Origin of the sequence: Rhodoferax sp. (assembly GCF_010365055.1) — a bacterium.
GTDB lineage: Bacteria > Pseudomonadota > Gammaproteobacteria > Burkholderiales > Burkholderiaceae_C > Rhodoferax.
Window position 1 is genome coordinate 1 of record NZ_JAAFHA010000021.1, and the last position, 45,093, is coordinate 45,093.

General features: G+C 61.8%; 32 protein-coding genes. 20 read left to right on the plus strand and 12 right to left on the minus strand.

The features are described 5' to 3' along the window. Window positions 1–698, plus strand: a 698-nt coding sequence (nrfD, locus tag GZ093_RS07235; RefSeq protein WP_296484127.1) for an NrfD/PsrC family molybdoenzyme membrane anchor subunit, incomplete at its 5' end; no start/stop codon positions are given. A gap of 16 nt (window positions 699–714) precedes the next feature. After that, a complete protein-coding gene (locus tag GZ093_RS07240) occupies window positions 715–3,804 on the plus strand; it encodes a molybdopterin dinucleotide binding domain-containing protein (RefSeq protein WP_296484133.1) in 3,090 nt (1,029 codons plus the stop codon). A 61-nt stretch (window positions 3,805–3,865) separates the two neighbouring features. Here GZ093_RS07240 and GZ093_RS07245 read toward each other — a convergent pair whose 3' ends face one another. From GZ093_RS07245 to GZ093_RS07255, 3 genes are all read right to left on the minus strand, one after another. After that, window positions 3,866–4,501 carry a response regulator gene (locus GZ093_RS07245; RefSeq protein WP_296484136.1) on the minus strand — a complete coding sequence of 212 codons (636 nt, stop codon included), beginning with the start codon at window positions 4,499–4,501 and terminating at the stop codon, window positions 3,866–3,868. Beyond that, window positions 4,494–6,260, minus strand: a complete 1,767-nt coding sequence (locus tag GZ093_RS07250; protein WP_296484138.1) for a PhnD/SsuA/transferrin family substrate-binding protein — start codon at window positions 6,258–6,260, stop codon at window positions 4,494–4,496. The genes GZ093_RS07245 and GZ093_RS07250 overlap by 8 nt, the downstream gene beginning before the upstream one ends. Window positions 6,261–6,371: 111 nt before the next feature. After that, the gene (locus tag GZ093_RS07255) at window positions 6,372–7,493 is read right to left on the minus strand and encodes an NADH:flavin oxidoreductase/NADH oxidase (RefSeq protein ID WP_296484142.1); all 1,122 of its coding nucleotides are present in this window, start codon (window positions 7,491–7,493) and stop codon (window positions 6,372–6,374) included. Window positions 7,494–7,608: 115 nt separating this feature from the next. Here GZ093_RS07255 and tkt point away from each other — a divergent pair, with 115 nt between their 5' ends. Both tkt and gap read left to right on the plus strand, forming a co-directional pair. After that, window positions 7,609–9,690: a transketolase gene (gene tkt, locus GZ093_RS07260; RefSeq protein WP_296484145.1), complete on the plus strand. Its 2,082-nt coding sequence runs from the start codon at window positions 7,609–7,611 to the stop codon at window positions 9,688–9,690. 43 nt (window positions 9,691–9,733) lie between these two features. Then, window positions 9,734–10,732, plus strand: a complete 999-nt coding sequence (gene gap, locus GZ093_RS07265) for a type I glyceraldehyde-3-phosphate dehydrogenase (RefSeq protein WP_296484148.1) — start codon at window positions 9,734–9,736, stop codon at window positions 10,730–10,732. 147 nt (window positions 10,733–10,879) lie between these two features. On the opposite strand, the gene hypE is transcribed toward gap, so the two are convergent. The 6 genes from hypE to hypA form a co-directional block, all read right to left on the minus strand. Then, the gene (gene hypE, locus GZ093_RS07270; RefSeq protein ID WP_296484150.1) at window positions 10,880–11,944 is read right to left on the minus strand and encodes a hydrogenase expression/formation protein HypE; all 1,065 of its coding nucleotides are present in this window, start codon (window positions 11,942–11,944) and stop codon (window positions 10,880–10,882) included. Beyond that, window positions 11,941–13,071: a hydrogenase formation protein HypD gene (hypD, locus tag GZ093_RS07275; RefSeq protein WP_296484153.1), complete on the minus strand. Its 1,131-nt coding sequence runs from the start codon at window positions 13,069–13,071 to the stop codon at window positions 11,941–11,943. The genes hypE and hypD overlap by 4 nt, the downstream gene beginning before the upstream one ends. Beyond that, complete coding sequence (locus GZ093_RS07280; RefSeq protein ID WP_296484155.1) at window positions 13,068–13,310, minus strand: HypC/HybG/HupF family hydrogenase formation chaperone; 243 nt, start codon at window positions 13,308–13,310, stop codon at window positions 13,068–13,070. The genes hypD and GZ093_RS07280 overlap by 4 nt, the downstream gene beginning before the upstream one ends. Beyond that, a complete protein-coding gene (gene hypF / locus GZ093_RS07285; protein WP_296484157.1) occupies window positions 13,279–15,636 on the minus strand; it encodes a carbamoyltransferase HypF in 2,358 nt (785 codons plus the stop codon). The genes GZ093_RS07280 and hypF overlap by 32 nt, the downstream gene beginning before the upstream one ends. 8 nt (window positions 15,637–15,644) lie before the next feature. Then, complete coding sequence (gene hypB, locus GZ093_RS07290) at window positions 15,645–16,568, minus strand: hydrogenase nickel incorporation protein HypB (protein WP_296484160.1); 924 nt, start codon at window positions 16,566–16,568, stop codon at window positions 15,645–15,647. Window positions 16,569–16,644: 76 nt separating this feature from the next. Then, window positions 16,645–16,986, minus strand: coding sequence for a hydrogenase maturation nickel metallochaperone HypA (hypA, locus tag GZ093_RS07295; protein ID WP_296484163.1), 342 nt, complete (start codon window positions 16,984–16,986; stop codon window positions 16,645–16,647). A 168-nt stretch (window positions 16,987–17,154) separates the two neighbouring features. Here hypA and GZ093_RS07300 point away from each other — a divergent pair, with 168 nt between their 5' ends. The 8 genes from GZ093_RS07300 (at window position 17,155) to GZ093_RS07335 (ending at window position 28,564) form a co-directional block, all read left to right on the plus strand. After that, complete coding sequence (locus tag GZ093_RS07300) at window positions 17,155–18,036, plus strand: HDOD domain-containing protein (RefSeq protein ID WP_296484166.1); 882 nt, start codon at window positions 17,155–17,157, stop codon at window positions 18,034–18,036. Window positions 18,037–18,270: 234 nt separating this feature from the next. Beyond that, entirely contained in the window at window positions 18,271–18,615 is a 345-nt protein-coding gene (locus tag GZ093_RS07305) for a c-type cytochrome (RefSeq protein ID WP_296484168.1), read from the plus strand. A gap of 160 nt (window positions 18,616–18,775) precedes the next feature. Further along, complete coding sequence (locus GZ093_RS07310) at window positions 18,776–19,282, plus strand: c-type cytochrome (protein ID WP_296484171.1); 507 nt, start codon at window positions 18,776–18,778, stop codon at window positions 19,280–19,282. A 217-nt stretch (window positions 19,283–19,499) separates the two neighbouring features. Next, window positions 19,500–20,429 carry a DmsE family decaheme c-type cytochrome gene (locus GZ093_RS07315; protein ID WP_296484174.1) on the plus strand — a complete coding sequence of 310 codons (930 nt, stop codon included), beginning with the start codon at window positions 19,500–19,502 and terminating at the stop codon, window positions 20,427–20,429. Between the two features lie 16 nt (window positions 20,430–20,445). Continuing rightward, complete coding sequence (locus tag GZ093_RS07320; RefSeq protein WP_296484176.1) at window positions 20,446–22,536, plus strand: MtrB/PioB family decaheme-associated outer membrane protein; 2,091 nt, start codon at window positions 20,446–20,448, stop codon at window positions 22,534–22,536. Between the two features lie 490 nt (window positions 22,537–23,026). Beyond that, window positions 23,027–25,672, plus strand: a complete 2,646-nt coding sequence (locus GZ093_RS07325; protein ID WP_296484179.1) for an OmcA/MtrC family decaheme c-type cytochrome — start codon at window positions 23,027–23,029, stop codon at window positions 25,670–25,672. 242 nt (window positions 25,673–25,914) lie between these two features. Further along, window positions 25,915–26,328 carry a helix-hairpin-helix domain-containing protein gene (locus tag GZ093_RS07330; RefSeq protein ID WP_296484182.1) on the plus strand — a complete coding sequence of 138 codons (414 nt, stop codon included), beginning with the start codon at window positions 25,915–25,917 and terminating at the stop codon, window positions 26,326–26,328. Window positions 26,329–26,572: 244 nt separating this feature from the next. Continuing rightward, window positions 26,573–28,564, plus strand: coding sequence for a cytochrome C (locus GZ093_RS07335; protein ID WP_296484184.1), 1,992 nt, complete (start codon window positions 26,573–26,575; stop codon window positions 28,562–28,564). A 107-nt stretch (window positions 28,565–28,671) separates the two neighbouring features. On the opposite strand, the gene hemG is transcribed toward GZ093_RS07335, so the two are convergent. Next, window positions 28,672–29,202, minus strand: a complete 531-nt coding sequence (gene hemG / locus GZ093_RS07340; protein ID WP_296484187.1) for a menaquinone-dependent protoporphyrinogen IX dehydrogenase — start codon at window positions 29,200–29,202, stop codon at window positions 28,672–28,674. A gap of 200 nt (window positions 29,203–29,402) precedes the next feature. On the opposite strand from hemG, the gene GZ093_RS07345 reads away from it, so the two are divergent. From GZ093_RS07345 to GZ093_RS07355, 3 genes are all read left to right on the plus strand, one after another. Beyond that, complete coding sequence (locus tag GZ093_RS07345) at window positions 29,403–31,025, plus strand: ShlB/FhaC/HecB family hemolysin secretion/activation protein (RefSeq protein ID WP_296484189.1); 1,623 nt, start codon at window positions 29,403–29,405, stop codon at window positions 31,023–31,025. A gap of 60 nt (window positions 31,026–31,085) precedes the next feature. After that, window positions 31,086–34,271, plus strand: coding sequence for a filamentous hemagglutinin N-terminal domain-containing protein (locus GZ093_RS07350; RefSeq protein ID WP_296484192.1), 3,186 nt, complete (start codon window positions 31,086–31,088; stop codon window positions 34,269–34,271). 188 nt (window positions 34,272–34,459) lie between these two features. Continuing rightward, a complete protein-coding gene (locus GZ093_RS07355) occupies window positions 34,460–35,323 on the plus strand; it encodes a L,D-transpeptidase family protein (protein ID WP_296484197.1) in 864 nt (287 codons plus the stop codon). A gap of 3 nt (window positions 35,324–35,326) precedes the next feature. On the opposite strand, the gene GZ093_RS07360 is transcribed toward GZ093_RS07355, so the two are convergent. After that, window positions 35,327–36,247 carry a LysR substrate-binding domain-containing protein gene (locus tag GZ093_RS07360; RefSeq protein WP_296484200.1) on the minus strand — a complete coding sequence of 307 codons (921 nt, stop codon included), beginning with the start codon at window positions 36,245–36,247 and terminating at the stop codon, window positions 35,327–35,329. A 249-nt stretch (window positions 36,248–36,496) separates the two neighbouring features. On the opposite strand from GZ093_RS07360, the gene GZ093_RS07365 reads away from it, so the two are divergent. The 3 genes from GZ093_RS07365 (at window position 36,497) to GZ093_RS07375 (ending at window position 40,509) form a co-directional block, all read left to right on the plus strand. Then, a complete protein-coding gene (locus tag GZ093_RS07365; RefSeq protein ID WP_296484203.1) occupies window positions 36,497–37,693 on the plus strand; it encodes an acyl-CoA dehydrogenase in 1,197 nt (398 codons plus the stop codon). Between the two features lie 546 nt (window positions 37,694–38,239). Then, window positions 38,240–39,511: a CaiB/BaiF CoA-transferase family protein gene (locus GZ093_RS07370; protein ID WP_296484205.1), complete on the plus strand. Its 1,272-nt coding sequence runs from the start codon at window positions 38,240–38,242 to the stop codon at window positions 39,509–39,511. Between the two features lie 23 nt (window positions 39,512–39,534). Then, the gene (locus GZ093_RS07375; protein ID WP_296484206.1) at window positions 39,535–40,509 is read left to right on the plus strand and encodes a hypothetical protein; all 975 of its coding nucleotides are present in this window, start codon (window positions 39,535–39,537) and stop codon (window positions 40,507–40,509) included. Between the two features lie 22 nt (window positions 40,510–40,531). On the opposite strand, the gene GZ093_RS07380 is transcribed toward GZ093_RS07375, so the two are convergent. Continuing rightward, window positions 40,532–41,878: an HD-GYP domain-containing protein gene (locus GZ093_RS07380; RefSeq protein WP_296484208.1), complete on the minus strand. Its 1,347-nt coding sequence runs from the start codon at window positions 41,876–41,878 to the stop codon at window positions 40,532–40,534. A 53-nt stretch (window positions 41,879–41,931) separates the two neighbouring features. On the opposite strand from GZ093_RS07380, the gene GZ093_RS07385 reads away from it, so the two are divergent. Both GZ093_RS07385 and GZ093_RS07390 read left to right on the plus strand, forming a co-directional pair. Further along, a complete protein-coding gene (locus GZ093_RS07385; RefSeq protein WP_296484211.1) occupies window positions 41,932–42,846 on the plus strand; it encodes a hypothetical protein in 915 nt (304 codons plus the stop codon). Between the two features lie 78 nt (window positions 42,847–42,924). After that, window positions 42,925–44,973, plus strand: coding sequence for a transglycosylase domain-containing protein (locus GZ093_RS07390; RefSeq protein WP_296484214.1), 2,049 nt, complete (start codon window positions 42,925–42,927; stop codon window positions 44,971–44,973). Window positions 44,974–45,093: the final 120 nt, after the last annotated feature.

Sequence of the window (45,093 nt, forward strand, 5' to 3'; positions counted from 1 at the left end):
TGGCGCGGTTGTGCCGGCTACTGGCCGCAGGCGGATCCGAAAGCCGGGGCGCGCTGCTTGGCGCTGCCGCGCTCACCTTCGTCGGGGCGCTGCTGGTTGCGCTCTACACCGGCATGGAGGTGATGGTGGTGCGAGCGATCCCGCTGTGGCATACGCCCTTGCTGCCACTGCTGTTCGTGGTGACGGCACTGGCCGGGGGCATCGGCCTGACGCTGATCCTCGCTCGCCTGGCCGGCCAGCCCTCGGTGGACGACACCGCACGCCTGGCCCGGGCGCTGGCGCTGACCCAGGGCGCGGCGCTGGTCATCGGCGCAGTCTGGCTGGTGCTGGGCTTCAGCGGTGTGTCGCCGATTCACGCGCAGGCCCTGGCCGAGTTGGCACCGTCTGCCGCCTGGAAGGTGGCGGGGCTGTGGGCGGCAGGCAGCACCGCGCTGACGCTGTGGCTGGCGCTGCGCCACCCGGGCAGCGGGCTGTTGATCGGCTTGCTCGCCGTGCACAGCGCCTGGCTGATGCGCTGGACCATCCTGATTGGCGGTCAGCAAGTGCCCAAGACCGGCGCCGGCTTCTACCCGTATCAACTGCCAGCGGGCTTTGACGGCCTGCTCGGCATCGTCGGCACTGCGGGCCTGTGCATCTTCCTGTTCATCGCCATCACCACCCTGCTGCCGCTCAGCCGCCTGACAGCCAAGAGCGCCTAAGCGCAAGGACATCATCATGAAACAAAATACCCGTCGCCAACTCATTGCCGCCGGCGGCCTCGCCGCCTTTGCCACCGGCTTTTCGCAAACCCTGGGCCGCATGGCCGACAAGGTGATGGGCAAGGATGCGCCCAAACACAATGTCTGGGGCAACGCCGCTGCGCCTGAATTTACGGTAGACCCGAGCACCGGCCAGCTGCGGCCCAACCCGGCGCAGCAAGTCAGCTACACCGCCTGCCTGGGGTGCACTACCCAGTGCGGCGTGCGCGTTCGCATCGACAAGGCCTCGGGCCGCGTCATCCGTGTTGCCGGCAATCCCTACAGCCCGCTCTCGACCGAACCGCACCTGCCGATGAAGGCATCCGTCAAGGAAAGCCTGATTGCCATGTCGAGCTTCCAGAACAAAGGTCAGGTGGGGCGCTCAACTGCTTGCGGGCGTGGCAACGCGGTGCTGTCGCAGATGAATTCACCGTTTCGGGTATTGACACCCATGAAACGCGTGGGCGCGCGCAATTCGGGCCAATGGGAGCCGATCGCCTTCGACCAATTGATCCGGGAACTGACCGACGGCGGCGATCTGTTCGGTGAAGGACCGGTGGCCGGGCTCAAGGCGCTGCGCGATCTGGCCACGCCGATCGATGCGGCGCAGCCCGAACTCGGTGCCCGCGTCAACCAGGTGGCGCTGCTGTCGAGCGTCAATGATGGCCGCGAGCCTTTGGCCCGGCGATTCTGGAACCAGGCCTACGGCACACTCAATTTTGTTGGCCACGGTTCCTACTGCGGCGGCGCCTACCGATCCGGCACGGGCGCCCTGTTCGGCGACATGAAGAAGATGCCGCACGCCAAGCCGGACCTGGCGCACAGCGAGTTCGTGATCTTCATCGGCACCGCGCCGGGCAATGCCGGCAACCCGTTCAAGCGCACCGGCGCCCTGCTCGCCAAGGGGCGCAGCGACGGCAAACTCAACTACGTCGTGGTCGACCCGGTGCTGACCAACGCCGACAACCGTGCCGCGCCGGACCGCGGCCGCTGGATTCCGATCCGCCCCGGCACCGACAGCGCGCTGGCGCTGGGCATGATGCGCTGGATGCTCGACAACAACCGCATCAACATGGCGTACCTCGCCAACCCCAACCTCGCGGTCGCAGAGCAGCAAGGCGAGCCGTCCTTCTCCAGCGCCACCTGGCTGGTCATCACCGAAGCCGGCCACCCGCGCCAGGGCCGTTTCTTGCGCGGCTCGGACATCGGGCTGGCAGTCGCCGAAGAAGAGCGCTACAAGGAAGGCGACCCCTACCTGGTGCTGGGCGCTGACGGCAGCCCGGTGCTGGCCGAGCAGGCGAGTGGGCCGGCGCCGCTGGACGCACAGACGACGCTCACGCTTGCTGACAAGCCGCTGGCGGTGAAAACCGCCTGGCTGCTGCTCAGGGAATCGATCCTGAAGCAGACGATTGAGCAGTGCGCCCAGGCCTGCGGCATTCCAGAGGCCAAGATCAGCGCCCTGGCCGACGAATTCACGCGCCACGGCCGCAAGGCCGCCGTCATTGCGCATGGCGGCATGATGTCGGGTGCCGGCTTTTACAGCGCCTTCTCGGTGATGACGCTCAACCTGCTGATCGGCAACCTCAACTGGAAGGGGGGCTTGGTCATGAGCGGCGGGGGCTTCAAGGACAATGGCGAAGGGCCACGCTACAACCTTGAGAGTTTTGCCGGCGCCGTCAAACCCAAAGGCACGCCCCTGGGGCGCAACGCGCCTTACGAGAAGACCAGCGAATTCGCGCGCAAGAAAGCCCAGGGCAAGCCCTACCCGGCGCAGTCGCCGTGGTTCCCCAACGCCCCGGGGCTGGCGACCGAATGGTTCACCGGCGCCATGAGCGGCTACCCGTACAGCATCAAGGCCCTGATCCTGTGGAGCTCGAACCCACTCTACGGTATCACCGGCCTGCGCGCCCAGATTGACAAGGACCTGGCCGATCCGAAGAAGATTCCGCTGATCATTTCGGTCGATCCACTGATCAACGAAAGCAATGCGTTCGCCGACTACATCGTGCCCGATTCACTGATGTACGAGAGCTGGGGCTGGGCCGCCCCCTGGAATGGCGTACCCACCAAGACTTCCACGGCACGCTGGCCGGTGGTTGAGCCGCTGGCGGCGAAGACGCCCGACGGCCAGGCCATTGGCATGGAAACCTTCTTCATGGCGCTGGCCAAGGCGATGGCGCTGCCCGGCTTCGGCCCGCAGGCGATGAGCGATGCCGCAGGACTGGCGCTGCCGCTGGAGCGCCCCGAGCACTGGTACCTGCGCGGTGGCGCCAACATTGCCTGGCTCGGCAAGGAGCCGGTGCCCGATGCGAGCGACGAGGACCTCGCGCTGTCGGGCGTGGACCGTCTGCGCCCCCTGCTCGAAGCCAACCTCAAGCCCGAAGAATGGCGCAAGGTCGCCTTCCTGTACACCCGAGGTGGCCGCTACCAGCCGGCCAAGGATGCGCAGGACGAGGCCAACCCCGAGTGGCAGACCAACCGCTTCAAGAACCCGCTCTGGCTCTGGAGCGACATGGTCGGGGGCAGCAAGAACAGCATCACCGGCAAGCGTTTCGCCGGTTGCGCTAGCGTGCAGGTGCCGTCCTTCATTGACGGCACGCCGATGCGCAAGGTCTACAGCGAGGCGCAGTGGCCGCTGCAGGTCGTCAGCTTCAAGTCGGCATTGCAAAATTCCTACAGCATCGCCGCGACGCGGCTGACCGGCATTCATGCCAGCAACCCGGCTCTGGTGCACCCGGCCGACGCCGCCCGCGCGGGCCTGAAGAGCGGCGACACGGCCAAGCTCAGCACCCCGGGTGGCAGCGTCAAGACTACCGTGATCGTGCACGAGGGCGTGATGCAGGGCGTCGTCGCCATTGAGCACGGCTTCGGTCACCGCGAACTCGGCGCCCGCGCGCACCGCATCGGCAAAACGCAGCAGCCCGACAAGCCCGCCCTGCGCGCGGGCATCAACCTCAATGACCTGGGGCTGGCGGACCCAACCCGCACCGGCAAATCGGTATGGGTTGACGCGGTCTCGGGCTCGGCCGTGCGCAATGGCCTGCCGGCCCGGCTGGTCCACGCCTGAAGTAACCTGAACTGTTGCCAGCGCAAGCCACACCCGACGCGACCGGGGGCTTGCGGGGCGCTCAGTCGAGCGCCCGTGGGTCAACGCGCAGCATCAGGCGCGCCAGCTCGGCTGCACTGCCCACTTCGACCTTTTCCATGACGTGCTGGCGATGCACGTGCACGGTCTTCTCACTGATCGCGAGCTCGCGCGCCACCTGCTTGTTGGGTTGACCAATGGCGACCAGGCGGGCCACTTCACGCTCACGCGGTGTCAGGCGCTCGAGCAGGCTCTGGGCCTGTGCGCGCTTTTGCGTGGTGATCCGCTCGGCGCTGCCATGGCGCACGGCGGCCGCAACCGTATCGAGCAGGGCTTGGTCACGAAATGGTTTTTCCAGAAAATCAAAGGCACCCTGCTTCATCGCCTGCACCGCGAGTTCGACGTCGCCATGACCGGTCATGAACACCACGGCCGGCGTCCAGCCCCGGGCGCGCAAGGTCTGCTGCAGCTCCAGCCCATTCATGCCGGGCATGCGGATGTCGAGCACCAGACAGCCAAAATCCGCGGGGGGCACGGGGCAAGCTGCGAGAAATTCCGCGGCCGAGGCGTGCGCCACAACCGGCCAGCCCAGGGACTCAAGCAGAAAAACGAGCGAACGCCGAAACGCGGCGTCATCGTCAACGACATGGACGACAGGGTTTTGATTGAGTTCAGGCATGACAAGGTAGTGTGAAGCTAATGACCAGTCCAGGGCCATCGGTGGGCGCCTGCGCCGACAGCCGGCCGCCGTGCGCTTCGATGATGGTCGTGCAGATCGACAGGCCCAGGCCCAATCCATCCGGCTTGGTCGTGAAGAAGGGTTCAAACAATTGTTGCCGCGCCTCGGGCGTGAGGCCGTGGCCGTAATCACGCACGGCGACACGCAGCACATGGCCGACCTGGTCCAGAACGATGTCCAGACGGCGCTCGGCTTCGGGCAGATGCTGCATCGCATCGAGCCCGTTCTTCAACAGGTTGAGCATCACTTGCTGGATTTGCAGGGGATCCACGTCGACCACGTAATCGCCGCTGGTACCCGCGTCGATCCCGACCTCGGGGCGGCTCGACAGCATGCCCAAGAACAGCGTGACCGCCTCGCCCACAAGCTCAGGCAGGACGCGGCGTTCCCTGAGGGCCGCACGCTTGCGGGAAAAACTGCGGATGCGTCCCAAAATGCCCGCCGCCCGCGCGGCCTGGCCGGCAATTTCAGCGCTGGCCTCGCGCACCGCCGCATCCGTGAGCCGGCCGTTGTCAACGCGCAGCAGCAGGCTTTGCGCATAGTTGCCGATGCTCGCCAGCGGCTGATTGAGTTCATGCGCCAGCGTGCCAGACAGCTCCCCGAGAATCGACAGGCGCGACAGGTGTTCCAGCTGCTCCTGGTGCGCGAGCATGCGCCGTTCGATCGCCTCGCGCTCATCGAGTGCGCGGCGCAGTTCGGTCGTGCGCGAGTGCACCAGATGGTCCACCCGCACGGTGTAGACAACCCAGGCCAGCAGCAGCGTGGCCAGCACCAGACCAGCAGGCCAGTAACGCAGCGCTGTCGCGCGCAGCGTGCTTTCCTGCAGGTAGCTGTACGGGCCGGTGCGCAGTTCGCGAAACAAGTCGTGGACCGACTGGTAGTCGGCCGGCACGGTCCAGGACAGCCCTTCGGCTGTTGGCGCCATGGTGAGCAAGGCTGTGGCGACTGCTTTGGCCAGTGCCGGCGGCGTACTGCGCAAGGTCGCAATCGGCCAGTCCGGATAAAGGCGGGTCGAGGTCTGGCACGGAAAATCGGGCTCCACGCGCGGCGACAGCACACGAAATTGTGCTTGAAGCTGCGGCGCCAGGCTCTCAATCAGGCAGGCCCGAACGATGCCCGCATCGGCGCGACCCGCTGCCACGGCCTCGGTCAATCGGCCCATCGGCAAACCGACGAATTCAAGACTCGAGAAATCCTTCAACGGGTCCATGCCCAGTTGCGCAAACTCCCGCCATGCCAACTGGTAGCCACCAAAAGCGTCTTCTCCAACCGCGATCACGCGCTTGCCTGCAAGATCGGCCAACGATCTCAGGTCTTTGCGCTCGGCCAGCACAATCACGGCCGATCCGACCGCGCGCAGCGGAGAGGCTGCTTGGGCCGTGGCGAGCGTGGCAATGCGGCTGATGCCAAATTCCATTTCAAGTGCCACGTAGCTGCCCGGATTGGTGATGACGAAATCGACTGAATGCGCGGCCACGGCCGCACGCAGGGCGGCATGGTCAAGTTGAACCAGAACCGGCTTGTAGCCGGGAAGCGCCGTGGCGAGGTGCTCGAGCACCGGCTCCCACTGGCCGCTGATCGCCTGGGCGTCAAGAAAGGCCAGTACACCGATGCGTACTGCGCGTGGCTCGGCGGACGCAGCCAACGTCGGGCCGACGAAAATCATCAGCAGGAAGACGCAACGACGGATTAAATACATGCTTACAGCAACAAGGGGCTTGGGACGGGCATCACACATGGCCTTGTTAATTAAATAGCACTATGTTCAATAAGGACGTGGGCTAGAGCCCTAAAACGCTCATAAACAGAGCTAGCGCCCGCCGATCGAAACCTTGCCAAACACCGCCTGCGCCTCGCGCGGCAGGCAGCGCCAGTAGACCGGGTTGGCCACGACCTCGCCGCCGAGTGTGGCGGCGGCGTGCCAGCCCCAGCGCGGTTCATACAAAAAGGCCCGCGCCAGGGCGATCAGGTCGGCGTCGCCAGCCTGCAGAACAGCTTCGGCCTGGTGGGCGTCGGTGATCAGGCCCACGGCGGTGGTGAGCATGCCGCTGGCGGCGCGCACGGCCCGCGCCATCGGCACCTGGTAGCCCGCGCCCAACGTGATTTTTTGCTGGGGCGAGACCCCGCCGGACGAGACGTGAATGAAGTCACAGCCCAGCGCCTTCAGCTGCTTCGCGAACTCGGCGCTTTGTGCCACGTCCCAACCGCCCTCGACCCAGTCCGAGGCTGACACGCGCAAGCCCAGCACGCCGTCAAAAGCGGCGCGCACGGCGGCAAACACTTCGAGCGGAAAGCGGATGCGGTTCTCAAAACTGCCGCCATAAGTGTCCGAGCGCTGGTTGGCAATGGGCGACAAGAACTCATGCAGCAAATAACCGTGGGCGCTGTGAATCTCCACCGCCTCGATCCCGATGCGCGCGGCACGCTGCGCGGCTGAAACGAATGCGTCACGGATCTGCACCATCTGCGCCAGCGTCAGCTCGGTCGGCGCCGGCTCGCTCGGCAGTTGCGCCAAAGCCGAAGGGCCGAAGGTCTCCCAGCCGCCTTGCGCGGCGCTCAGCAGTTGCCCACCCTGCCACGGCAACGCGCTCGACGCCTTGCGCCCGGCGTGCGCCAGCTGAATGCACACCGGCATGGGTGGCGCGAGCTGGCGCGCGCGCTGCAGCTTGTCGGCCAGCGCGGCCTGCGTGCGATCGTCCCACAGGCCCAGGCAACTCGGGGTGATGCGGCCCTCGGGCAGCACCGCTGTGGCCTCGATGGTGAACATCGCCGCGCCACTGTTGAACAGGTTGCCCCAGTGCATCAGATGCCAGTCGCTGGCCTCACCATTCTGAGCCGAATACTGGCACATGGGCGCGACCACGATGCGGTTGGACAAGGTCAGGCCACCGCGTGGCGAGGGCAGGTGCAGGGGTGAAAACAACAGGCTCATGGCAGTCCTTCAAGGTCTTGGTTCGGAACGCAAAGCATAGCCCAGGCCAGCTCTGTTTTTCCGGCCGGTAAAATCTAGCGTTTCCCCTCACCCCCCACTCCCGGAGTTGCCACCCATGGCTGATACAGAACAAGCGCAAGCATCACAACAAATGGGCGCCAGCCGCCTTGAGATGGCCAACGCGATCCGCGCGCTGGCGATGGACGCGGTGCAGGCCGCGAACTCGGGCCACCCCGGCGCGCCCATGGGCATGGCTGACATGGCGGTGGCTCTGTGGGGCTCACACCTCAAGCACAACCCGGCCAACCCGCACTGGCTGGACCGCGACCGTTTCGTGCTCTCCAACGGCCATGCCTCCATGCTGCTGTACTCGGTGTTGCATCTGACCGGCTACAAACTGCCCGTCGCCGAGCTGAAGAAATTCCGCCAGTTCGGCTCCAAAACGCCCGGCCACCCGGAAGTGAACGTGACCCCCGGCGTGGAAACCACCACCGGCCCGCTCGGCCAGGGGCTCACCAACGCGGTCGGCATGGCGCTGGCAGAGAAACTGCTGGCGGCCGAGTTCAACCGCGACGGCCACCGCGTCGTCAACCACCACACCTACACCTTCCTGGGCGATGGCTGCCTGATGGAGGGCATCAGCCACGAAGCGGCCGCCCTCGCTGGCGCCTGGAAGCTCAATAAACTGATCGCCCTGTACGACGACAACGGCATCTCGATCGATGGTCCGGTGGCGCCCTGGTTTATCGACAACACCGCGCTGCGTTTTGTCGCTTACGGCTGGAACGTGCTGGGACCGATCGACGGGCAAGATGCCGAACTGGTGGCCAAGACCATTGCCCAGGCCAAGGAATCGGCCGACAAGCCGACCCTGATCATCTGCAAAACGGCCATTGGCTGCGGCTCACCGAACCGTGCCAACACCAGCAAGGCGCATGGCGAGCCCCTGGGCTTGGACGAAATCGCGCTCACGCGCGCTGCACTGGGTTGGCCGCACAAGCCTTTTGTCATTCCCAAAGACGTGTATGCCGCCTGGGACGCCAAGGCCGTTGGCGCCGCCACCGAAAAGTCTTGGAACGACCAGTTTGCCGCCTACAAGGCCGCGTTCCCCGATTTGGCGAAAGAGCTGCTGCGCCGCATGAAGGGCGAGTTGCCGAAAAACTTCGCCCAGGTCGCGGTCAATACCGCGGTGGCAGCGCACACCAAGGCAGAAACCGTGGCCTCGCGCAAAGCGTCGCAACTGGCGCTGGAGTCCTTCACCGCGGCGCTGCCGGAACTGCTCGGTGGCTCCGCCGACCTGACCGGCTCGAACCTGACCAACACCAAGAGCACGCCAAATTTGCGTTTTGACTTTACCGGCGGCGTGGTGCAGACGCCCAACGCCAACGGCGTGATGGTGGGTGGGCGCCACATCAATTACGGCGTGCGCGAATTCGGCATGGCCGCCATCATGAACGGCATTGCGCTGCACGGGGGCTTCATCCCCTATGGCGGCACCTTTTTGACCTTCAGCGACTACAGCCGCAACGCCATCCGCATGGCGGCGCTGATGAAACTGCGCGTGGTGCATGTGTTCACGCATGACAGCATTGGTTTGGGTGAAGACGGCCCGACGCACCAGTCGATCGAGCATGCCGCATCGTTGCGCCTGATCCCGAACCTGGATGTCTGGCGCCCCGGTGACACCGCTGAAACCGCGGTGGCCTGGGCTGTGGCCTTGCAGAACAAGAACAAGCCGACTGCCCTCTTGCTGTCCCGCCAGAACATCCACTACGCGCCCAAGGCCGGGCTCGGCGACATCAGCAAAGGCGCCTACATCCTGGCCGAGCCGTCCGAGGTGGGGCTCAAGAAGAAGACCCAAGCCGTGCTGATCGCCACCGGCTCCGAGGTGCAACTAGCGCTCAAAGCCCAGGAAATTCTTGCTGCGCGAAAGATAGCGGTACGCGTCGTCTCCATGCCGAGTACCACCACATTCGACCAACAAAGTGCCGCCTGCAAAGCAGCCGTACTGCCGGCAGGCGTACCGCGCATCGCGGTTGAAATGGGTGTTTCCGCTGGCTGGTGGAAATATGGCTGCGCAGCCGTGGTCGGTATCGACAGCTATGGTGAATCCGCACCCGCGCCGGTGTTGTTCCAGCATTTCGGTTTTACCCCCGAAAATGTGGCGGACACGGTGGAAAAAGTTTTGCGTAAATAGACCAGTTTCAATTTTTGACTTTTAACTTGATGGAGAAAAGAAAATGACAATCAAAATCGGTATCAACGGCTTTGGCCGCATCGGACGCATGGTGTTTCGTGCCGCCGTTCAGGACTTCAAGGACATCGAAATCGTCGGCATCAACGACTTGCTGGAGCCGGCTTACCTGGCGTACATGCTGCAGTTTGACTCGGTGCATGGCCGCTTCAAGGGCGACATTGCGGTCGAAGGTAACAACCTCATCGTCAACGGCAAGAAGATTCGCCTGAGCGCGGTCAAAGACCCGGCGGAACTCAAATGGAACGAAGTCGGCGCCGACATCGTGATCGAGGCCACCGGTTTGTTCCTGACCAAGGAGACAGCGCAAAAGCACATCACCGCCGGCGCGAAGAAAGTCATCATGAGTGCGCCCTCCAAGGATGACACCCCGATGTTTGTCTATGGTGTGAACGACAGCAAATACGCGGGTGAAGCCATCATCTCCAATGCCAGCTGCACCACCAACTGCCTGGCGCCCGTGGCCAAGGTGTTGAACGATAACTGGGGCATCAAGCGCGGCCTGATGACCACCGTGCACGCGGCGACCGCTACGCAAAAGACTGTGGACAGCCCGTCCAACAAGGACTGGCGCGGCGGCCGTGGCATTCTGGAAAACATCATTCCTTCCAGCACCGGCGCGGCCAAGGCGGTCGGCGTGGTGATTCCGGAGCTGAACAAGAAGCTCACCGGCATGTCCTTCCGTGTGCCGACCTCCGACGTGTCAGTGGTCGACCTGACCGTCGAGCTGGACAAGCCCGCGACCTACGTTGAAATCTGCGCCGCCATGAAGGCCGCGTCAACGGGTGCCATGAAGGGCGTGCTTGGCTACACCGAAGAAAAAGTTGTATCCACTGACTTCCGTGGCGAAAGCTGCACCAGCGTGTTCGACGCCGATGCCGGCATGGCTCTGGACAGCACCTTCGTCAAGGTGGTGAGCTGGTACGACAACGAGTGGGGCTATTCGAGCAAGTGCCTGGAGATGGCGCGCGTGGTCTCCAAGTAAGCGGTTTTCGCTACCCAAAAAAAAACGCGCCTTCGGGCGCGTTTTTTATGAGCCGCGCTTCCAGGCGCCCCGATGATCAGCCACGACATGCCGAAACGGTCGGCCACCATGACAAAGGACGAGGCAAAAAAGTTTTGCCCAGCGACCTCAGCAAATGCGTGGCAGCTGGTCGCCCACCAGCCAATCGACCATGCGCCGGCCACCAAAGGCGGTGGTGAGCTGCACAAAATGATGTTCGTCGGCCATCACCTCGCCAATCACGGCGGCATCCACGCCCAACGGATGCGCCCGCAGGGTGGCCAGCAGGCGCGGCGCATCGACCGCCGCGCAAATCACGATCAGCTTGCCCTCGTTGGCCACATAGAGCGGGTCCAGGCCGAGGAACTCGCAGGCCGCAGCCACCACCGGTTTGATCGGAATGGCTTTCTCATGCAGCATCATGCCGACACCGGATTGCCCCGCAATTTCGTTCAAGGTAGACGCCAGGCCGCCCCGGGTGGGGTCGCGCAGGCAGCGGATGTCGGCACCGGTTGCCAGCAGCTGGGCGATCAGGCCATGCAGCGCGGCGGTGTCGGATTCAATGCTGGCCTCAAACGTCAGGTTTTCGCGCTGGCTCATGATGGCCACGCCGTGGTCGCCCATGGACCCGGACACCATCACCACATCGCCCGGCCGCACCCGGGCGCCGCCCAGTTCCAGCCCATCGGGCAAGACGCCGACACCGGTGGTGGTGATGAAAATGCCGTCGCCCTTGCCGCGTTCCACCACTTTGGTGTCACCGGTGACCACGGGCACGTCCGCGGCGTTGGCGGCACTTGCCATGGATTCGACGATGCGAGCCAGCTCAGCCAGCGCAAAACCTTCCTCCAGAATAAAGCCGGCGGCCAGATAGAGGGGCGTGGCGCCCATCACCGCCACATCATTGAGCGTGCCGTGGATTGAGAGGCAGCCAATGTCGCCACCGGGGAAGAACAGGGGGGAGACCACATGGCAATCGGTGGACATCACCAGTCGCGCGGGCTTGCCGTTCAACATCGCGGCGGGCAACACGGCGCCGTCATTGCCCTGGCCCAGGTAGGCGTTGCCCAGATGGCGGGTGAACAGCTCGGAGATCAGCTGCACCATGGCGCGCCCGCCCGCGCCATGCGTCATGTCCACCCGGCCATGTTTCAGATCGAGCGGACGCACGTAGCCGCGTTTGACTTCACTCATGGGGTCATGTCTTTGTAACGCCCGTAACTGTAGTGCGCCGCGCAGGCACCTTCGCTGCTGACCATGCACGAGCCCACCGGGTTCTCCGGCGTGCAGACGGTGCCGAAAATCTTGCAGTCTTGCGGTCGCTTGACGCCGCGCAGAATGGCCCCGCATTCACAGGCCTTGTTGTCGGGCACCGATTGGTAATCCATCTTGAAGCGGCGCTCGGCATCGAAGCTGCCGTACTTCTCACGGATCATCAGAGCGGAATCGGGCATCACGCCGAGCCCGCGCCACTCGAATTCGCGGCGCAACTCGAACACCTCGGCCACGCGGTCTTGGGCTTTGAGATTGCCGTCGCGGCTGACCGCACGGGAAAACTCGTTTTCAACCTCGGCGCGCCCTTCATTGACCTGCTTGACCAGCATCCAAATGGCCTGCATCACGTCCAGCGGCTCAAAGCCCGCAATCACCACCGGCTTGCGGTATTCCGCGGCAAAAAATTCATACGGACGGCTGCCAATCACGGTCGACACATGCGCCGGGCCGATGAAGCCGTCAATCGGCACCGTGCCCCACTGCCGCACTTCGGGCGACGCGAGAATCTGGCTGATGGCCGCCGGTGTCAGCACATGGCAGCACAGCACGCTGAAATTGGCCAAATGCTCCTGAGCGGCCTGCAAAATGGCCAGCGCGGTCGGCGGCGTCGTGGTCTCAAAACCAATGGCAAAAAACACCACCTCGCGCTGTGGGTTGTCGCGCGCAATCTGCAAGGCATCGAGCGTGGAATAAACCATGCGAATGTCGCCACCGCGCGCCTTGGCCTTCATCAGCGACAAGCCTTCAGACGCTGGCACGCGCAAGGTGTCGCCATAGGTGCACAGGATCACGCCCTGATGCAGTGCCAGGTCGATCGCCATGTCAATGCGGCCGATCGGCAACACACACACCGGGCAGCCGGGGCCGTGCACCATGCGCACGTTGGGCGGCAGCAAGTCGGACAGGCCGTAGCGGGAAATGGCGTGGGTGTGGCCGCCACAAAATTCCATGAAGCTGTAGCTACGCTCAGGCTGCGCCAGCCGGGCGATCTTGAGGGCCAAGGTTTTGGCGACCTCGCCGTCGCGGAATTCGTCGATGTATTTCATGACGCCGCAGCAACTGATTCGGACATTTCAGAAAACAGCGCCAGCGTGCGTTCGGCCTCTTGCGGGTCCAGTTTTGACAGCGCATAACCCACATGCAGAATCACATAGTCGCCGACCTGAACATCGTCCAGCAGCGCCAGCGAGATTTCTTTTTTGACGCCCCCCAGATCAACGATGGCCCAATCGCCCGCCGGGCCGCAACCGACTTCAATCACTTTGACCGGTAGTGCAAGACACATCTTTAGTCTCCAAAGAATTCATGGCGATCCAGGCCTGCCCGAGCGCGATGCTGCCATCGCCCGGCGACGTGCGAACCGGTGCCAGCACGGTGATGCCGCCTTGTTCCAAATTTTGCCGCAGACCTGACGATAGCAGGGTGTTGATAAAGCAGCCACCACCCCACGCCAGGGTGCGCAGTCCGGTAGTGGCTGAGGCTTGCAGCACCCAGTCGGTCAGGGCGGCTACCACGGTCGCGTGAAAGCGGGCGGCGGCCTGGTTGACGTCGCTGGCACTAATGAGTGATGCCAGAACGGGCAGCAAATTGAGTTGGCCTCGGTCACTGACCGTCCAGCCCTCAGCCATGGCGGCAGGCCAGCCCTGGTTCTCTATAAAAAGAGTAGCATACTGTTCAAGCAACACGGGGGGTTGAGCCTCATATTTCATATAAGAACAAACACCCAGCAAACCCGCTGCCGCGTCAAACACGCGGCCCATGCTCGACGTGCGCGGACTGTTGAACTGGCGCTGCAGCATGGCGGCCACGGTATCTGCGCCGGGCTCCTGAAAACATCTCACGATGTCGGCGTTGCGGCCCAGCTCATGCAGCACCGAAGCGGCCATGCGCCAGGGCTCACGCGCGCACCTGTCGCCGCCCGGCATGGCCAAGGGCGACAGGTGGCCCAGACGCTCGAAATGCGCCCCATCGACCTTGAGCAATTCACCACCCCAGGCGCTGCCGTCGGTCCCCAGGCCCACGCCATCGAGCGCCAGCCCCAACACGGAGCCCTGCCAGCCGTGCTCGGCACACACGGCGGCAATGTGGGCGTGGTGGTGCTGCACGCCCAGCGTGGGCAGCCCATGGCGATCAGCAAATTCAAGGGCAGCGCGTGTGCTGTAGTCATCGGGGTGCAGGTCGTGCGCGACGATCTCCGGCTTGACATCGAGCAGAGCGCACAGGCGCTGCACCGTCTCGTTCAGGAAGTCACAGCTCGCGGCGTTGTCCAGGTCGCCAATGTGAGGCGACAAAAAAGCTTCATCGCCACGGGTCACGCACACCGTGTTTTTGAGATGGGCGCCAAACGCCAGCACGCAAGGCCGGGACGGACCGGATGGCCCCGCGTGTGGCAAGCGAATGGCGACGGGCGCGTAACCCCGACTGCGGCGGATGAATTGCGCTCCCCGTCCCAGCGGGCGCAGCACGCTGTCGTCGCAGCGCGCCACGATGTCGCGGTCGTGGTCCAGATAGGCGTCGGCAATGCCAACCAGCCGCGTGCGCGCTTCAGCCCTATCCCGCACGATGGGCTCACCGCCCGGGTTGGCGCTGGTCATCACCAACACCATGGCTTGCGGGTCATTGATCCAGGCGCTGCCCGCAGGTCGGCCAGCGGCCTCATGAAACAGCAAGAAGTGGATCGGCGTCGTGGGCAGCATCACACCCAGCCACAGCAGGCCCGGCGCCACACCGCACAAGGCCGCATCGCCACCTGGCTGCGCGCGCAGCAGCACGATGGGGCGCTCGCGGCTTTCCAGCAGGGCTCGCTCTGCATCCGACACCTGCGCATAAGGCGCCAGGCTGGCGACGTTGGCCAGCATCACGGCAAAGGGCTTGTCTTCGCGGTTCTTGGTGAACCGAAGCCGCGCCACCGCCTCCGGGTTGCGCGCGTCACAGGCCAGGTGAAATCCGCCCAGCCCCTTGATGGCGACGATTTTCCCGTTTTGCAGCAGGTGCAAGGTGCGTTCAATCGGATCGCCTTCAATCGTCTGGTGCTGCGCATCCCGCAACGCCAGCGTGGGGCCGCATTGCGGGCAACAGGTGGTCTCGGCATGAAAACGCCGATCCGCCGCTGCCCTGTAGTCAGCGCCACAGGCCGGGCACAGCGGGAACTCCGCCATGCTGGTCTGCGGCCGGTCGTAAGGCAAGGCGCGGGTCACCGTGAAGCGCGGGCCGCAATGCGTGCAGGTGATGAAAGCATGGCGCGAGCGTCTGTCTAGGGGGTCAAACAGCTCGTTCAAGCAATCGGCGCAGACGGCAACATCCGGGCCAATGGCCGTGACGGCGCGGCCCTGGACGCTGTCAATGATGGAGAAACCGGCCCAGTCTTCTACCATGGCCTCACGCGCTTGCACCGCATCAACTCGCGCCAACGGCGGTGCATCCGTGCGCAGACGCTGCAACAGTTCGGCAACTTGGGGCGCAGCGCCCTGGGCCGCCATCTCGACCCCCTGGGCGTCATTGCGAACCCAGCCGGTGAGCTTGAGTTCCTGCGCCAGGCGCCAGACAAAAGGCCTGAATCCGACCCCTTGAACAACGCCGCTGACCCGGATGTGACGGGCAACGAGTGGCAACGCGGTCGTCAAGCCTGCGCCTGCTGCAAGCGCGCTTCCAGATGGGCAATACGCGCCTTCAGCCCGTCCACCGTCTGCTGCCGGTCGGCGCTGGCCTGGGCTATGCCATCACGCAGAAAGGCCAGCCACTCGTCCATGCCTTCGCCACTGGTGGCCGAGAGTTCAATGACATGAATACCAGGATTGACCCGGCGCGCGAAGCCGATGGCTGCATCCACGTCGTAATTCAAATGCGGCAGCAGGTCAATCTTGTTGAGCAGCATCAGGCTGGCGGCACGGAACATGTCGGGGTACTTGATCGGTTTGTCTTCACCCTCGGTGACCGACAAGATCACTACCTTGTGTGCTTCACCCAAGTCAAAGGCGGCGGGGCACACCAGGTTGCCCACGTTTTCAATCATCAGCAGGGACTCATCCTCCAGCTTGAGTTGTTCCATCGCGTGCCCGACCATGTGGGCATCCAGATGACAGCCCTTGCCGGTGTTGATCTGGATCGCCTGCGCACCGGTGGCGCGAATGCGGTCAGCGTCCTGACTGGTTTGCTGATCGCCTTCAATCACTGCCACGGCTTGCTGGCCCAACAGGGCAATGGTCTTGCACAGCAGCGTGGTCTTGCCGGAGCCGGGGCTGGACACCAGGTTCAGCGCAAAAATGCCGCGTTCAGCCAAACTTTGCCGGTTGGCCTGCGCGTAAGCGTTGTTCTTGGCCAGAATGTCCTGCTCAATCTGCACCATGCGCTTCGGACTGAGGCCGGGGGCGTGCGAATGGGTGTGCGCCTCGCCGTCACCATGGACGTGGTCGTGCTGATGGTCATGGTCATGGCGGTGGCGGCTGCCATCCGCATGCACATGCTCGTGCACAGCGTCATGCTTATGAGCGGGCTCGCCCTCGATCCTGACTTCACCCAAACCGCAGCCACAAGTGACACACATAGCCAGTCTCCTTATTCAATCAGTTGAGGACAGAGTTAAGCTCGCTTCACGTCGCTGCGGTCTGTCCGACACTGTCTCAGGATACTTCAAGTTCCTTGACCCGCATCTCCGTACCACCGGTGACCTGCAGCCGGTAGCCGCCGCAGTGCGGGCACTCGCCAAACACCTCTGTCATCGGCACCGTCTTGGCGCAAGCCATGCACCAACCGGCTCCAGGCAAGGTGATGATCTCCAGCCGCGCTCCTTGGGCAAGGCTATCCCGCATCACCGCATCAAAGCAAAATAGCATGGCTTCGGGCTCGACGCCCGAGAGCTGGCCAATTTCCAGCCAGACCGCGGTGACTTTTGTGAAGTGATCCCGGCGTGCTGCGTCTTCCATCAGTTGCAGCACACTCTCCGCGAGTGACATTTCGTGCATGGGCGCAGCTTAGCGCTTTCCAAAGGCAAAAGAGCCACGACGGTGCATGAACAAATGACCAGCGACGAAGGGAGGCGTGAAGCCCCTTTGTTCGCCCCAGACCAAGGCCGGCCTTGACCTGCTGCGCAGGCCCTAAGATACTGCCCAGCTTGCAACACAAGGATCGCTGTGGCCAACTTACCCCAACTTGCTGTCAAGGCCGCGCCTCATGCGTACCTGACGGAGCCGCTGTCTGGGCTCGCCGCCTGGCTGTGCTACTTCCGCGGCGCCGACATTCCAGTCCTGGCTGAGACCGCGCAGGCCCTGGAAGTATTGCGCGCTCAAGAGGACGAACGGGACGATGTGGACGCCGGTAGCTTGAGCGCGGTGATTGAGAACGACCCCTTAATGACCCTCAAGCTGTTGGCGCATGTGGCCGCCAAGCGCAAGCCTGATGCCGCTACCAGCACCGAGACCGTCACCAGCGCGCTGCTGATGCTGGGAATTCCGCCATTTTTCAATCACTTTGGCCCGCAGCCTACTGCGGAGGAGCGGCTGCAAGAGCAGCCACTGGCGCTGGACGGCCTGCGTGATTTGCTCAAGCGGGCTGAGCGCGCCAGGTTGTTTGCATTGGGCTTTGCCGTGCATCGCGCCGACCTGGATGCAGCCGCGATTCAGTTGGCCGCGTTTTTGCATGACTTTGCCGAAATGTTGCTCTGGTGCCACGCGCCCGCCCTGGCGCTCCAGATTCAGGACGCCCAGCGTGCCGACTCGACGCTGCGTTCTGCCGACATTCAGCGCAGCGTGCTCAACATCGAACTGGATGATTTGCGCCAAGCGTTGATGAAGGAATGGCGCCTGCCCGAACTGCTGGTGCACATCAGCGACGGCAAGCACCCGGACCACCCCAGCGTGCGCAACGTGCTGCTGGCCGTGCGGCTGGCTCGCCACACCATGCTCGGCTGGGACAACGCGGCCGTGCCCGACGACATTGCCGACATCGCCGCCCTGCTCAATGCGGCGCCCCGCATTGCGCTGGCGTTTGTGCACAAGATCGATCAGTCGGAATAATCAAATTTTGCAGGCTGGTTCCTCAACCTTCGACCTTTCTGCAACGTCGCGGTTCGCGCTGGCTTGCACTTGCTTACAAGTAGCACACTATCGGACAGTGTCTTGACTCAAATCATGCTACAACATCGTCACCGGTTCAGTTTGGGCACTTGGTCTTGACATCAAAAAGCAGCAAGTGGTCTAATTTGCCGTTGTAGACATGTCACTTACTCTTTACTTTGATTGGAACGCAAAATGTTCAAGACCACTCTCTCTGTTGTTAGCGCATCGATCCTGTTCGCCTTTGCCAGCGTGGTCCCGGCGCATGCCGCCGTTGATGAAGATGCTGCTAAAGCCCTGTTCAAAAAGAACGACTGCACCAAATGCCATTCGGTTGATAAAACCAAGAAAGGCCCTTCGCTGAAGAAAATCGCGGCGGATCTCAAAGGCAAACCTGACGCTCAGGCCACAGTCATCAAGAACATGACAACTGGGCCAAAGGTCAAGCTTCAGGACGGCACCGAGCAAGAACACAAAGTGATCGACGCCAAAGACGACAAAGAACTGAAGAACTTGGCTGACTGGATTCTTGCGCAGTAAATTGCCAGGCGCGTGATTTCGGGGACGGCGTTGGCAGCGATATTTATGACTGACACCGCTTTCTACGATTAAGTTAGCGCGTCAGAAAGTCAAAAAACTAAACGCCAATCGCAACCAGCGGTTGGCGTTTTTTTCGTTCAAAAAGAGCAAGGGGAATGGCATGAAGCACTTGATGGTTCGATGGGGTACATGTGGGTTGGTATTGCTGGCCTTGGCGGGATGCGACGGCGGCAGTGGCCAGCCAGCGGCACCGGCTGCGACTGCAAGCGAGGCTGTGACCGCAGCACCGGCCACTGTCGTCGTAGAGGCGGCGCCAGCGCCACCGCCTGCTGCCATAGTCGCCGCTCCCCAGCCACCGCCGGCCGCTGTCGTCAGTGCCGCCGCGCCGACCCGCGCAGCTGCCGATCCCGATGCCGCTCAAGCTTTGTTCAAGGCGAATGACTGCACCAAATGCCATGCGGTTGACAAGGTCAAGAAGGGCCCTTCCCTGAAGAAGATTGCTGCCGATCTCCGGGGCAAGGCCGACGCGCAGGACAACGTCATCAAGAACATAACAACCGGACCGAAGATCAAGCTGGCAGACGGCACCGAGCAAGAACACAAGATCATCGACAGCAAAGACCAAAAAGAACTGAAGAATCTGGCCGACTGGATTCTTTCGCAGTAGTTTTAAAGGCGGCCTGCCCTTGTCTTCTGCGACGCAGTTGACGCGAAAATGACTAAAGGAAGTGGCCAATTGTGTTCAGCGACAGGCATTTCTTCAATAAATTCGGATGGCGGACAAAAAAATCTAAACTTGGTACTACGATAGCTCCCAAACGTTTTTTGCTTGCCTTTCAAAGGTCTTGCGCCGTGAACGTTAATTGGTTTTGAAAGGACTTAGGATGAATATTAAAAGCCTATTCGCCATTGCCGGCATCTGTCTATTTGGTTTTTTTGGCCCTGCCTTGGGCGCCGATGCGGAGCCTACTGGCGCAGCGTTCTGCGTCACCTGTCACGACGACGAAGACCTTCCAGACATGAGTCGTTCGGCGCACGGTTTTGCCGCCGACAAGCGTGCCCCGGATTGCATTAGTTGCCATGGCGCCAGTGAGACTCACGCCCGCCAGCCGGCCGGGGTCTCGGTCCAGCCCAAGCCTGATTTCACCTTTGGCAAAAAGAGCGGAAAACTCTCCGCCTTGGCGGCCAATGATCGCAGCCGGGTTTGCCAGACTTGTCATGACAAAGATGCCAAGCGTGCCTTGTGGTCCGGCAGTCAACACCAGGCGGCCGATGTTGCCTGCGACAGTTGCCACCAGGTGCACGCCAACCGCGACAAGACCTTGAACAAGCTCACGCAGCCAGAGACTTGTTACACCTGCCACAAGGAGCAACGCAGCCAGATGAACAAGCCCTCACACCATCCGGTACCTGAAGGCAAGATGACGTGTTCTGACTGTCACAATCCGCACGGCTCGGCCGGTCCCAAACTGGTCAAGCGCGACAGCATCAATGACACCTGCTACACCTGCCACGCTGAAAAGCGCGGGCCGTTCGTGCATCCGCATGAGCCAGTCGCTCAAGACTGTTCCACCTGCCACAACTCGCATGGCAGCATGATCCCGGGCATTCTCAAGGCACGTGCGCCCATCCTGTGTCAGCAATGCCATACGCCGCACTCGGCCGCCAATGTCGGCACGATTGCGTCTGGTTCCGTCGGCTTCAACGCTGTTGGCATGTGGCAAGGCCGCAGTTGCATGAACTGCCACACACAGGTTCATGGCTCTAACAATCCGTCGACGACCTTGCCGACCCCACAAACGTTGATGCGCTGAAAAACGGAGAACAACAATGACTTCATTCATTTTTTCACTTCGCGCCAGACGAACCGCCGTGGCGCTTGCAGTTGGTGCTGCCTGCATGACCGCGCATGCACAGGACGCTAGCGTCGAGACCACGGTCAGCGTCGGCGTGGGTGCCATCAATGGCTCCAAGGCCGACCGTGCACTTTTTGGTCAGTACAACGGATTGCAGGATGACAGCGTTGTCGGTATGCTGGGTGTCGATTACAGTCTGCGCAATCAGGAGTCTTTCGCCTGGGTGGAGTTGCAGGGCGCCAATTTGCTTGGCGACACACGCGAACTGGGCCTGGTCTGGAAGAAGCCGGGCAGTTGGAAGTTCACCGCTGACTATGGTGAGTTGGTTCGCTATGAGCCCAACACCATCAATACCGGTTTGCTTGGCGCGGGCTCAACGACACCTCAGGTGTTCGCCATTGCTGCTGGCACTGGCAATGACCTCAATCTGAAGACCAAACGCACCGGTCTGGGCCTGGGGTTTACCAAGATCATCTCGCCTGCGTTGCAGCTACAGGTGGATGTCAAAAGCGAAAACAAGACAGGCGCGCGGCCTTTCGGCGCCTTCCTGAACTGTCTGGCGTCAACAACTTCCACCTGCTTGGCTGTCCCTGGGTTGCCGGTGCTGATGCTGCCCGAGCCGATCGACGCTAACCACAGCCAGGTCGAAGCCCGACTGAGCTATGCCATGGAGAAGCTGCGTTTCAGTGTTGGCTACTATGGATCGTTCTACCGCAATGCCCACACCGCCTTAAATCCCAGCGGCCCGAGCGCGGGATTTGGCGTCAATGAGACCTTGTTGGCACTGCCGCCAGAAAATCAGGCGCACCAGATAGACCTGAGTGGCAGCTACGACTTCACCGGCAGCACCCGCGGCACGGTCAAGCTGGGTTACACCACGGCAACCCAAGACGCTGGCTTCGTCAGCGCCGGCCCGGCCGCAAATCTGGGTGCCCAAGTCAATACCACGTTGGCCAAAGTCGGACTGACTTCGAGGCCAATGCCCAAACTCTCATTGCTGGCTGACCTGCGCTACGAGAACAGGGACGACCAGACGCCACTCGCCAATTACAACAGCGTTGGCACCAATCGCCAACTTTCCAGCGAAAAGACCCAAGGCAAGCTGCAGGCCAGTTGGCAATTTACCAGCGACTACCGCGGTACGCTGGGTGCAGACTACGAATCCATTGATCGTGGCGTGTTCACCGCCAGCAGCGTTTTATCCAGCATGGTCCCCTTGCGGCAGAAGACCGAAGAGGCCGGCGTTCGCGCCGAGCTGCGGCGCCGTTTGGCCGATGACTTGAGCGGCGCCATCAGCGTCTCCAGCAGTCGACGTGATGGATCAAACTGGCTCCAAGGGAACCCAGGAGCGCCTGGCGTTCATGAGGTTGCCGACCCTGCCAGCAGCTTCGACTTGACCCAGTCCGTGTTCATGCCAACGTTGGCCGATCGCCAACGCGACAAAATCAAGCTGTTTGCCGATTGGCAAGCAAATGAAAAGCTCAGTTTGCAGTTCAGCGCTGAAGAAGGCAAAGACAAGTTCAGCACACCCAGTGCCTACGGGCTGCAAAATACCCGCATGAGCCAATTGGGCGTTGATTGGGGCTATGCCGTTAACTACAACTGGGCCTTGAACGGCTATCTGTCGCGCAGTGGCCAGACCATCAACCAGGCACGTTACGCTGGGTCTGTGATGGCATTTGACAACACAAATTTGACCGCATCCATCGGCATCACCGGCAAAGCGGCCAGCAAGGTCCACGTGGGCGGTAGCCTGACTTACGTGGACGACAAGAGCGTCTACGCGCAAACACTGACTGCTTCGGCACCACCGACCCTTCTGGCAGGCGGGGGTTTGCCAGACATTGTGTACCGCCAGACCGCTTTGAAGTTGTTTGGCAGCTATGCGCTCGAGAAAGGTTCTTCAGTGCGTCTTGATTTCGTACACCAGCATGTCAGTGCGAATGATTGGGCTTGGGGAAATAACGGTACCCAGTTCGCGTATTCGGACGGCAGCACGGTGACGCAGAGCCAAAATCAAAACGTCAACTTCATAGGCGTGACCTATATCTACCAGCTGCCGTAGTCAGATGCTGGCAAAGCCGGAGCCGCGTGGATCAAGCGCTGCCCGGTGGACTTCAAAAAAAGACAACCCGGATATGGCGACGTATTCGGGTTGTTCTTTTGCACGCGGCATGGGCGCCGGTCTAGAGAAGCCCATGCCGCTGCAAGTTGATCAAAAAAAAATTCGAAGTCAACCCCCCAATCATTTCAGCCGCCCAGTGTGGAGTCTCAAGCTTGAGGGTTGCCACGGGAGCACGGTCCATGCTGGCAGGAGCGTATACCAATACGGTCAGAGTCACAGGACCGGCCGTCGCCAATCCATTAGAAGCAACAGATCCATATATTGATATATCTTTATATCAGGTTGCGATAATATTTTTCGAGTTTGACATAACGCAAACAGTGCACTTTTCTCTCTGCCACGAATTCCTCTCAAGGTAGTACAAACACCTACGCACGTAAAGATGTGTGAACGCGGTGCGAAGTTTGTATTAATCATTAAGGAGTTCTCAGTGAAATATTCTGAACTTTCAAGTAAAAAGCGGACAGGGCCGACATGGCTCAAGTTCGCTGCGGCGAGCTTGCTCGCGGTCGCACTCGCGGGTTGCGGTGGCGGCGATGATGGTGCTGCTGGCGCTGCTGGCCCTGCTGGTCCTCCCGGCCCTCCCGGCCCTGTAGCTACAACGCCTGCCACTGTGGTCAACCTCGCCACCGTGAGCGCAGACGCTTGGGCCAATCTGACGCCCGTGGGTACGGTTCAGTCGGTTGCAATCAATGGCGCCCCCGAGGTCTCATTTACCGTAACTGATGGCACCAATCCCGTGGTCGGTCTGGCCGCCTCGCAGCTGCGCTTTACCATTGCCAAACTGGTTCCCGGCGCGAATGGCAGCCCGAGCAAGTGGGTGAATTACATTGTGGGTAATCCTGATACCGGTGCGCCGGGTCGCCCAACCACTGACAGCGTTGCGGCGAATCTGGTCGCCACTGGCGATGGCACCTACAAGTACACGTTCTCGCGCGACATTACCGGCCCGCTGCAGACCAAGATGGTCGCTTGGTTTGCCGATGCAGCCAATGCCGCATCGCCCTACAAAAAGGCCGATGTCATGGGTGCCGACGGGACGCTGCTGGACTATGTTCCTGCCCTGCATCACCGTCTGGTCATTCAGCTCTCGGGTTCAGTTAACAATGTTGCTCTGAAAAACCCGATCAATGTGGTCTATGACTTCATCCCTGCGACCGGTCAGGTCGTTGCCGCTGCCGACTCGCAGCGCGAGATCGTGGCCACAGCAAAGTGCAACGAGTGCCATGACAAAATTGGCGTCACGACCCCGCATGGTGGCCGTGTCGACACCCGGTACTGCGTGACTTGCCATACCGACCAGCGTAAGAACGGCCAAGCTCTGGCAACGTCGATCAGTGGTGCGTTCCCCGCGCTAACCAAAACCATAGCCGCCGATGGCCGCATTAGCTATAGCCCAAACACCTATGTTGCCGATGGCCAGGTCAGTGGCAACTTCACGACCATGATCCACAAGGTGCACATGGGCAATAGGCTGACCAAGGCCAACTACAACTACGCGAGTGTGCTGTTCAACAAGGTTGCCTACACGCAAGAGGTTACAAACTGCACCAAGTGCCATGACAATTCAGCCACTTCAAGCGCGAAGACAACACAGGGTGACAACTGGAAGCAAGCACCCAGCATTCTGGCCTGCGGCTCTTGCCATGACGGCATCAATTTTGCCACTGGTGCCGGAACAACGGCTGCGGGCGCGACCACCGGTCACATGGGTGGTGCGGTTCAGCTCTCTGACGACAAGGATTGTCTGGTTTGCCACAAAGTTGGTGGGCTCAAAGACATCGCGATCGCGCATGCTGGCGTCAACATGACCCCGCATAACCTGACGGTGCCAGCCGGCCTGACGAACTTCACCTACGACGTCAAGACCGTCACCGTGAACGCCAGTAACCAGCCAGTGGTGACATTCAGAGTCATGAAGCAGACTGCGCCTGAAGCCACGGCCACGCCGGTCGTCTTCGACGGAACCAGTACCAACTCGCTGGTCGGCTTCACTGGCAATCCGTCCTTCCTGGTCGGTTACGCCGCTGCGCAGGACGGAATCGCCACCCCGGTTGACTTCAATAACCTGGGCAAGAAAAACGGTCAGCCAGCAACTGTCGGCATCAACACCCTGATGAGTACTCTGGGCGCACCTGACGCCAGCGGCTACTACACCGTCGCCCTGACCTCAGCGGCTGCGGCGTTCCCGGCGGGTGCCAAGCTGCGTACGATTGCGCTGCAAGGCTACTACACCCAAGCCGCTGGCACCAACGGCATTGCAGCCAACACGGCCCGTCACACGCTGTCGAGTGTCAAAGCCGTCAGCGGCGAAGACCGCCGTGCCATCGTCGAAGCCGCCAAGTGCAGTAACTGCCATGAAGTCTTTGAAGGCCATGGCGGCAACCGCAACATCGGTAAGCAAACCGTTGGCAATACCCTCGTCTGCGCCGTCTGTCACAACCCGACCATTGTCACCAGTGGCCGTGGCATCAGCGACACCGCACTGCAGGCTTTCCCGTTCACGGCTGCCAACTTGGCAACTTTGACATCATGGGGTGTTGACAGGCTCGCAGTGAATGGTGCCTTGGCGTTCCCGCAGGTTAGCAACAACTTCAAGGACATGATTCACGGCATCCACGCTGGCAAAGCCCGTAGCACAAATCCGTTCCGGATTGCTCGTGGCAGTCGGATGCCGAGTGCGCTTCCTCTGATTGACGGCGCGGACATCACCTTTGTCGGTATCCTGAACAACTGCCAGACCTGCCACAAAGCCGGTACCTACAGCACTGTGCCAGCGAACACACTTCCTTCACGAGACGAAGCAAACAATGGCGTGTTCCTGAATGGTGTGAGCCGGACTCCTGCTGACGCGCAGGCCGCGCTGGAGACCACCAATGCCACTGATTTGATGACAACGCCGTTCACCGCATCCTGCGCCAGCTGCCATGACGCAAGTCCGGCTGTCGCGCACATGAAGCTCAATGGCGGTCAGATCCTGGTCACACGCAGTATGGTCAGCACAGCCGGCGAGACATGCGCTGTGTGTCACAGCACTGGCAAGATCGCTGATGCAGCCGTAGCCCATACCAAGTAAGCCAACTTAGAGGGGCTGGTTTTACAGTCCTCTTTACTCTGAAGACCCCGCCGTGTCACCACGGCGGGGTCTTCTTTTTGGTGCGCCCACCCTGGGTGCCGAGCCGGCCCTGCACGTTCTTCGGTGACTGGGTTTAGACTCAGGCCCATGGGCAATCTGCCGATCCGACAGCGAATCCGACCTACTATTTAAAATCTCCCCGTTGATAGCCATATTGGCCCAAGCATTTCACAAGGAATCTCATGAAGCCCCTTATTTCCATTGTCTTCACCACGGTCGTCGCGCTGGTGGCCGCTAGTGCTTCTCTGGCTGCCCAAAGCCAGGCTCCTGCCCCAGCGCAAGTCGCAAGCCCTGCTGCGTGGCCAACGGGTGCTCCCAACAAGAGCCAGGTCAAGACCAAGCCACAAGCTGCCGCCAAGATCAAACTGATCGACATCAATAGCGCCAAGAAGGAAGAGCTCAAGACCCTGCCAGGCATCACGGATGCTGAAGCCGCCAAGATCGTTGCCAACCGACCCTATGGCAGCAAGGCCTGGCTGGCGAGCGACAACATCCTCACCCAGGAAAAATACTTGACGATCAGCAAACTGGTCATCGCCAAACAGCCCTACAAGGATGCCGCCAAGAATGCCGCGTTGTATAGGAACAAGAAGTAGCGGCGATTGCATGACCGGGTCACCGGCGAAGAATTCATAGAACCCGGAGTTGGTAGCAGCTCCGGGTTTTCTTTTGTCAGCGACAGATGCCCCCAACGCAGCCGCTGCGAACCGGCACTGCAGCACATGCAGCAGTGCGCGAGTCGCCACCCCCACTTGATCTATGTCACAGTGTTTACAGTACTTAACAGAGTGGACACAATTGAAGTTAAACTTCCCCGTCTAACAATGTGGAGACTTTCCCATGCGATTTGTGCGTTCGGCCCTAGGGGCCACTTTTCTTTGTCTTGCAAGTGTGCTGTTGGCCTTACCCGCCAGCGCCGCCTCGCCTCTTGACAATGCCACTTGCTTGAGCTGCCATGATGGCAAGAAAGGCAATCTCGAAGTACCGGCCGCTGACGGCTCAAAGCGGGCGCTGCACAGCGTTGCACCCGACAAGTTTGGCCAGAGCGTGCACGCCCAGATGCAATGCGTGGCCTGCCACACCGACATCAAGGACAACGCCGAAACCGCCAATGCCCACGCCAAGGACCCAGCGCAAGCGCTGAAGAAAGTGGACTGCGCCGGTTGCCACCAAGACTTGTGGGACCAGGCGCAAAAAGACAGCAGCGCCAAGAGCAAGCCCCGTCTTGAGTTGGTAGCCAAGAACATTGCAGCGTACAAGAACTCCTTCCACGCGCGCCCCAGTGCCGACGACAACACCAAGCCCAATGCCTCGTGCGACAACTGCCACGACACGCACAGCTTCAACGTCCCAGCCAAGGATTCGCCGCAGTACAACGACTGGCGCCTGACTATTTCGAACACCTGCGGCACCAGCTGCCATGATGACCAGCTAGAAACTTATGCCGGCTCGGTGCACGGCCAGGAAGTGCTGGACAAGAAGAACCCCAAGGCCGCGGTTTGCTCTGATTGCCATACCGCGCATGCGGTCGTCAATTCTTCGAGCGACCCCTTCAAGCTTGCCGTGACCGACCAATGCGGTTCGTGCCATGAAGAAAACCTCAAGACCTACAAAGGCACCTTTCACGGTCAGATCAGCACGCTGGGCTACGCCTACACTGCCAAGTGCTACAACTGCCACGGCAGCCACGAGATATTGAGGGCTGACGACCCCAAATCCAAGGTTCATGTCAACAACCGTTTGGAGACCTGCCGCGAATGCCACAGCGGTAAAAAAGAATTGGCTCTGGCGCCGGCCGGTTTTGTCAGTTTTGAGCCGCATGGTCATGTCAATGATTTCAACCGTTACCCGCAAATCTGGGTGGCCTGGCAGATCATGGTGCAGCTGCTGGTGGGCACCTTTGGCTTCTTCTGGGTGCACACGCTGCTGTGGTTCTACCGCGAATTCAAGGAACGCAAAGCCACCAGCGCGCATCGGCGCATCAAGGCCGAAGCGGTGCCGACGCACCTGAAAGGCAAACACGTCAAGCGCTTCAGCTTGACCTGGCGCATTGCCCACATCACCTTTGCCCTGAGCTTGATGGTGCTGACCATCACCGGTATGCCGCTGTTCTATGCTGACGTGTCCTGGGCGCCTGTCATCATGACGGCGCTGGGCGGTCCGCAAACCGCTGGCCTGATCCACCGTGTAGCGGCGGTCATTTTTGCCGGCGTGTTCTTCTGGCACCTGATCTACATCACGGTGCGCATTGCCAAAGACTGGAAGAACTTCAAGTTCTTCGGCCCGAACTCGCTGGTGCCCAACCTGCAAGACGGCAAAGACATGCTCGCCATGTTCAAGTGGTTCTTTGGGCAAGGCCCGCGTCCGGTATTTGACCGCTGGACCTATTGGGAGAAGTTTGACTACTGGGCTCCGTTCTGGGGTGTCACCATCATCGGTGTCAGCGGCTTGATGATGTGGTTCCCCCATTTCTTCGGCGCGTTCCTGCCGGGCTGGGTGTTCAACGTGGCGGCCATCTTCCACGCTGAAGAAGCGTTTCTGGCGGTGGTGTTCCTGTTCACCGTGCACTTCTTCAACAACCACTTCCGTCCTGACAAGTTCCCGCTTGAAGTGGTGATGTTCACCGGCACCTTCTCGCTTGAAGAGTTCAAGCACGACCATGGCGTTGAGTACCAGCGCCTGGTTGACACCGGTGAACTGGAGAAATACCTGGTGGACGCACCGTCACCCGCCAAGATGGCATTCTCCCGTGCGCTGGGCTTTGTGCTGATCTGTATTGGCCTGACCCTGCTGACACTGGTTGCGATCGGCTTCTTTAGTAGCAGCCACTAAAAAGGCAGCGCCCCTGGGTTGCCAGTGGCGCTTCTGTAGAAGACCTAAATTAGAACGCCGGGCATCGTCACGATGCCCGGCGTTTCCATTTCCGCATGCGCAACAACTCAGGGCATGTCGCAGACCCGCTGGGCAAAGGACTCCACCTGTTGCCAGTCGGTGAACTCGATCACCGCCTTGGGGTCGGTCGGGCCGTTCGTCATGAACATGATCAGGCGAATCATGAAGCGGTCGACCAAGCGGTAGCGCGGGTAGTCGAGCTTGCCGGCAAAGACACCCAGCAATTTGGGCTGCCAGCTGACCGTGCGCAGGAACTTGATCAGGTAGGGGTTGGTGTCAGGCCGGTTCTTTTCCGGCTTGCGCGCCACGATGTTGACGGTGAAAAAGGCATTGGCCTTGCTCTGCAGCAGCGCCTGATGGCGCTCAATGAATTGCTTGACCGTCGGCTGGTGCTTGCCGTAGCGGATGCTGGCGCCAATGACGATCTTGTCAAAACTGGCCAAATCCAGCGCATCGGCCTGGGCCAGCGGCTCGACCGTCACGGTGTTGCCCTGCTGCGCCATGACTTGCTGCAAGCGCTCGCAAATGCGGCGCGTATGGCCATCGGTGGTCGAGTACGCGACAAGAATCTTGCTCATTCCTTTTCCTTGGTCTGAAACCCTCGGCAATGCCGGTGGATTGGTTGCTTCAGCCAGGGACGGCCCGCCAATTGGCCCCGCCCCAAGCGATCATCGGAATTATCCGCGCTATGTGCGCCAGCACACCGACCCGGTCAAGGCGCTGCAACAGAATGTTCTAGTTACCCGTCCTGCCTTGTCAGATCCCTCCGAAAGTCACCATGTTAAAAAACAAATTCATCCCCTGTGCGTTGCTGGCCTTGAGCCCCGCTGTCTTTGCTGCGCCGCCGGACGCTGGCAGCCAGATGCAGCAAATTCCGCCTGCGCCAATCCAACGGCCCGCAGAGCCGGGTATTGACTTCAAGCCCATCAGCCCAGCGGCCATGGCCGCACCAGACAACGCAAGAATCACCGTCAACCAGTTGCGCGTCACCGGCGCCAAGGTCTATTCTGAGGCAGACTTGCTCGCCATCACCGGCTTCAAGGCAGGCAGCGAACTCTCGCTGACTGATTTGCGCGGCATGGCCGCACGCATCGCCGACCACTACCACCGCAACGGCTATTTTGTGGCCCAGGCCTACCTGCCGGCGCAAGACATCAAAAACGGCATCGTCACCATCGCCGTGATCGATGGGCAATACGGCAAGGTCGCGCTGAACAACCAGACCAATGTGTCCAACGCGCTGGCCAACAACCTGCTCAGCGGCCTTAACAGCGGCGATGTGGTGGCCTCAGGCCCGTTAGAGAATCGCCTGCTGCTGCTGTCTGACCTGCCCGGCGTCAAGGTCAACTCGACCCTGGTTCCCGGCGCTACGGTCGGCAGCTCCGACCTACTTGTCAACATGACACAGGGCCCCCGTATCAGCGGCAGCATTGATGCCGACAACGCTGGCAACTATTACACCGGCGAGTACCGTATTGGTGCCACCGTCAACTACAACGAACCGCTGGGCCTGGGTGATGTGGCCTCGCTGCGGGTGTTGACCTCCGGCAAAGGGTTGAACTATGCCCGCGGCTCCTACCAGCTGCAATTGGGCAAAGCCACGGTTGGCGTCGCCTACAGCGCGCTGGAATACGAACTTAGTCGTGGGGCTTACGAGGGCTTAGGCTACAACGGCACAGCCAAGGTTGCCAGCCTTTACGGCAGCTACCCCCTGATCCGCTCACGCAACAACAACCTGTACGCCGGGCTCAGCTACGACGACAAAACGTTTGAAGACAATATTAACTCGACGACCCTGCGTGACAAGAAGGCCCAGGTCTTGACGGCCAGCCTGTCCGGCAACCGGCGTGACAGCTTGGGTGGTGGCGGTGTCACCGGCTATTCGCTCGCCTTGAGCGCTGGCAACATCGACAACAGCAACCCTGGCGAGATCAATGGCAACTTCAACAAGCTCGGTTTCAGTCTGTCGCGGCTGCAGCGCGTAACCGATACCGTCTCCTTGTCCGCAGTGGCAAACGGCCAACTCGCTTCCACGGCCCTGGACTCGTCCGAACAAATGGAGCTCGGCGGCATGTATGGCGTGCGCGCCTATCCGGAAGGTGAAGGTTATGGCGACGAAGGCGTGGTGCTGAATCTGGAAGCGCGCATGCAGTTGCCCAAATTCTCTGACAGCATGCCGGGCCAGTTGCAGCTGATCGGCTTCGTCGATGCAGGCACCGTGCGCGCGCACAACGCGGACGATCGCCGCACCCTGAGCGGCGCCGGCGTCGGCCTCAACTGGTCGGACACCAACAACTTCATGGTGCGGGCCTATTACGCCGGCAAGATTGGTGATGAAGATGCCACCTCGGCGCCCGACAAGTCGGGTCGCTTCTGGATTCAGGCTGTCAAGTATTTCTAAGGCCGTTGTCCTGCAATTGAGCCTTGAACACAGATTTTTTAAGATTTTTGGAGTGAACTCATGAACTGTACTTATCGATCCATCTGGAACGACAGCACCGGCACTTTTGTGGCGGTATCAGAAGACGCCAAGAGCGCGGGCAAAAAAACCTCGTCGTGCAGCAATGCGACGGGTTCGGCGGCCGCCTTTGCCTTGCAGGCACTGGCCCTCTCTGTCGCCCTGGCCTTTGGCGGCAACGCCTTTGCCGGGCCTGCGGGTGGCGTGGTGGCAGCGGGTGCTGCCAACATCAGCACAGCAGTTGGCAAGACCACCATCAACCAGTCAACGCAGAACGCTGCCATCAACTGGCAAAGCTTCAACATCGCGGCGGGCGAAGCGGTGCAGTTTGTGCAGCCCAACAGCAATTCGGTCACGCTGAACCGGGTGCTGGGCGCTGACCCGTCCAGCATTCTGGGCAGCATGACGGCCAACGGCAAGGTATTCCTCGTTAACCCGAATGGCGTGCTGTTCGGCAAGGGCTCATCGGTGAATGTGGGCGGGCTCGTAGCCTCCACCCTGAACATCGCCGACAGTGACTTCATGGCGGGCAACTACCAATTCAACGGCGCGGGCAATGGCGCGGTGCTGAATCAAGGCACGATCAACGCCGATGGCGGCTATGTCGCGTTATTGGGCGCCAACGTTGGTAACGACGGCGTCATTGCCGCCCAACTCGGCACCGTGGCACTCGCGGCTGGCAATGCCATCACGCTGGACGTGGCCGGTGACGGCCTGCTCAATGTGAGCGTGAACCAAGGCGCGGTCAACGCGCTCGCGCAAAACGGCGGCCTGATCCAGGCCGACGGCGGCCAGGTCCTGCTGACCTCGCGCTCGGCCAGCGCCCTGCTGCCAAGCGCCGTGAACAACACCGGAGTGGTCCAGGCACAGACGCTGGTCACCGGTGAAGACGGCAGCATCATGCTGATGGGCGACATGCAAAGCGGCACCGTGAATGTGGGCGGCACGCTCGATGCGTCGGCACCCCATGGCGGCAACGGCGGTTTCATTGAAACCTCGGCGGCGCATGTGAAGGTGGCAGACGATGTCAAAATTACCACGTTGGCTAGCGCCGGAAAAACCGGGACTTGGCTGATCGACCCACAGGACTTCACCATTGGTACAAATTCCGGCGACGATATCGCCGGCACCACTCTTGAAGGGCAACTGGTCACTAACAGCGTCGTCATCAGCACGGTAGAAACCGGAGTCAACACGCCCCCGACAAATTATTATGGGGCAACCAATGGTGTCGGCGATATCAATGTCAATGATGCGCTCAGCTGGACGGTGTCCAGCGGTGTTCCGACCACGCTGACCTTGAATGCTGCGCGCAACGTGAACTTCAATGCGAACATCACGGCGACCGGCGGCAACCTGGTAGCGAACGCGGGCAACGATGTAATCGTGAAGGCGGGCCTGTCCACAGGCATTAGGGCAACCTTCGCAGCGGGAGACAGTGGAAATATTACCTGGACCGCGGGCAATGACGTCATCAGCAATTCGGCCGTTACGGCGACCGGTGGCGACTTCACCATCTGCTGCGGACGCGATATCAAAATCAATGGGGCCGTGACGACGACTGATGGCGACGCCATACTGAAGGCAGGACGCGATATTGTTATTGCCGCGGCCATGACGACGACCAATGGCAACGTGCTGCTGCGTGCCGGAAGCAAACCTTCCGCCGAAGTGCCGGGGCTTATCGGTGGCACCGTGGTCTTTGGGCCGGGTGTCCGTTATACCGTCAACGGGACTGCCCCTGTTCCTGAGGCTGTCACGGTCGACTCCACCCCAGCTTCCTACGCCACGCCAAATGATTTTTCCGGTAACTTCATCCTGACCGGCGGCGCCACGCTGACGCAGCACATGCTGGTCTTCGCACAGGGCAATGACAAAGTCTATGACGGCGACAGGGACGCGACTCTTTCTTTCAGGGGCGACCCCACGCTGGGTGGCACTGTGACCTTGGTTCCAGGCACGGGCCTTTTCGACACCAAGGACGTCGGCACTGACAAACCAATTACCTATACCGGTTACAGCCTGGGCGGGGCAGACGCGGCTAAATTTGCGCTTTGGGGTACTTGCACGGATGTTTATGGTTCTGGGGTAACCAGCGCAGCGATCACACCGGCACCGCTGACCTTGAAGGCCAACGACGCGACCAAGGTCTACGGCACGACATTCACACCGTTGAGCACTGCCTTTACGGTGCCGGTACGCCCGGTGGGTAGTGAAACCGTCACTGCCGTCACCGAGACCAGCACCGGCTCGGCGCCCACCGCCAGCGTGGCGGGCAGCACCTATCCGATCGCGATCACGCCAGATAGCGCCACCGGCGCCAATGGCTTTATCGCCACCAACTACACCATCACGTATCTCAATGGCGCCCTGACCGTGACCCCGGCACCGCTGGTCTTGACGGCCAATGACGCCACCAAGGTCTACGGCACAACGTTCACGCCGGCCGGCACGGCCTTCACCCAGGTTGGCCTGCTCAACAGCGACACGGTCACCAGTGTGGTCGAGACCAGCACCGGTTCGGCACCGACCGCCAGCGTGGCCGGCAGCACCTATCCGATCGTCATCACGCCCGGCAGCGCCACCGGCAGCTTCACGCCAACCAACTACACCATAACGTATGTTGATGGCAAGCTGACTGTGACGCCGGCGCCTCTGACGATTACAGCCAACGATGTCACCAAGAACTACGGAGAGGCGCCGGTCTTGTCGGGCTTTAGCACGACGCCCTTGGCGAACGATGAAACGGTTGGCAGTGTGACTGAGACCAGCCCGGGCCAGCCGGCGACTGCGCCAGCCGGCACCACCTACCCGATCACCGTGGGCAGTGCCACCGGCGGTACCTTCACGCCCTCCAACTACGACATCGGTTATGTTGACGGCGTGTTGACGGTGCGCCCCTTGCCAGTGATCGTGCCACCGGTAGAAACAACACCCATAGAGACCTTGCCTGACGTTCCCTACGAAGGACCAGTCGTGAAGCCAGGTGTCACCGCACCGACCTGGATGCCGGTGGTCGTACCCCCGGGCACGCCGCCGGAACTGCTGACCTTGGCACCACCGGTCGTGCCGCCGGTCGTCGTCGCCCCGGTGCTGGTGGTGGAGCAGCCGCCCGTCATCGTGGCGCCTGAAACCCCGCCGGAAATCTACGTGGCGCCCAAGCGCGCACGCAAGCAAGACCGCAATTAAGTCGGGCTAATGCCAAGGGGTTGCGCCGCGCTGCTGACTGAAGTCGGCGCGCCGCAGCCCCTTGCCACGTCCCCGATTCTTTTGCGGAAGACCTCGCCGACGCCGCGCGGGTTCTCGCCCCAGAAATTGAAGGGCAGTGATACCATGACACGCATGGTCGCCTGGACAGGCTTTGTCAAGACAAACCCATGAAAACACGCAACAACATCATTGAACTGAAGGTGATGGCAGCAGCACCAGTCACCCGGCGTGCCCGACCCTTGCGTTGGAGTCGCCCGGCGCTGGCTCGGCTGATGTGGCTGGGTGTGCTTGGCGCCAGTTGGGGTGTGACGCCTGCCTTGGCCCTGGGCGAAGCGGCGCCGCATGGCACACCGACCGTTGTTGCCACGGCAGCGCCACGGGCCCTGAGTCAGCCTGTCAAGCAAGCCAACTTCGGGCAAGAACGCCCGTCCCAGGATGCGCGCCATGTGGCCGACTGGGTGATTGACGCCCGCGACAACCGCGGCTTGCCCTTTGTGATTGTCGACAAGCTCGATGCCAGGGTTTATGTGTTTTATGCCGACGGGCGCCTGCGTGCCAGCGCGCCGGTGCTGCTGGGCTCGGCGGTCGGCGACGACTCGGTGCCCGGCATCGGCGAACGCCCGCTGAGCAGCATTCGCCCCGAGGAGCGCACCACGCCGGCCGGGCGCTTTGTGGCCGACCTGGATAAAAATCTGCGCGGCAAGCAAATGCTGTGGGTCGACTACGACTCAGCCATTTCTTTGCATCCGGTGGTCACCAGCAAGGCCGACGAGCGCCGCGGCGAGCGTCTGGCGTCGTCTTCGACGCTGGACAACCGCATCTCTTATGGCTGCATCAACGTGCCGGCTGATTTCTTCAAGACCGTGGTGAGTGCGGCTTTTACCAAGACCAGCGGCATTGTTTACGTGCTGCCCGAAACTCGTTCGCCACAAGCAGTCTTCGGGTCCTATGATGTGCAGGAGCGTGCAACGCTGCGCAGAGCCAGCCAAGGCTTGCCCGTGCGAGTCGCAGCACAAGTCGACGCCCAATAAGCGTCAACCCACAACATCAGTCGCAACGGCGCTTGCCGCCTGCTGCAGCCAGAGCACAAAGCGGCTGAGCACCGGCCGCTCCTCTGGCGTCTGCGGCGTCACCAGGTAGTAGGCGCGCTCACTGGGCAGAACCTGCTCACACGCCACCACCAGTTCACCGCGCGCCAGCTCGGGCTCGATCAGCAAACGCGGCACCAGCGCCACGCCCAAGCCGTGCGCGGCCGCCGCCGCGGTCATGGAAAACAGCTCAAAGCGCGGGCCCGCCAGGGCCAGCGGCGCGCTCACGCCCATGGCCTCAAACCAGCGCCGCCAGGCCTCGGTGCGGGTGCTTTGCTGCAACAGGGGCAAGGCGGCAATGGCGGAGGGTGTCAAGCTGCTTTGTCCGGCCAGGAAATGCGGGCTGCACACCGGCACCACCTGTTCAACCATCAACTTGCGCGCTTGCGTGCCGGCCCACTGGCTCACCTGCTCGGGCGTGCCGGCATACAGCGCCGCGTCAAACACGGTGTCGGCAAACATGAACGGGCGGGTGCTGGTTTCAATGTGGATGGTCAGATCGGGCTGCAACTGCTTCAGCTCGGGCAGGCGCGGGATCAGCCAGCGCGTGGCAAAGGTCGGCACTGCCGCCAGATGCAGGGTGCCGCCCGGGCCCTGGGCCGACATCGCGTCGAGCGTGTCCTGCTCCAGCGCCTGCAAGCGCGGCGCCACCTGGGCAAAGTAGTCGGCGCCGCGCTCGGTCAGCAGCACGCCGTGGCGGGTGCGGCGAAACAGCGCGATGCCTAAGAAGTCTTCCAGCGCCGTGATCTGGCGCGACACCGCGCCTTGCGTGAGCGCCAGCTCCTGCGCGGCGCGCGTGTAGCTTTGCTGGCGGGCGGCGGCTTCAAAGCAGGCCAGGGCCTGGAGCGAGGGGATTTTTCTGCGCATGATGTGCTTAATGTACACAATTACAGGGTTGATCTATCAGAACATTCAATTATTTTGATAGCTGTATGTTGTTTAAATACGTGGGATGTAGTGCAATTAGATCACTATATTGAACAAATATTGGTACAAACTCAATGATCCACATATTACAAATAGTCATTGCTTGGTGATTATTCATCGTTTGCCTTCAAGCCGCACGGGCGCTACCATGCGTCATCTGCCCTTTCATTCTCACCAGGAGACGCTTCAATGGCCCACGCCGCATTCAACTGGCAAGACCCCTTCTTGCTCGACAGCCAACTCAGTGACGACGAGCGCATGGTGCGCGAGGCCGCTAGCGCCTACTGCCAAGACAAACTGCAGCCGCGCGTGCTGGAAGCCTTTCGCGGCGAGAAGACCGACGCCGCGATCTTCCGTGAAATGGGCGAACTCGGCCTACTGGGCCCCACGATCCCCGAAGCCTACGGCGGCCCGGGCCTGAACTACGTGGCCTACGGCCTGATCGCGCGCGAAGTCGAGCGCGTGGACTCCGGCTACCGCTCCATGATGAGCGTGCAAAGCTCGCTGGTGATGGTGCCGATCTTTGAATTCGGCACCGAGGCGCAGAAGCAGAAATACCTGCCCAAGCTGGCTACCGGCGAATGGATAGGCTGCTTCGGCCTGACCGAGCCCGACCACGGCTCCGACCCCGGCTCCATGGCGAGCCGCGCGCACAAGGTCGCCGGCGGCTACAAATTGAGCGGCAGCAAGATGTGGATCTCCAACAGCCCGATTGCCGACGTCTTTGTGGTGTGGGCCAAGGAGGTGAGTGAATCAGGCCAAGTCGGGCCGATTCGCGGCTTTGTGCTGGACAAAGGCGCCAAGGGCCTGAGCGCCCCCACCATTCACGGCAAGGTCGGCCTGCGCGCCAGCATCACCGGCGAAATCGTGATGGACGGCGTCTTCTGCCCGGAAGAAAACGCCTTCCCTGAAGTGCAGGGTCTCAAAGGCCCGTTCACCTGCCTGAACTCGGCGCGCTACGGCATCGCCTGGGGCGCCCTGGGCGCAGCCGAAGACTGCTGGTTCCGCGCCCGCCAGTACACCCTGGACCGCAAGCAGTTCGGCCGCCCGCTGGCTGCCAACCAGTTGATCCAGAAGAAGCTGGCCGACATGCAAACCGAAATCGCGCTCGGTCTGCAAGGCTGCTTGCGCTTGGGGCGCATGAAGGACGAAGGAACCGCCTCGGTCGAATTGACCTCGCTGCTGAAACGCAATTCCTGCGGCAAGTCGCTCGACATTGCCCGGCTGGCGCGCGACATGATGGGCGGCAATGGCATCAGCGACGAGTTTGGCGTGGCGCGGCATCTGGTGAATCTGGAAGTGGTCAACACCTATGAAGGCACGCACGACATCCACGCGCTGATTCTGGGACGCGCACAGACGGGGATTGCGGCGTTTGCGAACTGAGCCATTTCCGGCATGGCGGGCCGACGGCGAGCCATAGTGAAATTCAGTTGGCATAGTGTTGGTTTGGTTCGTTGATTGGCTCTTGGGAAGATTGACTTTGTTGCTTTTGTATTCCCCCCCTCTCCCCCAACCCCTCTCCACCCCCGCCGGGGCGGAAAGGGGAGCTAACAGCCACATTTGGCCAACGCTTTGATGGTGGGAAATCTGTTTCTGGATGGCACGCTGCCTCGAAGTAGCCGCAATGGCGAGGCCGTTTCCCCGCGCAGCCGCTGCGTGCTTTGCCGTCGAAGTCTGAGCGCGACGTGCTCATTGACGAGAGCGACTGGTTCCTGAGATACCGCCACTTTGAGGCCAGCGCGCCCGTGATTACCAGTTTTCCCGCCTTTCAAGATGCGGCCAAATGAGGCCCCCCTCTTTCGCCCGGCGGGGCGAGAGAGGGGTTGGGGGAGTGAGTGGGGGAAAAATGGCAAAAAACAAATCATCACCAGTCAACCGCAGCGCAGGCAAACAAGTAAAAAACGAATAGAGAAGAGATTGAAAGCAACTATGAACCAAGCAGACCCCCAAGCCACCGCGCCAGCGGGCGCCCTCAGCCACCTCAAGGTGCTGGATCTCTCCCGCGTCCTGGCCGGCCCCTGGTGCACCCAGATGCTGGCCGACCTGGGCGCCGACGTGATCAAGGTTGAACGCCCCGGTGCCGGCGACGACACGCGCCACTGGGGCCCGCCGTTCCTCAAGGACGCAGACGGCCACGACACGACCCAGGCCACCTACTTCACCGCCTGCAACCGCAACAAGCGCGCCATCACGCTCGACATGGCCAAACCGGAAGGCCAGGCTCTGATCCGCCAGCTGGCGCTGGAAAGCGACATCCTGGTCGAGAACTTCAAGGTTGGCGGCCTGAAAAACTATGGGCTGGATTACGAGAGCCTGAAGGAGGTCAACCCGCGCCTGATCTACTGCTCGGTCACCGGCTTCGGCCAGGACGGCCCCTATGCCGAGCGCGCCGGTTACGACCTGATGATCCAGGCCATGAGCGGCCTGATGAGCATCACCGGCGAGGCGGACGCGGTGCCCGGTGGCGGCCCGATGCGCGTTGGCGTGGCGGTGATCGACATCTTCACCGGCGTCTATGCCACCAGCGCCATTCTGGCGGCGCTTGAAGCGCGCCACCGCACGGGCGCAGGCCAGCACATCGACATGGCGCTGCTCGATGTCGGCATGGCCGTGCTGGGCAACCAGGCGGCCGGCTACCTCAACACCGGCGCCGTGCCGCAGCGCCAGGGCAACACCCATCCAAGTCTGGCGCCATACCAGACCTTTCCCACCCTGGATGGCGCCATGCTGCTGGCGGTGGGCAACGACGGCCAGTTTGCCCGCTTCTGTCAGGCCGCCGAGCACCCCGAGTGGGCAAGCGACCCCCGTTTTGCCAGCAACACCTTGCGCGTGAAACACCGCGATGCCTTGATACCGGCGCTGCAGGCAGTCACGCGCGGGCGCAGCACCGCCGACTGGATTGCCCTGCTCGAAGACAAGGCCGTGCCCTGCGGCCCGATCAACGACATCGGCCAGGCTTTTGCCGATGCCCAGGTGCAGGCCCGTGGCTTAGTGGTCAATCAGGCCGTAACCCCCGTCGATAATGATCAAGCAGCTATCAAATCAATTGTGACCGTGGCGAGCCCGCTGCGCCTGGTGGCCACGCCGCCGGTGCTCCGCCGGGCGCCCCCCAGCTTGGGGCAGCACACCGAGGAGGTGCTGGGGGAGTTGGGGCTCGATGCGGCGGCGATTGCCACACTGCGCCAAGCCGGGGTGGTGTAATCCGGTCTTTGACCGGGGGTTTGATGACACTGCGCCAATTTTTTCAAGGCTTCGGTCCCCTGGTCCTGCTGCTCGGTTTGAGCAGCCTGGCCAGCGCCCAGCCGCTCTCCTTCGGCTTGATCGGCGACATGCCCTACAGCCACTGGGAGCGCCAGCAATTGCCCGAATTGCTGGCCGACATGGACCGCGAAGACTTGGCCTTTATCGTCCATGACGGCGACATCAAGAGTGGCGGCAGCGCCTGCAGTGACGCCGTCCTGCACGACATTCTGGGCGTCTTTCAGGCGTCCAAAACCCCGCTAGTCTATGTGCCGGGTGACAACGAATGGACCGACTGTCACCGCAAGAGCAACGGCGGCTACGACCCGCTGGAGCGCCTGCAAAAACTGCGCGAACTGTTTTTTGCCGGGGATAAGGCGCTGGGCCAGCGTGCGCTAAAGCTGGAGCGTCAGAGTCGTGACCCGGCCTTTGCCAGCCACCGCGAAAACGTGCGCTGGGAGGCAGGGGGCGCCCTGTTTGTCGGCCTGAACCTGCCCGGCAGCGAGAACAATTTCCATGGCACGACCCGCAGGGGCGGCCCGGCGGCGGAGTTCATCGCGCGCAGTGCGGCCAACCGGGTCTGGTTGGCACAGGCCTTTGAGCGCGCCCGCACCAAGCAGCTGACCGGCATTCTGATCGTGATCCAGGCCAACCCGGGGTTTGAAGCCGCCAACCAGGGGCGACCGCAGCCGGGCTATGCCGACTTCCTGACGCAGTTGCGCGAGGAGACTCAGGCTTTTGCCGGGCAAGTGGTGCTGGTGCATGGCGACTCGCACTGGCAGCGCATCGACCGGCCGCTGCGCGACCCGGCCAGCCAGCAAGTCATCGGCAACTTCACGCGGGTGGAAACCTATGGCTACCCATTTTTTGGCTGGGTCAAGGCCAGCGTGGATGTCAACGATCCACAGGTATTTCGCTTTTCGCCCCGGCCCTGGCGCGCCGCGACGCAAGCACCCTGAGCGCAATTAAACGCGCAGCCCTTTACCTGGGGAAAAACTCCGGGTGCGCCTGGATGATCTTCTTCAGGTGCGCAAAGCAGTCGGCATCGATCGCCGTGCCCACGGTGTCGGCCATGATGGCCAGCGTTTTGTCAACCGGCACGGCGCCGCGGTAGGGCCGCTCGGCGGTGATGGCGTCAAAAATATCGGCGGTGGTGATGATGCGGGTCTCCAGCACAATGTCGGCGGCCTTCAGGCCCCGCGGATAACCGCCGCCGTCGAGCCGCTCGTGGTGCGCGGCGGACACGCGCGCCAGTTCATCGAATATGCGGATGCGGCCCAGGATCGATTCGGTGTAGACCGCATGGCGCTTCACGGCGGCCCATTCGGTCGCGTCGAGCTTGCCGGGTTTGTCCAGGATGGCGTTGCTCACGCCCAGTTTGCCGACATCATGCAGGAGCGCGCCGCGCTTGAGCCAGCGCCGGCGCGCCTCCGGCAGGTCCAGCGACTCCGCCAGCAGTGCGGTGTACAGGCCCACCCGCGCACTGTGTCCGGCCGTGAACGGGCTTTTGGCGTCCACCACCTGGCCAAAGGCTTCGGCAATGTCGTCCAGATAATCTTCATCCAGCACGGCTTCATGGCCACCGGGCTCCAGCGCAAACACCTGCGCCTCGACCTCGGGCGAGTTCAGGTTGGCCCAGAAGGGGGCGCTGGCCGCCACGGCGAAGAACGCGTCCACCACGGCCGGGTCAAACCACTTGCCACTGCGCTGGCGCAGTTCCGCAGCCACGGCGGCTTGTCCGCCTGAACTGTTGACCACATCCACCACCTGCGCCAGCAGGGCAATGCGCGCGTACAAAGGAATGGCATCACCGACCAGGCCTTCGGGCCGGCCTTGCCCGTTCCAGTGCTCATCGAGCGAATGAATGCCCCGCGCCACGCGTTCAGAAAAGCGCAACTGGCGCGCGATGTCGGCGCCGCGCGTGCAGCGCGTCAGGATCAGTTCCTGGGCGATGGCATCACCATTGGACAAAATGCCGCCCAGCGCCTTGAGCCGGTCCATCAAACCCGCGGCCGGGCCGGTGTGGCGCAGCACAAAACGCAACACCTGCGGCAGGCTGCCGTCGACCCACTTGAAATCGCGCTTGAAGGCCAAGTCGTCGCTCAGGTACAACTCGCAAATGCGCGAGGCATTGCTGCTGCAACCCAAGTCTTTGAGCAACAGGGTGTAATAAAGCTCCCACAGCTGCTCGGCAGGCAAGGCCAACTGCTGGCCGATGTGCATGCCGATCCAGCAGCAGCGCACACAGTGGCCCTCGGGCTGGCCCTCGGTGATGTCCAGCGCATGGCTGAGCGCACCCATGAGTTCCGATAGTTTCAATGCGTGCATAAAGGGCTATTCGTGTTTGTCGGACAATTATCATTTGCAAAGATCAGCTGCCAATGCACAAAGTAGTTCAGAAAATCCGCTTAGTTTGGATGATGCTGGCAGGGCTCATCGGCCTGCTGTGCTTGGGCGCCGCCCACGCTGATGTCGCCACACCCGACACCGATTCGGCCGCCTCGCTGCGGGCCAGGTACCTCGCCTTGACGCCGCAACTGAGCAGCAATCAATTCAAGCGGCCCTTGTACCTGCATTCGGTCGAGTCGCCCAAGCACTTGCGGGGCGAGATCTATGCGCTGGTGGACTACCCGTTTGCCGCGGTCAACCAGGCCTTCAATGACCCGACCCATTGGTGCGACATGCTGATTCTGCACATCAACACCAAGTACTGCCAGGCCTCGACCAGGCCCACCGGCACCCTGCTGGCCGTGAGCATCGGCAAAAAAGACTACCAGCCGCTCGGGCAAGCTTACCGGGTCAACTTTGCCTACCGCGTGGCCACCAGCACGCCCGACTATTTTGACGTCGGGCTCAGCGCCAAAACCGGGCCGCTGGGCACCAGCGACTACCGCATCCGCCTGGACGCGGTTTCTGTGCCGGGCAACAAGACCTTCCTGCACATCACCTATTCCTATGCCTACAACTTGGCCGGCCGACTCGCCATGCAAGCCTATCTGGCCACCATCGGGCGGAACAAGGTGGGTTTCAGTGCCACCGGCTCGCCGGTCAGCGGCGGGCCCGGCCTGATTGGCGGCGTGCGCGGCGTGGTGGAACGCAACACCATGCGCTATTACCTGGCGATTGACGCCTATCTGGCTGCCTTGGCCACCGCGCCGGCGCGGCAGGTCGAGCAGCGCCTGCAGAACTGGTTCACATCCACCGAGCTTTATGCGCGGCAATTGCATGAAGTCGACCGCGCCACCTACCTCGACATGAAGCGGCGTGAGTACCAGCGTCAGCAGCCGGCCCGCTAGTCCTGGCGGGCGCCACGCCGCACGAAACGCCAAGCTGCCTAGAATGGCCCCCGCCATGATCAAACGCCACCACCACCCATGAACCCTGCTCTGCAACGCGCCGTCACCGTCGCCACGGCGCAATACCACTGGCTGTTGGCCGCTGCCCGGCGCCACCCCTGGCGGGCGGCTGCGCTGCTGCCGGCGCTGCTGCTGCTTTACGTGCTGGTGCTGATTCCGTTCACGCCCGGCATTGGCGACTTGCGCAAGGCCAAAGCGGAAGCGCCGTCGGTGCTGCTGGCCAGCGACGGCACCTTGCTGGCCGAGTACAAACGCATCAACCGCGAGTGGGTGAGCCTGGACGTGATCGCCCCGAGCGTGATGGACGCCTTGATTTCCACCGAAGACCGCCGCTTTTACGATCATCACGGCATTGATTTCCGCCGACTGGCCGGCGCCGTGCTCAGCACCTTGGGCGGCGATTTGCAGGGCGGCTCAACCATCACGCAGCAGCTGGCGCGCAACCTCTACCCGGAAGAAATCGGCCGCGCCAACAGCATCACACGCAAGATCAAGGAAGCGATCACCGCGCTGAAGATCGAGGCGGTGTATTCCAAGCGGGAGATCCTGGAAACCTACCTCAACACCGTGCCGTTTCTCTACAATGCCTTTGGCATCGAGATGGCCGCGCGCACCTATTTTGACAAGCCGGCCGGCAAGCTTGACGTGCTCGAGAGTGCCACGCTGATCGGCATGCTCAAGGGCACGAGCTACTACAACCCGGTGCAGAACCCCGAGCGCGCGCTCAATCGACGCAACTTGGTGCTGGCGCAAATGGTCAAAAATGACAAGCTTGAGCCGGACCGACTCGCGCCGCTCTCCAAACGCCCGCTCAAGCTCAATTTTGAGCGACAAGTGGTGTCGCTGGGGCTGGCGCCGCACGTGGCCCAGCACTTGCGCCAATGGCTGGTTGACTGGGCCGACCAGCGCGCCTATGACATTCAGGCCGACGGCCTGCGCGTATTCACCAGCCTGGATGCCAACCTTCAGAAAACGGCCACCCAGGCGGTGGCGCGGCAACTGGGGCAATTGCAGAAGCTGGCGGACGGGCGGCGCAAGGCCGGGCAGGAGCGTGCCGTGCTGCAAGCCGGCTTTCTGGCGCTGGACCCGCGCAGCGGCGCCGTGCGCGCGTGGGTCGGCAGCCGGGACTATGCCCAGGAGCAGTTTGACCATGTGAGCCAGGCGCGGCGCCAGCCGGGCTCGACCTTCAAGCCCTTTGTCTATGGCGCGGCATTCATGCAGGGCTTTGACCCCTCGGATACCTTCATGGATGAGCCCGTGGAGATCGCCTTGCCCGGCAGCGGCGTCTGGACCCCCAGTGACAACTCGCCGCCGAGCTACCAGCCCACCAGCCTGCGTAACGGGCTGGTCTATTCCAAGAACACCATCACGGCCCAGTTGGTGCAGGAAGTGGGGCCAGCCAAGGTCGGGCAATTGGCGCAGGCCCTGGGGGTGCGCCAAAGCAAGCTCAACCTGGTGCCCTCGCTGGCACTGGGGACCAGCCCGGTCACACTGCTGGAGATGGTCGCGGCCTACGGCAGCATCGCCAATGGCGGCACCTACCGCCAGCCGTTCCTGCTGCAGCGCGTGGAAGACCGCAACGGCAATCTGCTTGAGCAGTTTCAGCCCGTCACCGAGCGCGCGCCGGCGATGCCGCGCGCGCACGCGCTGACCCTGGTGAACGTGATGCGCGGCGTGATCGACGAAGGCACGGGTTCGGCCATCCGCACCCGTTACGGTATTGGGGCCGACCTGGCCGGCAAGACCGGCACCACCCAGGACAACACCGACGGCTGGTTCATCATGATGAATCCGCAGCTGGTAGCGGGCGCCCGCGTCGGCTTCAACGACAACAGCGTCACGATGGGCTCGTGGGGGCAGGGCGCGCGCAGCGCGCTGCCGATGGTGGGCGAGGTGTTCCAGCAGGCCTTTCGCAAGCGCTGGCTTGACGCAAAGGCGGAATTCGACATCCCGCGTCCGCGGCCACCGCCACCGCCCGAACCGCAGCCCGAGCAGCGCGACAACCCGCTGCCAGGCGTCGTCAACAATGTGCTGGAGCGATTCCTGCGGCAACTGCTCGGGAATTGATTTAGTGCTATATAAAGCATAGCTGTATATGCTTATTGCACGAATACGAAGGGACTTCCCGCTTCCCGGTAACGGCATCAAGTGCCAAGATTGGGTTTGGAAGTCAATCTGCAACCTTTA

Excerpts from the sequence above, each read along its gene's own strand:
- GZ093_RS07240 (WP_296484133.1), top strand. The coding sequence starts at position 715 with ATGAAACAAAATACCCGTCGCCAACTCATTGCCGCCGGCGGCCTCGCC.
- GZ093_RS07245 (WP_296484136.1), bottom strand. The coding sequence starts at position 4,501 with ATGCCTGAACTCAATCAAAACCCTGTCGTCCATGTCGTTGACGATGAC.
- GZ093_RS07250 (WP_296484138.1), bottom strand. The coding sequence starts at position 6,260 with ATGTATTTAATCCGTCGTTGCGTCTTCCTGCTGATGATTTTCGTCGGC.
- GZ093_RS07255 (WP_296484142.1), bottom strand. The coding sequence starts at position 7,493 with ATGAGCCTGTTGTTTTCACCCCTGCACCTGCCCTCGCCACGCGGTGGC.
- tkt (WP_296484145.1), top strand. The coding sequence starts at position 7,609 with ATGGCTGATACAGAACAAGCGCAAGCATCACAACAAATGGGCGCCAGC.
- gap (WP_296484148.1), top strand. The coding sequence starts at position 9,734 with ATGACAATCAAAATCGGTATCAACGGCTTTGGCCGCATCGGACGCATG.
- hypE (WP_296484150.1), bottom strand. The coding sequence starts at position 11,944 with ATGAGTGAAGTCAAACGCGGCTACGTGCGTCCGCTCGATCTGAAACAT.
- hypD (WP_296484153.1), bottom strand. The coding sequence starts at position 13,071 with ATGAAATACATCGACGAATTCCGCGACGGCGAGGTCGCCAAAACCTTG.
- GZ093_RS07280 (WP_296484155.1), bottom strand. The coding sequence starts at position 13,310 with ATGTGTCTTGCACTACCGGTCAAAGTGATTGAAGTCGGTTGCGGCCCG.
- hypB (WP_296484160.1), bottom strand. The coding sequence starts at position 16,568 with ATGTGTGTCACTTGTGGCTGCGGTTTGGGTGAAGTCAGGATCGAGGGC.
- hypA (WP_296484163.1), bottom strand. The coding sequence starts at position 16,986 with ATGCACGAAATGTCACTCGCGGAGAGTGTGCTGCAACTGATGGAAGAC.
- GZ093_RS07305 (WP_296484168.1), top strand. The coding sequence starts at position 18,271 with ATGTTCAAGACCACTCTCTCTGTTGTTAGCGCATCGATCCTGTTCGCC.
- GZ093_RS07310 (WP_296484171.1), top strand. The coding sequence starts at position 18,776 with ATGAAGCACTTGATGGTTCGATGGGGTACATGTGGGTTGGTATTGCTG.
- GZ093_RS07315 (WP_296484174.1), top strand. The coding sequence starts at position 19,500 with ATGAATATTAAAAGCCTATTCGCCATTGCCGGCATCTGTCTATTTGGT.
- GZ093_RS07320 (WP_296484176.1), top strand. The coding sequence starts at position 20,446 with ATGACTTCATTCATTTTTTCACTTCGCGCCAGACGAACCGCCGTGGCG.
- GZ093_RS07330 (WP_296484182.1), top strand. The coding sequence starts at position 25,915 with ATGAAGCCCCTTATTTCCATTGTCTTCACCACGGTCGTCGCGCTGGTG.
- GZ093_RS07335 (WP_296484184.1), top strand. The coding sequence starts at position 26,573 with ATGCGATTTGTGCGTTCGGCCCTAGGGGCCACTTTTCTTTGTCTTGCA.
- hemG (WP_296484187.1), bottom strand. The coding sequence starts at position 29,202 with ATGAGCAAGATTCTTGTCGCGTACTCGACCACCGATGGCCATACGCGC.
- GZ093_RS07345 (WP_296484189.1), top strand. The coding sequence starts at position 29,403 with ATGTTAAAAAACAAATTCATCCCCTGTGCGTTGCTGGCCTTGAGCCCC.
- GZ093_RS07350 (WP_296484192.1), top strand. The coding sequence starts at position 31,086 with ATGAACTGTACTTATCGATCCATCTGGAACGACAGCACCGGCACTTTT.
- GZ093_RS07355 (WP_296484197.1), top strand. The coding sequence starts at position 34,460 with ATGAAAACACGCAACAACATCATTGAACTGAAGGTGATGGCAGCAGCA.
- GZ093_RS07360 (WP_296484200.1), bottom strand. The coding sequence starts at position 36,247 with ATGCGCAGAAAAATCCCCTCGCTCCAGGCCCTGGCCTGCTTTGAAGCC.
- GZ093_RS07365 (WP_296484203.1), top strand. The coding sequence starts at position 36,497 with ATGGCCCACGCCGCATTCAACTGGCAAGACCCCTTCTTGCTCGACAGC.
- GZ093_RS07370 (WP_296484205.1), top strand. The coding sequence starts at position 38,240 with ATGAACCAAGCAGACCCCCAAGCCACCGCGCCAGCGGGCGCCCTCAGC.
- GZ093_RS07375 (WP_296484206.1), top strand. The coding sequence starts at position 39,535 with ATGACACTGCGCCAATTTTTTCAAGGCTTCGGTCCCCTGGTCCTGCTG.
- GZ093_RS07380 (WP_296484208.1), bottom strand. The coding sequence starts at position 41,878 with ATGCACGCATTGAAACTATCGGAACTCATGGGTGCGCTCAGCCATGCG.
- GZ093_RS07385 (WP_296484211.1), top strand. The coding sequence starts at position 41,932 with ATGCACAAAGTAGTTCAGAAAATCCGCTTAGTTTGGATGATGCTGGCA.
- GZ093_RS07390 (WP_296484214.1), top strand. The coding sequence starts at position 42,925 with ATGAACCCTGCTCTGCAACGCGCCGTCACCGTCGCCACGGCGCAATAC.